At 40.2% G+C, this 57,671-nt stretch carries 60 protein-coding genes and 1 tRNA gene (1 of these 61 cut by a window edge); 43 read left to right on the forward strand and 18 right to left on the reverse strand.

Annotated features, from left to right (window positions below; translation table 11 throughout):
- Positions 1-176 precede the first annotated feature (176 nt).
- The 14 genes from rpsF to alr all read left to right on the forward strand — a co-directional run bounded on the left by rpsF (position 177) and on the right by alr (position 10,343).
- Positions 177-518: a 30S ribosomal protein S6 gene (rpsF, locus tag CSC79_RS13000; protein WP_036980061.1), complete on the forward strand. Its 342-nt coding sequence runs from the start codon at positions 177-179 to the stop codon at positions 516-518.
- Between the two features lie 69 nt (positions 519-587).
- Positions 588-890 carry a primosomal replication protein N gene (priB, locus tag CSC79_RS13005; RefSeq protein ID WP_099296256.1) on the forward strand — a complete coding sequence of 101 codons (303 nt, stop codon included), beginning with the start codon at positions 588-590 and terminating at the stop codon, positions 888-890.
- Between the two features lie 12 nt (positions 891-902).
- Entirely contained in the window at positions 903-1,130 is a 228-nt protein-coding gene (gene rpsR / locus CSC79_RS13010) for a 30S ribosomal protein S18 (RefSeq protein ID WP_002962753.1), read from the forward strand.
- Positions 1,131-1,165: 35 nt separating this feature from the next.
- Entirely contained in the window at positions 1,166-1,618 is a 453-nt protein-coding gene (gene rplI / locus CSC79_RS13015) for a 50S ribosomal protein L9 (protein WP_058548074.1), read from the forward strand.
- A gap of 292 nt (positions 1,619-1,910) precedes the next feature.
- A complete protein-coding gene (locus CSC79_RS13020) occupies positions 1,911-2,345 on the forward strand; it encodes a type IV pilin protein (RefSeq protein ID WP_237114017.1) in 435 nt (144 codons plus the stop codon).
- A 4-nt stretch (positions 2,346-2,349) separates the two neighbouring features.
- Entirely contained in the window at positions 2,350-2,799 is a 450-nt protein-coding gene (locus CSC79_RS13025) for a GspH/FimT family pseudopilin (protein ID WP_099296194.1), read from the forward strand.
- The gene (locus CSC79_RS13030) at positions 2,799-3,212 is read left to right on the forward strand and encodes a prepilin-type N-terminal cleavage/methylation domain-containing protein (protein WP_099296195.1); all 414 of its coding nucleotides are present in this window, start codon (positions 2,799-2,801) and stop codon (positions 3,210-3,212) included. The genes CSC79_RS13025 and CSC79_RS13030 overlap by 1 nt, the downstream gene beginning before the upstream one ends.
- Positions 3,212-3,739, forward strand: coding sequence for a prepilin-type N-terminal cleavage/methylation domain-containing protein (locus tag CSC79_RS13035; protein ID WP_099296196.1), 528 nt, complete (start codon positions 3,212-3,214; stop codon positions 3,737-3,739). The genes CSC79_RS13030 and CSC79_RS13035 overlap by 1 nt, the downstream gene beginning before the upstream one ends.
- A complete protein-coding gene (locus tag CSC79_RS13040; protein ID WP_099296197.1) occupies positions 3,739-5,565 on the forward strand; it encodes a pilus assembly PilX N-terminal domain-containing protein in 1,827 nt (608 codons plus the stop codon). The genes CSC79_RS13035 and CSC79_RS13040 overlap by 1 nt, the downstream gene beginning before the upstream one ends.
- Positions 5,566-5,787: 222 nt before the next feature.
- Positions 5,788-6,339 (forward strand): RNA polymerase sigma factor, encoded by a 552-nt coding sequence (locus CSC79_RS13045; protein WP_099296198.1) that lies wholly within the window; start codon positions 5,788-5,790, stop codon positions 6,337-6,339.
- On the forward strand, positions 6,326-6,808 hold the full coding sequence (locus CSC79_RS13050) for a hypothetical protein (RefSeq protein ID WP_099296199.1): 483 nt from the start codon (positions 6,326-6,328) through the stop codon (positions 6,806-6,808). The genes CSC79_RS13045 and CSC79_RS13050 overlap by 14 nt, the downstream gene beginning before the upstream one ends.
- 11 nt (positions 6,809-6,819) lie before the next feature.
- Complete coding sequence (locus CSC79_RS13055) at positions 6,820-7,761, forward strand: DUF4097 family beta strand repeat-containing protein (RefSeq protein WP_099296200.1); 942 nt, start codon at positions 6,820-6,822, stop codon at positions 7,759-7,761.
- 123 nt (positions 7,762-7,884) lie between these two features.
- The gene (gene dnaB / locus CSC79_RS13060) at positions 7,885-9,264 is read left to right on the forward strand and encodes a replicative DNA helicase (protein ID WP_099296201.1); all 1,380 of its coding nucleotides are present in this window, start codon (positions 7,885-7,887) and stop codon (positions 9,262-9,264) included.
- Positions 9,264-10,343, forward strand: coding sequence for an alanine racemase (alr, locus tag CSC79_RS13065; RefSeq protein WP_099296202.1), 1,080 nt, complete (start codon positions 9,264-9,266; stop codon positions 10,341-10,343). The genes dnaB and alr overlap by 1 nt, the downstream gene beginning before the upstream one ends.
- 2 nt (positions 10,344-10,345) lie before the next feature.
- Here the strand turns inward: alr and CSC79_RS13070 are convergent, their stop codons facing one another.
- On the reverse strand, positions 10,346-10,585 hold the full coding sequence (locus CSC79_RS13070) for a DUF2960 domain-containing protein (RefSeq protein ID WP_099296203.1): 240 nt from the start codon (positions 10,583-10,585) through the stop codon (positions 10,346-10,348).
- 129 nt (positions 10,586-10,714) lie between these two features.
- Here CSC79_RS13070 and CSC79_RS13075 point away from each other — a divergent pair, with 129 nt between their 5' ends.
- Genes CSC79_RS13075 through CSC79_RS13085 form a run of 3 tightly spaced genes read left to right on the forward strand, consistent with a single transcriptional unit; the run spans position 10,715 to position 12,402 of the window.
- Positions 10,715-10,966, forward strand: coding sequence for a hypothetical protein (locus CSC79_RS13075; protein ID WP_058560330.1), 252 nt, complete (start codon positions 10,715-10,717; stop codon positions 10,964-10,966).
- 12 nt (positions 10,967-10,978) lie between these two features.
- Complete coding sequence (gene pnuC, locus CSC79_RS13080) at positions 10,979-11,602, forward strand: nicotinamide riboside transporter PnuC (RefSeq protein WP_099296204.1); 624 nt, start codon at positions 10,979-10,981, stop codon at positions 11,600-11,602.
- Positions 11,602-12,402 carry a phosphotransferase gene (locus CSC79_RS13085; protein WP_343256187.1) on the forward strand — a complete coding sequence of 267 codons (801 nt, stop codon included), beginning with the start codon at positions 11,602-11,604 and terminating at the stop codon, positions 12,400-12,402. The genes pnuC and CSC79_RS13085 overlap by 1 nt, the downstream gene beginning before the upstream one ends.
- A 19-nt stretch (positions 12,403-12,421) precedes the next feature.
- Here CSC79_RS13085 and CSC79_RS13090 read toward each other — a convergent pair whose 3' ends face one another.
- Positions 12,422-12,604: a hypothetical protein gene (locus CSC79_RS13090; protein WP_058560327.1), complete on the reverse strand. Its 183-nt coding sequence runs from the start codon at positions 12,602-12,604 to the stop codon at positions 12,422-12,424.
- A gap of 249 nt (positions 12,605-12,853) precedes the next feature.
- Between CSC79_RS13090 and CSC79_RS13095 the strand changes: the two genes are divergently transcribed.
- A tRNA-Arg gene (locus tag CSC79_RS13095) sits at positions 12,854-12,928 on the forward strand.
- Between the two features lie 70 nt (positions 12,929-12,998).
- Positions 12,999-13,223 carry a Rho-binding antiterminator gene (locus CSC79_RS13100; RefSeq protein WP_099296205.1) on the forward strand — a complete coding sequence of 75 codons (225 nt, stop codon included), beginning with the start codon at positions 12,999-13,001 and terminating at the stop codon, positions 13,221-13,223.
- On the opposite strand, the gene zntB is transcribed toward CSC79_RS13100, so the two are convergent.
- Positions 13,201-14,172: a zinc transporter ZntB gene (gene zntB, locus CSC79_RS13105; protein ID WP_099296206.1), complete on the reverse strand. Its 972-nt coding sequence runs from the start codon at positions 14,170-14,172 to the stop codon at positions 13,201-13,203. The genes CSC79_RS13100 and zntB overlap by 23 nt on opposite strands.
- A 149-nt stretch (positions 14,173-14,321) precedes the next feature.
- Here zntB and CSC79_RS13110 point away from each other — a divergent pair, with 149 nt between their 5' ends.
- From CSC79_RS13110 to CSC79_RS13120, 3 genes are read left to right on the forward strand one after another with little or no spacing between them, the layout of a single operon-like run.
- Positions 14,322-14,750: an ATP-dependent zinc protease gene (locus tag CSC79_RS13110; RefSeq protein ID WP_099296207.1), complete on the forward strand. Its 429-nt coding sequence runs from the start codon at positions 14,322-14,324 to the stop codon at positions 14,748-14,750.
- A gap of 10 nt (positions 14,751-14,760) precedes the next feature.
- Complete coding sequence (gene rimK, locus CSC79_RS13115) at positions 14,761-15,666, forward strand: 30S ribosomal protein S6--L-glutamate ligase (RefSeq protein WP_099296208.1); 906 nt, start codon at positions 14,761-14,763, stop codon at positions 15,664-15,666.
- Positions 15,653-16,711, forward strand: coding sequence for a succinylglutamate desuccinylase/aspartoacylase family protein (locus CSC79_RS13120; protein ID WP_099296209.1), 1,059 nt, complete (start codon positions 15,653-15,655; stop codon positions 16,709-16,711). The genes rimK and CSC79_RS13120 overlap by 14 nt, the downstream gene beginning before the upstream one ends.
- A gap of 57 nt (positions 16,712-16,768) precedes the next feature.
- Here CSC79_RS13120 and CSC79_RS13125 read toward each other — a convergent pair whose 3' ends face one another.
- From CSC79_RS13125 to recQ, 4 genes are all read right to left on the reverse strand, one after another.
- The gene (locus CSC79_RS13125; protein ID WP_099296259.1) at positions 16,769-17,308 is read right to left on the reverse strand and encodes a mechanosensitive ion channel domain-containing protein; all 540 of its coding nucleotides are present in this window, start codon (positions 17,306-17,308) and stop codon (positions 16,769-16,771) included.
- Positions 17,309-17,385: 77 nt separating this feature from the next.
- Positions 17,386-19,089, reverse strand: coding sequence for a BamA/TamA family outer membrane protein (locus CSC79_RS13130; protein ID WP_099296210.1), 1,704 nt, complete (start codon positions 19,087-19,089; stop codon positions 17,386-17,388).
- A 59-nt stretch (positions 19,090-19,148) separates the two neighbouring features.
- Positions 19,149-19,445, reverse strand: a complete 297-nt coding sequence (locus CSC79_RS13135; protein ID WP_099296211.1) for a DUF3630 family protein — start codon at positions 19,443-19,445, stop codon at positions 19,149-19,151.
- A gap of 14 nt (positions 19,446-19,459) precedes the next feature.
- Positions 19,460-21,283: a DNA helicase RecQ gene (gene recQ / locus CSC79_RS13140; RefSeq protein ID WP_099296212.1), complete on the reverse strand. Its 1,824-nt coding sequence runs from the start codon at positions 21,281-21,283 to the stop codon at positions 19,460-19,462.
- Positions 21,284-21,393: 110 nt separating this feature from the next.
- Here recQ and CSC79_RS13145 point away from each other — a divergent pair, with 110 nt between their 5' ends.
- Both CSC79_RS13145 and rarD read left to right on the forward strand, forming a co-directional pair.
- Positions 21,394-21,849 (forward strand): thioesterase family protein, encoded by a 456-nt coding sequence (locus CSC79_RS13145; protein WP_180270436.1) that lies wholly within the window; start codon positions 21,394-21,396, stop codon positions 21,847-21,849.
- 52 nt (positions 21,850-21,901) lie between these two features.
- Entirely contained in the window at positions 21,902-22,825 is a 924-nt protein-coding gene (gene rarD / locus CSC79_RS13150; protein ID WP_099296213.1) for an EamA family transporter RarD, read from the forward strand.
- Here the strand turns inward: rarD and CSC79_RS13155 are convergent.
- Complete coding sequence (locus CSC79_RS13155) at positions 22,822-24,057, reverse strand: response regulator (protein WP_099296214.1); 1,236 nt, start codon at positions 24,055-24,057, stop codon at positions 22,822-22,824. The two genes, rarD and CSC79_RS13155, sit on opposite strands and share 4 nt — an antisense overlap.
- A gap of 112 nt (positions 24,058-24,169) precedes the next feature.
- Complete coding sequence (locus tag CSC79_RS13160; RefSeq protein WP_099296215.1) at positions 24,170-24,544, reverse strand: DUF413 domain-containing protein; 375 nt, start codon at positions 24,542-24,544, stop codon at positions 24,170-24,172.
- A gap of 91 nt (positions 24,545-24,635) precedes the next feature.
- Between CSC79_RS13160 and CSC79_RS13165 the strand changes: the two genes are divergently transcribed.
- Positions 24,636-25,496, forward strand: a complete 861-nt coding sequence (locus CSC79_RS13165; protein ID WP_099296216.1) for a LysR family transcriptional regulator — start codon at positions 24,636-24,638, stop codon at positions 25,494-25,496.
- A 156-nt stretch (positions 25,497-25,652) separates the two neighbouring features.
- Complete coding sequence (locus tag CSC79_RS13170; RefSeq protein ID WP_099296217.1) at positions 25,653-26,582, forward strand: porin; 930 nt, start codon at positions 25,653-25,655, stop codon at positions 26,580-26,582.
- Between the two features lie 72 nt (positions 26,583-26,654).
- Here CSC79_RS13170 and recG read toward each other — a convergent pair whose 3' ends face one another.
- From recG to asnC, 3 genes are all read right to left on the reverse strand, one after another.
- Positions 26,655-28,736 (reverse strand): ATP-dependent DNA helicase RecG, encoded by a 2,082-nt coding sequence (gene recG / locus CSC79_RS13175; protein WP_099296218.1) that lies wholly within the window; start codon positions 28,734-28,736, stop codon positions 26,655-26,657.
- Between the two features lie 61 nt (positions 28,737-28,797).
- The gene (trmH, locus tag CSC79_RS13180; protein WP_099296219.1) at positions 28,798-29,484 is read right to left on the reverse strand and encodes a tRNA (guanosine(18)-2'-O)-methyltransferase TrmH; all 687 of its coding nucleotides are present in this window, start codon (positions 29,482-29,484) and stop codon (positions 28,798-28,800) included.
- 54 nt (positions 29,485-29,538) lie between these two features.
- A complete protein-coding gene (asnC, locus tag CSC79_RS13185) occupies positions 29,539-29,997 on the reverse strand; it encodes a transcriptional regulator AsnC (RefSeq protein WP_099296220.1) in 459 nt (152 codons plus the stop codon).
- Positions 29,998-30,185: 188 nt separating this feature from the next.
- Here asnC and asnA point away from each other — a divergent pair, with 188 nt between their 5' ends.
- On the forward strand, positions 30,186-31,181 hold the full coding sequence (gene asnA / locus CSC79_RS13190) for an aspartate--ammonia ligase (RefSeq protein WP_099296221.1): 996 nt from the start codon (positions 30,186-30,188) through the stop codon (positions 31,179-31,181).
- Positions 31,182-31,291: 110 nt separating this feature from the next.
- Here asnA and CSC79_RS13195 read toward each other — a convergent pair whose 3' ends face one another.
- The 5 genes from CSC79_RS13195 to gmk all read right to left on the reverse strand — a co-directional run bounded on the left by CSC79_RS13195 (position 31,292) and on the right by gmk (position 36,706).
- Positions 31,292-32,896, reverse strand: coding sequence for a FapA family protein (locus CSC79_RS13195; protein WP_099296222.1), 1,605 nt, complete (start codon positions 32,894-32,896; stop codon positions 31,292-31,294).
- Between the two features lie 171 nt (positions 32,897-33,067).
- Complete coding sequence (locus CSC79_RS13200) at positions 33,068-33,460, reverse strand: RidA family protein (RefSeq protein WP_099296223.1); 393 nt, start codon at positions 33,458-33,460, stop codon at positions 33,068-33,070.
- An 11-nt stretch (positions 33,461-33,471) separates the two neighbouring features.
- Positions 33,472-35,577, reverse strand: a complete 2,106-nt coding sequence (gene spoT / locus CSC79_RS13205) for a bifunctional GTP diphosphokinase/guanosine-3',5'-bis pyrophosphate 3'-pyrophosphohydrolase (RefSeq protein WP_099296224.1) — start codon at positions 35,575-35,577, stop codon at positions 33,472-33,474.
- Positions 35,578-35,705: 128 nt separating this feature from the next.
- Positions 35,706-35,981, reverse strand: coding sequence for a DNA-directed RNA polymerase subunit omega (gene rpoZ, locus CSC79_RS13210; RefSeq protein ID WP_058560306.1), 276 nt, complete (start codon positions 35,979-35,981; stop codon positions 35,706-35,708).
- Between the two features lie 104 nt (positions 35,982-36,085).
- Complete coding sequence (gmk, locus tag CSC79_RS13215; protein WP_099296225.1) at positions 36,086-36,706, reverse strand: guanylate kinase; 621 nt, start codon at positions 36,704-36,706, stop codon at positions 36,086-36,088.
- Between the two features lie 269 nt (positions 36,707-36,975).
- Here gmk and CSC79_RS13220 point away from each other — a divergent pair, with 269 nt between their 5' ends.
- The 3 genes from CSC79_RS13220 to CSC79_RS13230 all read left to right on the forward strand — a co-directional run bounded on the left by CSC79_RS13220 (position 36,976) and on the right by CSC79_RS13230 (position 40,701).
- Complete coding sequence (locus CSC79_RS13220; RefSeq protein ID WP_099296226.1) at positions 36,976-39,168, forward strand: LruC domain-containing protein; 2,193 nt, start codon at positions 36,976-36,978, stop codon at positions 39,166-39,168.
- A complete protein-coding gene (locus CSC79_RS13225; protein WP_099296227.1) occupies positions 39,168-39,662 on the forward strand; it encodes a hypothetical protein in 495 nt (164 codons plus the stop codon). The genes CSC79_RS13220 and CSC79_RS13225 overlap by 1 nt, the downstream gene beginning before the upstream one ends.
- Before the next feature lie 76 nt (positions 39,663-39,738).
- Positions 39,739-40,701, forward strand: a complete 963-nt coding sequence (locus CSC79_RS13230) for an endonuclease/exonuclease/phosphatase family protein (RefSeq protein ID WP_099296228.1) — start codon at positions 39,739-39,741, stop codon at positions 40,699-40,701.
- A 65-nt stretch (positions 40,702-40,766) separates the two neighbouring features.
- Here CSC79_RS13230 and CSC79_RS13235 read toward each other — a convergent pair whose 3' ends face one another.
- Entirely contained in the window at positions 40,767-41,687 is a 921-nt protein-coding gene (locus CSC79_RS13235) for a glycosyltransferase family 2 protein (RefSeq protein ID WP_099296229.1), read from the reverse strand.
- Between the two features lie 212 nt (positions 41,688-41,899).
- On the opposite strand from CSC79_RS13235, the gene CSC79_RS13240 reads away from it, so the two are divergent.
- From CSC79_RS13240 to CSC79_RS13300, 13 genes are all read left to right on the forward strand, one after another.
- Positions 41,900-43,057: a glycosyltransferase gene (locus tag CSC79_RS13240; protein ID WP_099296230.1), complete on the forward strand. Its 1,158-nt coding sequence runs from the start codon at positions 41,900-41,902 to the stop codon at positions 43,055-43,057.
- A 3-nt stretch (positions 43,058-43,060) separates the two neighbouring features.
- The gene (locus tag CSC79_RS13245; RefSeq protein WP_099296231.1) at positions 43,061-44,473 is read left to right on the forward strand and encodes an oligosaccharide flippase family protein; all 1,413 of its coding nucleotides are present in this window, start codon (positions 43,061-43,063) and stop codon (positions 44,471-44,473) included.
- Positions 44,466-45,818, forward strand: coding sequence for an O-antigen ligase family protein (locus tag CSC79_RS13250; protein ID WP_099296232.1), 1,353 nt, complete (start codon positions 44,466-44,468; stop codon positions 45,816-45,818). Before CSC79_RS13245 ends, CSC79_RS13250 begins: the two co-directional genes overlap by 8 nt.
- Before the next feature lie 4 nt (positions 45,819-45,822).
- Positions 45,823-46,533 carry an acyltransferase gene (locus CSC79_RS13255; protein WP_099296233.1) on the forward strand — a complete coding sequence of 237 codons (711 nt, stop codon included), beginning with the start codon at positions 45,823-45,825 and terminating at the stop codon, positions 46,531-46,533.
- Positions 46,530-47,660 carry a glycosyltransferase gene (locus CSC79_RS13260; protein WP_099296234.1) on the forward strand — a complete coding sequence of 377 codons (1,131 nt, stop codon included), beginning with the start codon at positions 46,530-46,532 and terminating at the stop codon, positions 47,658-47,660. The genes CSC79_RS13255 and CSC79_RS13260 overlap by 4 nt, the downstream gene beginning before the upstream one ends.
- A 139-nt stretch (positions 47,661-47,799) precedes the next feature.
- Positions 47,800-49,293 (forward strand): GNVR domain-containing protein, encoded by a 1,494-nt coding sequence (locus CSC79_RS13265; RefSeq protein WP_099296235.1) that lies wholly within the window; start codon positions 47,800-47,802, stop codon positions 49,291-49,293.
- A 1-nt stretch (position 49,294) separates the two neighbouring features.
- A complete protein-coding gene (locus CSC79_RS13270; RefSeq protein WP_099296236.1) occupies positions 49,295-50,371 on the forward strand; it encodes a glycosyltransferase in 1,077 nt (358 codons plus the stop codon).
- 10 nt (positions 50,372-50,381) lie between these two features.
- Entirely contained in the window at positions 50,382-52,181 is a 1,800-nt protein-coding gene (locus CSC79_RS13275) for a sugar transferase (protein ID WP_099296237.1), read from the forward strand.
- Positions 52,182-52,346: 165 nt separating this feature from the next.
- Positions 52,347-52,655, forward strand: a complete 309-nt coding sequence (locus CSC79_RS13280; RefSeq protein WP_099296238.1) for an STAS domain-containing protein — start codon at positions 52,347-52,349, stop codon at positions 52,653-52,655.
- A 19-nt stretch (positions 52,656-52,674) separates the two neighbouring features.
- Positions 52,675-53,532: an OmpA family protein gene (locus tag CSC79_RS13285; RefSeq protein ID WP_099296239.1), complete on the forward strand. Its 858-nt coding sequence runs from the start codon at positions 52,675-52,677 to the stop codon at positions 53,530-53,532.
- A gap of 4 nt (positions 53,533-53,536) precedes the next feature.
- Positions 53,537-55,618, forward strand: coding sequence for an SLBB domain-containing protein (locus CSC79_RS13290; protein ID WP_099296240.1), 2,082 nt, complete (start codon positions 53,537-53,539; stop codon positions 55,616-55,618).
- The gene (locus CSC79_RS13295; protein ID WP_099296241.1) at positions 55,615-56,319 is read left to right on the forward strand and encodes an AAA family ATPase; all 705 of its coding nucleotides are present in this window, start codon (positions 55,615-55,617) and stop codon (positions 56,317-56,319) included. Before CSC79_RS13290 ends, CSC79_RS13295 begins: the two co-directional genes overlap by 4 nt.
- An 8-nt stretch (positions 56,320-56,327) precedes the next feature.
- Positions 56,328-57,671, forward strand: partial view of a SpoIIE family protein phosphatase gene (locus CSC79_RS13300; RefSeq protein ID WP_099296242.1) — the 5' portion only. 117 nt of this gene lie beyond the right edge of the window; only the first 1,344 of its 1,461 coding nucleotides appear in the window; the start codon lies at positions 56,328-56,330; its stop codon lies off the right edge, out of view.

A 57,671-nucleotide genomic window follows, 5' to 3' on the forward strand; every position in this document is an offset into this window, starting at 1 on the left:
GCTGATAGCTGATAGCTGATTTATTAACTCCCCCACTTAAAGCTAAAAAACCTGCTTGCTTAATTTTCCAACTAAGCGTAAAATGCGCGCTCATTTCGGCCTATTTAATATTAATTCCTTGCCTTAAACCGACTGGCTGAAACGGTAGAAGGCTCTATTAACCGTAAGGAATATCCATGCGTCATTACGAAATCGTATTCATGGTTCACCCTGATCAGAGTGAGCAAGTTGCTGGTATGATCGAACGTTATACCGGTTCTATCACTGAAGCTGGTGGTACTATCCACCGTCTTGAAGACTGGGGCCGTCGTCAACTGGCTTACCCAATCAACAAGCTTCACAAAGCTCATTATGTTCTTATGAACGTTGAAGCACCTACTGAAGTAATCAGCGAGCTAGAAACTACTTTCCGCTACAACGATGCAGTGCTTCGTAACTTAGTTATGCGTACTAAAAACGCTGTAACTGAAGCGTCTCCTCTTGTAAGAGAAGAGAAGAAAGAAGCACCAGCTGCTTAATTGTTTTGAGTCCAAGCATGGCGCTTGTTCAGTTGAGTAATTAAGATGAGCCAAAAGCTTAACCCTTACATGAATCAACTAACACTATCTGGAGTCGTTTGTAAAACGCCCAAATATAGTCAAAGCCCTGCTGGTATACCGCATTGTATTTTTGTTGTAGAACATAAATCAATGCAAGTTGAAGCAGACCTTAACCGTAATAGTTATGTAAAGCTTCAAGTGGTTGCTAGTGGTAAGCAAATGCAACAACAGACTCAACATTTGCACGTTGGGCAGGCATTGCAAGTGAGCGGTTTTTTAAACCGCCATGAAGGTCGTAACGGCCTTAGCCAATTGGTTTTGCATGCTCAGCATATAGAAAGAATTAATTGAGGAATTTATCTCATGGCACGTTATTTCAGACGTCGTAAGTTCTGCCGCTTTAAAGCGGAAGGCGTACAACAAATCGATTACAAAGATCTAGCTACTCTTAGAAACTATGTTACAGAAAGTGGCAAAATCGTACCTAGCCGTATTACAGGTACTAGCGCTAAATACCAGCGCCAGCTAGCAACTGCTATCAAGCGCGCTCGCTACTTAGCCCTTCTTCCATACACTGACTTACATAAGTAAGCAGCGGATTAACAGTTTTTAAAAGGTGTAGAAACATGCAAGTTATTCTACTAGATAAGATCGCTAACCTAGGTAGCCTAGGTGAACAGGTTGTAGTTAAATCTGGTTTCGCACGTAACTTCCTTTTCCCGCAAGGTAAGGCAGTTCCTGCGACTAAAGCTAACATTGAAACTTTTGACGCACGTCGCGCAGAACTTGAAGCGAAAATCGCTGAACAGTTAGTTGCTGCACAAGCACGCGCTGACAAACTAGAAGCATTAGCTGAAGTTACATTAGTATCTAAAGCTGGTGACGAAGGTAAGTTATTCGGTTCAATCGGTACTCGTGATATCGCTGACGCTATCTCAGCTGTTGGTGTTGAAGTTGCTAAATCAGAAGTTCGTTTACCTCTAGGTACTATCCGTGAGACTGGCGAATTTGACGTTGCAATCGCAGTACACTCAGACGTAACGGCTACTATTAAAGTAATCGTAATCGCTGAAGCTTAATTTTTAATTAAGCCAAAAAAGCCGCGCTCATTGAGCGCGGCTTTTTGTTACCTAATAGAATGAACTCACTACTTATATTGTTCGTATATGTAAGCTGTTGTTAGTTATAATGTATTAGAGTAAGAAATGCTTTCGGTGTAGCTTTTCTTCACCGAGCCAAGTCGAAGAAAAATCAGAAAGTGGTAGATATACTTTTATTTGTTGTCTTCATTTAGATTTCAGTTTGTTGACAGTGACAGCGTTGTCACTGTATATTGTTTGTGCACTGGGCATGGTGTGAAGGAAGTAATTGATGAACAATAAAATGAAAAAAAGTGTATTACAACATGGGTTTACACTCACCGAGTTATTAATAGTTGTTGCAATAATAGGTATTCTTTATAGCGTAGCTTTACCTTCATATACAGAGCATATGGAGCGCAGTCGCCGCGCTGATATTCAGCAGGTAATGTTACAATATGGTGCAAGCCTAGAGCGAATATATTCACGTAACGGTGGTTACCCAAATGCATTTAATGCTGCCGTAAATACTGAATTCTATACTTTTTCATATACGCCATCAGATAGAGTCCCCGGTGCAGCTGCTGCCGATGATTTTCGTAGTCGAAAGTACACTTTAAAAGCGACTCCTAAAGCAGGCTCAGCTCAAGCGAATGACCTTTGTGGTGCCTTAACGTTAACTCATGATGGTTCACAGCTACCAAATTCTAATAGTTGTTGGGGTTAGCCAAATGAACAAAGCCTCAGGTTTTACTCTTGTTGAGTTAATGGTGGTGGTTGGTATCATCGCGATTATGGCTGTGCTTGCATTTCCCTCATTTAGCCAGCAAATAATGCAAGATCGTGTTGTAACAACCGCCAATCAGTTGAACAGTGTATACAAGTTTGCGCGCAGCGAAGCGGTAAAGCGCGATAGTAATGTTAAGCTTGTTGTGAGCGGAGATAAATGGCAAGTAAAGGCACCCGTTGATGGAGTCGAAACCTTGTTGCGTGAGTTTGCTATTCAACATCAAGGTATTAATGTTTCATTAGTAGATAAAACGATTATGTCTACAGGTGAGGTTTCGTTAGCAAGTACCATTTTGGTTAAAGATGATAACGAAAAAACGACAGACTATTATCTTTGTGTTTTAAAAAGTGGTCAAAATTGGTTAGCTGAAAAATCCACTGGGTGCGCGTAATGAAATCGCAAAATGGTTTTTCATTACTTGAGGTAATGATATCGGTTGTGATTGCAGGTATTGCTTTATTAGGCCTTGCCTCTGCACAGCTAAAATCTTTACAGTACGCGACCAATAGTTTTAATTACACTGTTTCTTTAATTCAAGCGCAAAATACCATAGAGCGACTATGGCCTCATATTTGTGAATTACAAACAACGAACCCTGATCTATTTACGGATGTGGATTTTCGCGCTGCTCTTGAACCACAAATAGCCGACTACACGTTAACCTTACCAGCTGCTTTTAATGATGAAATGCAGGTTATTGTTAGCTGGAATGACGAACGTATTAAGCAAAACGATCCACTGGGTCTGGAAAATCAAATCACACTCAATGCCAGTTATCCTGATTTATCTGCAGGGTGTAGTTAATGTTTTATTGCGGAGAAAAACAACGCGGTTATACATTGGTCGAGTTGATGGTAGCACTTGCAGCAGGGGCGTTTTTGCTCGGTGGTGTAAGTTTGGCATACTCTGCCATAAAAGGGACTGTGTTGGTTGGCAAGGAATTAGAAAACGCGCAAGAAGTTATACGCTATACCAGCAAGGTATTTACTCGCAGTATTAAGCAAACACCGGTTACACCTATAGTGAGTGCTGATGGTTCATCAATTACAATAACCCAGCCCGCAGGAGTTGTGACTTGCACAGGAAGTGTGGCAGCGGCGGATGTAAATGAAGTCTATAGCTTAGACGGTAATAACCTCATGTGTGCGCTCGGTGCATTGACCCCTGAGCGGTTATTAACCGGTTTAGCATCGCTAAATTTTAGTATCAACAATGAGCTAGTCACAATTAACGTTAAACCAGAGCAGTTACCAGCTCAATTTGGGGACTCCGTTGCTATAGAGCTAGCTGCATCTAACGTTATTCTTGAAAAAGTATACAGTGGTGAATAATGAGTAAGAAACAGCATGGCTTTACATTAATAACGGTGCTTATTTTAACAAGTATGGCCAGCATTGTTGTACTTAATTCATTACGTGAAAACCTTGTGCAAGAACGTTTGACGGGTAACTTTCAAAAGAAGATTAATAGCCGCCTGTTAGCTGAAAAAGGGGTATTCGAAGAAGCGAAGTTATTAAAACAGGCACTGAACGATAATCAGGCGCTTGATGTAGATGGTTTAATTGCTGCAGCAGGAAATGCGACAGGGAGTGGTTTAATTGGCGATGATGCTATTTATAATGCGACATTAAGTAAAAATGCAGCAGGAGAAATTGAAATAGCTAGTCAGGGCCGGCGCTATAGCGGCGACGCGGTCAGTAACCTCGTTGCACGTTATAAAATGATTCCTGGTGCGCCTAAGTCTCCCTTTGAGCAAGCCATTGTTGGCTGTGAAGGGGTTCTTGTTAATGGTAGCGGTCGTATTGACAGCTACGATTCAGCGGACGGGCCATATAAAGAAGAAGATGCGGGTACAGATGCACGGGTAGGGACTATTCATCATGATTCAGATGTTTCGTTAAGTGGTGGCTCGCCTATTTGGGGCGATGTGATAGTAACGGGTAATGTAACTTTAAGTGGTAGTTCACCTGTAATGGGAGATATACATGCCAACGGAAGTGTTACTATTAATGGCGGTACTGGCACCGGTGTGCCTGAAGGCTATCCAGCTGACACCCGCGTAGCAGGAGATATTTTATCAATGCAAAGCATTGATTTCACTGGCGGACGTGTTTTGGGGGTGTTAAGGGCTACAAAAGATTTAACAATCCGTAATAATGATGACGGTATTGTTGAGAATAGAGAAGCAAATGGCCTTGATATTATGTATGGCGGTAAAGGTAGCTTCCCCAGTGATTTAGGTGCGCACCAGTATCAAGATGGTAAACCATATTCGCATGAAGTATTTAAAAAAGTGCCAGATATACAACCTGTCCCTTCGGTTGACCCAAATAACCCAGACCCAAATCATGACTACACAGATCCACGTACTAACTGTGATCCGATTTTGGTTGTTCGTAACAATGAAAATTTAGCAGGCAGCAGTACACTTACGGATTTAAATGTTATCGAATTTTCAGCATTTAATTTGACCGCAAATCAGGGGACATTTACCAAGTGGCCGAGTTGGAAAAAACCGATGGGGCAAAACATTACGCCTGTATCAAGAACCGTATTTGAGCAACCTAATCAACAAGTTTATGTCTTGGATAGCTTGACCGTTTCTGGCGGAAAACTGACTGTGCAAAGTGGTGATGTCACTTTATATATTAAAAACGACTTTAGGTATAATAATCATCCTAGTAATGGGTTTGAGATAGCCTCGGGTGCCACATTAACAATATATATTGAAGGACGCGTTATTATTGATGATGAAATTACAGCGCATGAGCCTATTTCGTCAGTTGGGCGTGCTGTATTTAGCATTTTTTCAAGTTACGAAACCCCAGACATGGATCCGCTGGTGTGTCATGGTGTGCCTTCAACAGGCAATAAAGTTGGCGTAGAGCTTTTATCAAATGCATCTATGTATGCAGCGATTTATGCACCTAGAGCCCATATTCAAGTTAATTCAGATTCTGGTAATGACTTTAATGGCTCCCTGAGAGGTAAAACGGTCTCAACATGCGGTAATGGTGGGATCCATTATGACAAACGTTTAAAAGATATTAGTGCTGGCGGCGGCGGTGCTACCGTACCTAAATTACAGTTTCTAGGTTGGTCATACAAAGCCCCCGAAACTATTGTTGAAGAAACAGAAGAAGAAACAACTCCTTAAGAATATGGCTGCACCCCAGTGTAGCCATTCAAAACTGGCTATAATGATCATTTGATCACTGACCTTTCATTTAGAAAATAAATAATTTTATTTCTTTTAAACCTTTTCTACCTTGCCTAACGTCTAACTATTCAAGAAACTAAATATGAATAAAACATATTTTTTAATGGCTTGGGTATAAACTCAATTCATAACAACAATTATAAAGGGACAACATCAACGATGTTGATAGATGCTAAAGAGGCTTTTGCACCTCCTTCTGAGGATGCATTAATTACGCAAGCTAAAATGGGTGATCAACAGGCCTATGCCCAACTGTATACGTTACATGTTAAGCGTGTCTATGCCTTGTGCTTACGCTTACTTGCGGACAAAGAGCATGCGGAAGATGCAACACAAGAGGTCTTTGTTCAGCTGTGGCATAAAATTGCGAGCTTTGAAGGGCAATCACAATTTTCCACATGGTTACATAGTGTAACCAGTAATATTGCGATTAGTTACTTAAGAAAGCATAAAAACTGGCTGCAAAAGGTGGTGAGTTTTGAGCAAAGTGGTATGGATGAACAAAGTGCGACTGATTGCCAAGGCTTAAACGGGCTCGATAAATTAGTGCTGCGATTGCCTGAGCGAGCAAGGATGGTGTTTGTTCTTCATGCTATTGAAGGTTACCGCCACGAAGAAATTGCGACCATGCTTGGAATGGCCGTCGGATCGAGTAAGTCGCAATATCATCGTGCAAAACAGTTATTAAAAGAGTGGTATGAAAATGAGTAAACCAGATTTTGAAACATTCTTAGCTGAGTCACTTAACAACTCAGAGACGCACATTGCGCCGGAAAAAGATTTATGGCAAGGAATAGAAAAAGCGATTTCTAACCCAGCGATACAGCAACGTGAATCGTCTATGTGGCCAAAGCTTGCTGGGATTGCAGCATGCAGTGTTGCTGCATTATTAAGTGTTCAGCTGGTCTTTAATAGCCCAACTCAGGACGCCAGCGTTGCAATGAGTGACTTTTTTGCAGAGCAAAAACAAACGTTATTAGTGCAGTACCAAGATCAGCCTGCGTTAACGGATAACTGGCAACAACAATTAACAGAGTTAGAGGATGCAGAGCGGGCAATTAAACAAGCGTTAGAGAATGAGCCCGAAAATCCCGCATTGTTAAAAATGCTGGCGCAAATTTATCAACAGCAATTAGATCTAATCAATAAGGTGCATGCACCTAAGTGGCAAACAATTTAGGAGTAATGAGTATGAAAGCATTAATTTTAGCGATGAGTATGTTGCCGCTAATGGCAGTTGCAGGGCAAAAAATCGATGAGCAAATTAGCGTACCAGCTAATAAACGTATTTTTATTGATAACCAACGCGGGGATGTGCGCGTTGAAGGGTGGGATAAAGCTGAACTTAAAATAAGCGGTGAACTTGATGACAAAGCACAAGGGTATCGTTTAGAAGTTGAGAATGATCGTATTGAATTTATTGTTAAAATGCCACGCAATCAAAACTACGGTTGGAATAGAGGCGATGGGTCAGAGCTTGTAATCTTCATGCCAAAGAGTAGTGAATTAGAGCTGTCGGGTGTGAACGTTAACGTTGTGGCAAGCGAGCTTAGCAATGGTACTGATATTGATGTAGTCAATGGCGACATTACATTATCTGCTATTGAAGGAGATATAAGCGTTGAAACGGTTAATGGTGATGTAGATGCAACAAACTTAATTGGTGATATTCGCTATGAAACCGTTAATGGTGAAATTAATGATAGAGACTCTCAAGGAAAATTACGTTTTACAGCTGTAAATGGTGATATTAAATCAACGTCGAAAGCGCAAGATGTAAGATTAGAGAATGTTAATGGGGATATCGACTTTGCCCTTGATACTGTTAAAAAGTTACGCATTAACACTGTTAATGGTGAGGCTGAAGTACGCATTAACCGTTTACTTGATAAGGCTGACATACGCTTTGAGTCAGTCAGTGGTGATGCTGAATTCTTTTTCCCTGATGACATATCTGCTAAATTTGAAATTGAAGCACATGCAAATGGCAAGATAGTTAATGAGCTCAGCAATGATAAAGTAAAAAAAGCTAAGTATGGTCCTTCAAGTGAACTTGAGTTTAGCGTAAATGGCGGCGACGCTGATATCGAAATAGATACAATCAGCGGTCGTATTGAATTACGTAAAAAATAACCATAACACTTTATGGTGATTTGGGTACATGAACCAAAGCAGGAAAAGAATTCCTGCTTTGCTATTTTCACAACCTCAGCAAGTCGATAGAATAGAGCTATTCCCTGTTAGTATTGCGAAGTTATGGCTAAACCAGATAAACAAGTCGACACCCTTAAAGTTCCTCCTCATTCCATTGAAGCAGAACAGTCTGTTCTAGGTGGCTTAATGCTTGATAACCAAGCCTTTGACCGTGTTGCTGAGCTGGTTGTTGCGCAAGATTTTTATACGCGTACTCATAAACTTATCTTTGAGGCTATGGTTGAGCTGGCTGAAGTGGGTGATCCGATCGACTTAATCACGATTTCAGAGAGCTTAGAGAAAAAGAATTCATTGAGTAATATTGGTGGTTTTGCCTATTTAGCTGAAATCGCCAAAAATACACCCAGCGCGGCGAATATAGACGCTTACGCGAATATTGTGCGTGAACGTGCGGTGGTTCGTGAAATGATCGGCGTGGCTAACGAAATTGCTGAAGCTGGTTTTAATCCTGAAGGGCGAACCAGCCATGATTTGCTCGACTTTGCAGAAAGCAAAGTATTCAAAATTGCTGAACAGCGGACAAAAAGCAGTGAAGGCCCGCAAAGTATTCACAATATCCTAGAGAAAACCGTTGATAAAATTGAAGAGCTTTACCAGTCACCGCAAGATGGTGTAACGGGTGTAGGCACTGGGTACGCTGATCTAGACAAAATGACAACGGGTTTGCAGCCCTCTGATTTAATTATTGTGGCAGCGCGTCCATCAATGGGTAAAACCACGTTTGCGATGAACTTAGCTGAACATGCTGCAATGACACAAGATAAGCCTGTACTTATTTATTCATTAGAGATGCCATCTGAGCAAATCATGATGAGGATGCTGGCGTCTCTTGGCCGTATAAACCAAACCAAAGTACGTACAGGCCAATTAGATGATGATGATTGGGCGCGCTTATCATCAACCATGGGCTTATTGATGGAAAAAGGTAAGATGTATGTAGATGATGCATCAGGTCTAACACCGACAGATGTTCGCTCAAGAGCACGTCGTATTGCTCGAGATCATGGCGGGATCAGCATGATCATGGTCGATTACTTGCAGTTGATGCGAGTACCGAGCTTGTCAGATAATCGTACCCTAGAGATTGCAGAAATATCACGCTCACTTAAGTCATTGGCTAAAGAGCTAAAATGCCCCGTTGTAGCTCTTTCTCAGCTTAACCGTACTCTAGAGCAACGTGCTGATAAACGACCGATCAACTCGGATTTACGTGAATCAGGCTCTATCGAGCAGGATGCCGATTTAATCATGTTTATTTATCGTGATGAGGTCTACAACGAAGACAGTACAGAAAAAGGCATCGCTGAGATCATTATCGGTAAACAGCGTAACGGTCCTATCGGTAAAGTACGTTTGACCTTCCAAGGCCAGTTCTCGCGTTTTGATAATTACGCGGGTCCAGCAGTTGATGACGAGTATTAATGCGTTTAGCGGTAGCACAAATTAATTTATCGAACCTTGCGCACAATCTTGCGCAGGTAAAACGATTTGCCCCTAATAGCAAGGTGATGGCTGTTTTAAAAGCGAATGCTTATGGCCATGGCTTAGTTAAAATAGCGCAGCACTTAAATAATGCCGATGCATTTGCCGTAGCACGAATTGATGAGGCTCTTGCGCTTCGTGCAGGTGGGCTGACAAAACCTATTGTGCTTCTTGAAGGTGTTTTTCACCCCGAAGATTTAGCCATCCTGCTGGCGAACAATTTTCAAACCATTATCCATGATGAGAATCAATTAATTGCGCTTGAAGAGGCGCAATTAGAGGCACCTATAAACTGTTGGCTGAAAATAAATACTGGTATGCACCGCTTAGGTATTGCGCCATCGCAATTAAATAATTTTTACCAGCGCTTAAGTGCGACTAAAAATGCTAACAGTACTATTAATTTAATGACGCACTTTTCGTGTGCAGATGATGTGAGCGATGCAAAAACAGCTGAGCAAATCGCGTTGTTCGACTCCCTCGTCGCAGGTAAGCAACAAGCGCATTGCCTAGCCAATTCTGCGGGCATTATTGCATGGCCTGCGGGGCATGGGGATTGGGTGCGACCAGGTCTTATGATGTATGGTGTATCGCCTATGTTGGGAGCTTTAGGCCATCAACATAATTTAAAACCAGTTATGCGCTTAACGACCCGAGTCATTGCTATTCGTGAGGTCGATGCAATGCAATGTGTTGGCTACGGTGGAAGTTGGCACTCTCAAAGCGCAACTAAGTTAGCAGTGGTTGCTATGGGCTATGGCGATGGTTATCCACGTCATGCGAAGCACGGTACGCCTGTTGTAATAGGTAATAAGCGCTATGGTATTGCCGGCAATGTTTCAATGGATATGATAAGCGTAGACATTGGTAACAACAGCGAAAACATTAAAGTGGGTGACGAGGTCGTAATGTGGGGCCCTGAATTACCAGTTGAAGAGATCGCGCAATGTGCAACCACGATCCCTTATGAATTACTATGTAATATTACCCCACGAGTGAGCTACGAGTATCTCGATTAAGGCTATTCTTTAATAAAGTAGATATCAGCGAAGCCCATTCGAGCAAACTCTTGATCGCGAAAATTACGTACCGCGGCAGATCCTTTCGATGTCATTTCAATTTGTCGTACCATATTTAAATAGTTGGTTAAATCGACACCTTCAGCCGCAGCTATCGCCTGATACATATCTTGGTATTTATCTTTAGCGAAGTTAATTTCACGAGGCTGATTTTTGAAGGTGTAGGTAATACGTCTGGCCATGGGATACTCATAATTAAAACTAATAATGCTAATTTTACACCTTCTTCGCCGTCGCCTCTACCATTGAATGACTTGTAAGCAGTAGCGGGTTACAATAAGGTAATTATTTTAATAATGAGTGCGTTAGTAATGAAATTATCTGTTGAGATCAGTAAATACCCACTACACCAAGACTATATCCCATTTATTAAAGGATTTATTGATCGTTTAAATACCTACGATGATTTAAAAGTAATAACAAATACGCTGTCTACGCAAATATTTGGCGACTATGATTTGGTCATGTCTGTTCTTAATACTGAAATTAAGCGCTCGTATGAAGAGTTTGGTAAAGCCATTTTTGTGTGTAAGTTTCTATCTGGTGATCTTTCGCCTGAATAATGTGAGCCAATAATGGACTTTATTACGCAAACTCTTGCAGGGTTTACTGCAATGTCGCACTGGGAATATATTGCAGTCGCTTTGTCTATGGCCTATCTATTATTGGCTATAAAAGAAAATCTATGGTGCTGGCCGGCAGCATTCTTTAGCACGCTAATTTATACCATAATGTACTGGAATGGTGCTTTGTTAATGGAGTCATTACTGCATTTTTATTATATGTACATGGCTGTTTATGGTTGGATGGTATGGCGAAAGGGGGGGGCAAATAAACAAGAGCTGGCCATTACCTCATGGGGTATTAATCATCATATAGCTATCATTATAGGTACTTCGTTAGTTGCAACCGTACTAGGTTACATAATGACTAATTATACTCATGCAGATTTCGCGTATCTAGATAGTTTTACAACCTGTTTTGCTGTGGTGACCACGTATTTAGTGGCTAAAAAGGTGCTTGAAAATTGGCTTTATTGGATAGTTATAGATGCCGCATCAATGTATTTATACTATGAAAAAGGCTATTACCCAACGCTCGCGTTATTTGTATTCTATACGCTTATGGCTGCATGGGGGTTTAAAACTTGGTACGAAGAGTACGAACAAGATCAAGCTAAACCTTTAGCACAATTGTAATGATGAGTTTTGATAAAATTAGTGCAATATTTAGTGCTTTTAATTCTCAGTTAGCAATTACTCATACTGAACGCTTACATAGTGGCTTAAGCAACGATAATTTTCTTGTTCGCACATCAAACCATGGTTATTTACTTAAGTGCTATCGTGAACACTGGCCTGTAGTGGGTTTAGCAGCTCAAAAAAAATTTGCTGCGCTGAGCGTATGTTCAACGCCTTTATGGACTGATCAGGCACAAAAAATAGCGATATTCGAATACATAGAGGGTACAACTGCTCAAAGTGAATTGAATCATCAGCTAATTAGTAAGCTAGTGCAGCTTCATCAGCACTCAGTGTTGACTGAACCCATGGATATTAAATACGAACTTGATTATTACCAAAGTACAACACTGTATGAATACTATCAGGGGGTAATCGAGCACGCATTAGCGAGAATATATACTTTTAAAAAGGATCTTGGTTTTTGCCATAATGACTTGGTCAAAGAAAATATTATAGAAAATGACACGGGTGTGTATTTAATTGATTTTGAATACGCCAAAAGTAATGACGTGTACTTTGATCTGGCAGCATTGGCTGTGAGCTTTAAATTAAATCAAAAACAAAAAATTGACTTACTCAATGTTTATCAAAAAAAACGTTCACATAGCGTTGAATTTCATCCCTCTGTGGACAAGCTAATATGCTATGAAGTCGTTTTTTTAGTGTTGTGTATATGTTGGTACAGCGCACGCAATGTTGATGATAAAGTAACGACTTTACGTGCGCAATTGGATGACTTAATAAGTAAAATGTAAGTGCCGTCTTTGCTGTGAATTAAAGGCCACCAAAGCGAGCAGCTAACTCTTTGTATTTGGCAACTTCTTCAGCATCAAACTGTGGCTCTCCATTGGCATCTTCAGACTTTGCGATTAATAGACTCTCTCTGGCTAAGCGTTTAACGCGCTCAACTTTAACCCCTAAAAACTCGGCGACTTGTTCTGTCGACATTAAACTCATAACTCTACTTCCTCGTGGTTAACTATTTCGAAAAGCGGTTTTGAACCGTACAGATGTTACAAAATAGTTATTAATTTTTATCAAGTATAATTTAATAGCTGTTTTTTGTCTTCTTGTGAAGTAAATTATTATAATTAGTGTATTAAATGAGCATATAAGCAACAGATGCTAGCATTTAGCCCAAGATGTCTTTATTATTGCCCGTGCTAAAGCATCGATATCGCGAGTCGGTGTGGCGGCAACAAATGTGCTCTCGTGGTGAAATGGATATCACGTGGCTCTCCGGAAGCTAAGTTGCAGGTTCGATTCCTGCCGAGAGCGCCATTTGCTTTTCTTATATATCAAATCCCGCTTACTTTGTTACACTTCATTTTTTATCCTTTTGTGATCAGTTATGCATTATCGGCCTATTAAGTGTGGTGATTACGATCAACTTGAGCTGTTCTGTATGCAGCAAGCGAAGGTTACAGTTATCACCACTGACGATGAAACTCTAATTGGTAAAGCGATTAACCTTGAAAACCATAAAGGTCAGGGGGAGTTTTTGCTGATTAACTGTGAAGAACAAGGCGAACATAAAGTCCGCCTTGATAAAATTAAAGCCATTTCTTACTTTTAAAATAAACGCCTATACCGCCTGTTAGCACAATTAAAAATAGCACAAATGCGCTAAACGCGTACGGGCTATCAGTGCCTGGGATCCCTCCAACGTTAACGCCGAGTAGGCCAGTTAAAAAGCCTAGCGGTAAGAATAATGCCGCAACAACAGACATTACATACATGCGTTGATTTAGCTGCTCAGACACATGGTTAGTGATTGTTTGCTGTATAACCTGGGCACGCTCAATCGCACTGTCTAATTCCTCAAGGTATCTTATCAGCAAGTTGGTCGTTTCATTTAGCTTGGCTTTATCCGTTTCTTCTAACCATGTGAAACGGTTACTAGCAAGCGAGCTTAAAGCTTCCTTTTGTGGTCGTAAATACCTTTTTAAAGCAATAGTTTGCCTGCGTAGCTGTGATAGGCCTTGATTATCAAAGCGCTTTGTCGGTTCGTCAATCTCGCCTTCAAAAATATCTAAAGTATCGTCGAGTTCATCAATCACAGCTTGCATTCGAGAGGTTAAATTTTGTGTTAAATGACACACTAGTTCAGAAATATTGCATGGGCCATCACTTTGCATCAATGAATCTAATACATTCTGTACTGATAGCAGGCGACGCCTACGAGTCGTAATCACAATATCGTCATTAATAAATAGGCGTAATGACACCATATCTTCAGGGCTTTGCGCCGGATTAAGGTTTACACCGCGTAAAAAGAGCATTGAGCCTTTGGCTGCTTTGCTTAGTCGCGGCCTAGTTTCATCAGCAATAAAAGACTCTAATTCATAGTCACTCAACAGCTCGCTGTTTTTTAGCCAGTTAACAGCTTGATCTTGTGAGTAATCTAAATGCAGCCATAGTTTTCCTTGTTTAGGTTGCCAATTAGCAAGAGTGCTACTAGTGTCTAGTGTGCACGCACCGCCTTTGCCATCGAGTAGCACCGCATGAAGTAAGCCATCGAACATAAGTTTGTCTCTACTTTTAATAAGGGCGCTATAGTTGTCTAATCTTTAATCTAGGTCAATTAAAGTTTCTTATCGATAAGAGTAATTTATTTTGTTGGTGTTTATTTGGTAATCGCGTATAAGTCATTTTTTTATTAAAGGGCGCATTTATGACGGCAAAAATTACAGTTGGTTGGCGTGAGTGGTTAAGCTTACCTGAGCTTGGTATAAATAAAATAAAAGCAAAGGTGGATACTGGCGCCCGTACGTCATGCATACATGCTATTAATATTGAAGAATTTAAACGTGATGAGCAGCAGTGGGTTCGTTTTATTGCTCAGCCTATACAGGGTAATGAACACACTCAAATAGAGTGTGAAGCAAAAGTAAAAAAGATGAAATACGTGACCAGCTCCAGTGGAGAGCGCCAGTTACGTTATTTTATTGAGACCATGCTCCACGCAGGAGGCGAGAGCTGGCCTATTGAAGTGACATTAACTCGTCGCTCAAGTATGAAGTTTAGAATGTTGTTAGGGCGTACCGCCATGGAAAATCGCATAGTCGTTGATCCGGCTTTATCTCATTTATTAGGTAGTTAAGGTTTTAACTATGAAAATTGGTATTTTATCTCGCAATAAAAATTTGTATTCAACACGTCGTTTAATTGAGGCCGCTACAGAGCGAGGTCATGAAGTTAAAGTGATTGATGCACTGCGCTGCTATATGAACATTAACTCAGAGCAACCTGAAATTCATTATCGCGGTGAAAACTTAAAAGACTTTGATGCGATTGTGCCACGTATTGGTGCATCTGTTACGTTTTATGGTTGTGCTGTTTTACGTCAGTTTGAAATGATGAATGTATTCCCAGTTAATGAATCTGTGGCAATTTCTCGTTCACGTGACAAGTTACGTTCATTACAACTTTTATCTCGTAAAGGTGTAGGTATGCCTGTTACAGGCTTTGCGAGTAAGCCTGATGACGTAAAAGACTTATTAGAGATGGTTGGTGGCGCACCTGTTGTTATTAAGTTACTAGAAGGTACTCAGGGCATTGGTGTGGTTTTAGCTGAAACGCGTAAAGCGGCTGAAAGTGTTATTGAAGCATTTATGGGCTTAAAAGCGAATATTATGGTTCAAGAGTACATAAAAGAGGCGGGTGGTGCTGATATTCGTTGTTTTGTTTTAGGTGATAAAGTTATTGCTGCTATGAAGCGCCAAGCACAAGAGGGTGAGTTTAGATCAAACCTTCACCGCGGTGGTAGCGCAACATTAGTACGTATCACCCCTGAAGAACGTAAAACAGCGGTGGCTGCTGCTAAAGCAATGGGCTTGAATGTAGCCGGTGTTGACTTACTGCGCTCATCTCGCGGACCATTAGTGATGGAAGTGAATTCATCACCTGGTCTTGAAGGCATTGAAGTGGCAACGGGTAAAGATATTGCAGGTATGGTGATCGATTTTATTGAGAAAGCCGCTGCGACTAAAGGAACAGCAACACGTGGCAAAGGTTAAAATTAATAGCGCCTTTTCTTTATTAGGCGAAACGGTCGGAGTAGGAGAGCGCAAGACGCTGGCATTAGAGGCTGCGAAGCTTTATACCCACTCGCCGTTGAATATCCCAATCGAAGTGGTTAATGGGGTGCAAGAAGGCCCTGTGTTGATGGTCTGTGCTGCGATTCATGGTGATGAACTCAATGGTGTGGAAGTAGTGCGACAGCTACTCGCTAAAATTGATGCCAGTCAGTTGCGCGGAACACTTATTGCGGTGCCAATTGTGAATGTATTTGGCTTTATTCATAAGTCACGATATTTACCTGATCGACGAGACATGAACCGCAGTTTTCCGGGTTCTATTCGCGGCTCGTTAGCAGGGCGCATGGCACATATGTTCTTCTCACAGGTTGCTGTTCATTGCACGCATATTATTGATTTGCATACAGGGGCAATACATCGTACCAATTTGCCACAGATCAGGGCTAACCTTAGTGATGAGGCGACAGCTGAAATGGCCAAAGCATTTGGTACACCCGCTGTGATTGATGCATCGCTTCGTAATGGGTCATTACGCAGTGAAGCGGCTAATTTAGGTATTCCGGTTATTACTTATGAGGCTGGTGAAGCGCTTAGGTTTGATCCCATTGCCATTGCCGCAGGTATGCAAGGGGTCGATTATGTAATGCGTCACTTAAAAATGATTCGGGGAAAACGCGCTAAAAAGCTACCAGAGCCTATTATCGCAAGTTCTACCAGTTGGGTGCGTGCTGAGGTTGACGGTATTGTACGTGCGCAAGTTTCACTGGGTGAGCGCGTTGTTAAAGGCCAGATCTTGGCCTATATCAGCAGCCCGCTAGGTGATTCTGAATTAGAGTTACTAGCACCTCGCAGTGGAATTATTATTGGTCAGCAAACAATGCCATTGGTAAATGAAGGGGATGCGGTGTTTCATATAGCTTATTTTGCCCATGCAAATAGCTTAGTTGAACAGCAGCTAGAGACCTTTATTGATGGTATTAATGATTTAGATGACGAATTAAAAACAGCCGATTTAAATAATTAATGTTTTAATTTGCTATAAAAAGGCGTTTGTTGGGTGACTGACAAGCGCCTTTTAAGTTTAGGGCTTTTTAGGGCCTAAGATTCTTTTTATTGCGGCGGGCTTCGTCGGTTTGGGCTCTTTGTTTAAAACCATGACAGGGCGCGTTACAAATAGGTTATTAGGATAAATAACACGATGCCCATCGATGTGTTCTAGCACAACATTCATTAGGCCCATTTCAATAATGCGGCCTTCTACAAAATTAGCGCCGTCAATCACTCTTATCCAGTAACCAACACGGCAGTCGTTTTGTATAAACATCAATAAAAACGAGGTTAAATTACTTAGCAATGACCAAGCTGCAAATAAAGCGACGCCAAGCATTGCAAACAATGAAGAACCTAGTACTAACAAGCCCCTTAGTTCAATGCCCCAAAATACCAATACTAAACAAATCATCACAATCGCTAAGATTATTTTTAGTAGTAGCTCTGCACGGTATTTACGGTGTACATCGACTTTACCTTTTATGGTTTTTTCGAGTAGTTTTTTGGTGAACTTTAATAGCAAAGGGAAGGCTAATAAGGCAACTAGGGTTACCACCCATTTATATTGCATGCTAAGAATATCAAGTAATTCCACGGCCAATCCATGTCTGCTTTATTTAAAGTGTATTTTAGCCATTTTAGCCGCCTTTAAAAGGTATTTTTAACAGTAACCAACCACTGAATTGAATCTACGTCATTACTTTTATCAAGAGGGGCGGCTATGTCTAAGTGGATCACTGTGCCTGCATTAGCTCGACTCGGTGCTAGCCTAAGACCCACGCCAGCATTTTTTAAAACCTGACCGTTGGCGCCATTATTTTTATCGTCAAACCAAGCTCGGCCAATGTCAAAAAAGGCAGCACCCCCGACCTTAAATAATTGCAGTAAGTCGTATTCCCAGTAATAGCGCTTTTCAAGATTGATTAAAAAACTACGATCGCCTTGTTGATAGTTAAGTGGGTAACCACGAAGGCCATTATCTCCGCCTAAATTAAGCTGTTTATCGTGTGTCAGGTTTTTTGCGTAATCGAGACGTACTTTAGCGTACCAAGATTGTTCTAAACTAGTGTTTAAGTAATATTGTATTTGGCTGGTGGCAAACAGGTTTTCGACTTTGCTTTGTTGTTCGTTCCAGTAACCGTCTAGGCTAGCATAAAATCGCCATAAGGTATTGTCACCACTAAAGTGAGCCTTTTTAGCATTAAATGAATAAACGGCGCGGCTATCATCGTCACTTATTTCTTCGCTAGAGTAACCAATTAGGCCTTTCACATTCCAGCCCAGATTTAAATCTTCAGTACGATAAATACTGTCAAAATTGCGCACTTTAATGAAGTGATCTTCAAACCAGTGACCGCTGACATAGGGGTAGCTTAAGTCGCGACTTTGGGCAAGTGGTGTATGAGTAGCAGGTATATTGTTAAATGAGTGCTCTTCGAATATGTAGCCAACACTTAAACGTTGGGTCCAACTATTACCTAATTGCTTGGAATGACCAAAGTGCAATTGGTTGTAATCCGTTTTTTGTTCAAACTCACTAAATACTTCACCACGTTTATAGAGAGATTCAATACGTTGGTCTGAATAGCTGACAAGACCATAGCTATAAGGTGTATCAATTGAATAAAAGGGGTAGGTCAACTCTAATAGATGACGCTTGCCATCGTCGTTATCCGAATACTCTACACGACCACGGTAGCGGCTAGAAAAAATATTAGGATCGTCATACACAAATAAATAGCCATCGCGATCAGCGTCACTGGTGCGAGAGACTGACAGGCGCTTACCCCAACCAAATAAATTAGACTCTCGAAAACCTATACTGGATTTATTCTCCCCGCCACTGCGACTGAAGCTTATTTCTGGCAGTAAGGTCCATAAGTCACGGGTAGCAACGTTGACATTTATGTTGCCATCACAGTCAAGCTCAGCACTAATATCAGCATCGTATAGGTAATTTTGCTTGCGTAAAAGGCGTTCGGATTCTGAGAGCTTTCTAGGAAGGTATTCATCACCAGACTTAAATAACAATAAATTAGTAATGACATCAGGCTCAGTGGTTATATGAACGCGATTGGCGAATCTAAAAATAGCGTTATTTTCTTCTTCTAAGTCTGTATTAAATACATTGAGTTGATTTAGAGTCACTTTACCTATTTTTGAACCAGTGGTTTTTTTTGGAAGTTGTTCCTCACCACTAAGTTGACGTCTTAGGTTTTGTTCTGAAGGGGTGATGGTGCGTTGATTGCTACAACTGCCATTATCTATAGTTTCAGCCTTAATCGTTGGGCTCAATAAGATAATACTACAGCAACTAAGCAGTAATGTTTTGCGATAACTATTTACGACCATTCAATCCCCTTATTTAGTATTACCTACTAAACACCATGTGGTCGTTAATGTCTAGCTGATTATTGCAATTGCGTTATTAAATAGTGGGTAAGGGCAGCAAGTAAATGCTCAGCTTCAGCGCCTTCACCATTGATCCAAACACTATTACTATAATGTTCAAAATTCAAATTAAAATTGTGTTGCTCATAATTGAAACGTAGTTGGTGGCGGTCAGCACCCGCTTCAAATTCTGTAATAGTAATAAGTGGAAAGTGTAGAAATAAGTTAGCCCAAAGCTCAAAGTCTTCGTCGTTTGGCATTTCTGTTGGTGAAATGACAATGGCGTTATGTTTATTATCAAGTTGAAAATCTATCATGGTGTTACCGTCATTTAGGGGGTAGCTAGATAATTACGTATCGCAGTTAAAAATGGGCTGCCGTATTTATTAAGCTTAGTAAAACCAACTCCCGAGACCTTTAAAAATTCGCTGTCGTTGGTTGGCATAAGCTGAGCCATTTCTGCCAGCGTTTTATCATTAAAGACGACATAGGGAGGCACATCATCATCATCAGCAAGCTGTTTGCGTAAGGCACGCAACTTAGCAAATAACTTTTTGTCATAATTAAATTGCGCCAGTTTGTCTTGGTATACATGCTTTGCTTGTAGTCGCGGCTCGGCCATTTGTAGGGTGTATTCACTTTTTAATACAGCGCGCGCACCTTCAGTTAAGCGTAACGTTGAACCTTGAGTTATGTCTTGGCTTAGTAAGCCTTGATGAATCAGTTGGCGTAAAATACTAAGCCAGAATTCACTGCTGTGATCTTTACCAATGCCATAGGTGCTTAATTGGTGGTGGTTATTATCCCGAATGCGACTAGTGTTAGCGCCACGCAACAGTTCTACTATGTAACCTAAGCCAAAACGTTGCTCAGCACGATAAACGCATGAGAGTGCTTGCTGGGCTACTAACGTGCCGTCAAAGCTTTTTGGCGGATTTAAGCAAATATCACAGTTACCACAGGGTTCGCGCTGATATTCACTGAAATAGTTGAGTAGTATTTGTCTGCGACACGTTTGTGCTTCGGCAAAGCTTGCCATGGCATTAAAGCGTTGCTCTTCAACGCGACGACGTTGCTCATCTTCAATATCTTCAAAAAAGCGCCTGACGCGGCCTATATCCGCCGGGTCAAAGTACATGATTGCTTCTGCTGCAAGCCCGTCACGTCCAGCTCTTCCTGTTTCTTGATAATATGCTTCGATACTTTTGGGTATGTCATAATGCAGTACAAAGCGCACATTGGGTTTGTTAATCCCCATGCCAAATGCCACAGTCGCAACTACAATTTGTATATCATCGCGGGCAAAACCTGTTTGCACGAATTGGCGTTGCTCGTTACTCATACCAGCATGATAGGCGGCAGCATTTAAACCAGCATCAGCAAGCTTTTCAGCAATATCATCAACGCGTTTACGGCTCGTGCAGTAGATAATGCCACTTTGATTTTGTTGTTCTTTTAAGTAGCGTAACAGTTGCGCCAGTGGTTTAAATTTTTCTTCAATGGTGTAGCGAATATTAGGCCTATCAAAACTGCCTGTGTGGATGTAAGGTGTTTGTAGCCCAAGCTGCTGTACAATATCGAATCGAGTTGCTTTGTCTGCTGTTGCAGTTAAGGCCATCATTGGTACATTTGCAAAGTGCTGTTTTAGTTCACTTAAGCGGCAATAGTGGGGTCTAAAGTCATGCCCCCAATGCGACACACAGTGTGCTTCATCAATAGCAAATAAACTGATATTTAAGTGGCTCAACCGCTCCAGGAACTCTCTTTGCAACACTTTCTCAGGGGCAACATACAGTAATTTTATTTGGCCACTATGTAATTGTTGATATATCTGTTGTTGCTCTTCACGATTAAGACTGTTGTTTATATACGCAGCTTTTACTCCGAGTGCTTGTAATTGAGCTACTTGATCTTGCATAAGAGAGATTAAAGGTGAAATCACTACCGTGAGACCACTCAAAGCCAACGCAGGTACTTGATAGCAGACTGACTTACCTCCGCCAGTTGGAAGCAGTACAAGCGAGTCCTTGCCATAAAGTGCAGCATTAATCACGGCTTCTTGGCCGTCTCGGAATTCGCTATAACCAAATACTTGCTTTAGTATGGCTGCGGGAGTGCGCACTACGGCGCTTGGAGTAGGGGCTAGTGTATTCATCGCGGTTATTTTAGAGCTTTTAAGCGACCTTGCATAGGAGCTTTTTATCGCACTTTCCTTTTAGTTGTGCTTTACTCATCTTACCAGTTGAGAATAATGAAAAAATAATAATGAATAAAACGATGCTGATTAACCAAGTTGCTAATATTTTTGTAGAGCAAATGCCCTTCAATCAATTCTTACAAATTAGCGTTAAGTCACTTGATGCCGATCAAGCACAAATTACTTTTCCTTGGCAGGATGTATTTATTGGTAACCCTTCGCAAAAAATTCTGCACGGTGGTGTTATCTCAGCCGTGCTTGATAATGTTGGCGGCATGCTTGCCGCGGCCTCTATCATTGATAAGCTTGAAGAGATTGATATGCTCAGTATTCAAAAGAAGCTATCAACACTCGGGACTATTGATTTAAGAACCGATTACTTACGCCCAGGCAAAGGGGATGAATTTACTGCCAGTGCAAAGCTGATCCGTTCGGGAAATAAAGTGTGCGTTTGCCGAATGGAGTTACACAATGAGTTAGGTGTGCAAATTGCCTTTGGCACAGGTACTTATTTAGTTGGATAAAACACTGCTCGAAGAGTAAACTAGCCGCCTTTTCCATGTTTAGAATAAATTTATGCCAACTAATCCTGAACAACGTAAGGGCGTTATATTAGCCTGTATGGCCTTTTTTATGTGGGGTTTGGCTCCCATTTACTTTAAGTTATTACAGCATATTTCGGCATTTGAAATACTAATGCACCGCGTTGTATGGTCTGTATTGTTTATTGTCATCATTGTATCGGTGATGCAGCAATGGCGTAAAATAAAACATGTGATTGTACAACCTAAGCTGCTCCTCATGTTAGTGCTTACTGCGACCTTACTGGGTTTTAACTGGGGGTTATTTATATGGGCAGTTAATAATGATCACATGCTTGATGCAAGCTTAGGCTACTATATTAACCCGTTGCTCAATGTATTGCTTGGCATGGTGTTTTTAGGTGAAAAATTACGAAAATGGCAAGGTATTGCTGTGGCGTTGGCATTCAGTGGTGTAGTTATTCAGCTGGTAAGCTTTGGCTCCTTTCCTGTAGTGGCATTTTCACTTGCTGGCTCGTTTGCAATTTACGGATTACTACGTAAAAAATTACCCATTGAGTCTTTACCAGGGTTGTTGTTGGAAGCGGTTATATTAGTGCCGATTGCATTGCTTTATTGGTGGTTGATGGCACCGTCTTCAAGTTCAAATCTCATGTTAAATGAATGGTATACTAACCTATTGTTGATCAGTGCAGGCGTTATTACTACTCTACCTTTATTGTGCTTCACTGGTGCTGCAAAGCGCTTGCAGTACACGACGCTGGGCTTTTTTCAGTACATAGGGCCAAGTCTAATGTTTATTCTTGCTGTGATGTTTTATGGTGAAGTGTTTAGTAATGAACGCATGGTGACGTTTGCCTGTATTTGGAGTGCTTTAGCTATTTTTAGTTGGGATTCATATCGTCAATCACAAAAGCGCAAGCGTGCAGCGGTGCTTGCGCCTGTTAAGCCTGTTTAGGCGATAACTCTGTTACGCCCAGATTCTTTTGCCTTGTAGAGGTTAATATCGGCCTGTTTTAATAGTTCATCAATCTTGTAAACAGGCCCTTGGTTGTAACCTACCGAAATCGTAAACTTAATCTTTTCCGCGCTAAATTTAGGGCTGTTTAACTCAATGAATTGTCTAAACTTCTCAAGTAGTTCGATTGCTTCTGACTTGGCAGTGTCGGCAAAGTAAACGGCAAATTCCTCCCCGCCTAAACGCGCGACTAGGTGTTTGCTAAAGTGTTTCGCAAAACAAACTGATAAACCTTTAAGTACCTCATCGCCAGCATCGTGACCATAGGTGTCGTTAATTGATTTAAAGTGGTCAATATCTATCATGGCAAGTGAGGTTACTTCTTCTTGCTTTTTTAGGTGTTTTAACGACTTATTTGCTTCTTCAAAAAAGTAACGGCGATTAGGGAGCTTAGTCAAATAGTCTGAGTTAGCCTGTAGACGAATGGTTGCTATGTTTTCCAGCATGTCGACGTTTTGGCTTAACCGACAATAAAACTCTTCATTGTTAAATGGTTTTCGTAAATAGTCATTCGCCCCGCTTTTTAAAAAACGCGCCGACAAGTGTTCAGCATCTGAACCAGAAATTCCAATGATAGCTTTTTCATCATTGCTATAAAGCCGACGAATTTCACTGCATAGTTCATCACCATTCATATTTGGCATTTCATTATCAGTAATAATCACATCAATATCGGGTGTTTGAGAAAGCACTTGTAATGCTTGCTCACCACTGTCTGCTTGTAGTACTTGGTATTTGTGCCGTTTAAGCAAACTCAATATATGGCGCCTTGTTGATGATGAATCATCAACGACCAATACTTTTATATTTTCGTTTCTAGGTAAACGTAACAGTTGCTTTGAAAGGTATTGGTACGCTTGCTTATTTTCTTTAGTGATGTAATCAATGATTGGGTACTTTTCGACGGTATTTCGTGTGGCAGAATCTAAACTGCCAGTCATAACAATCGTGGGGATTTCTGCACCAACGGTACATGGCACAGCTTCACCATTTTGGGCATCAGGTAAGATAAAATCTACTACAGCACAAAAGTAGTTGTTGTTTTCAATGTAGTCTTTTGCTTGTGCAAGTGAGCCAGCAATATCAACATCATAGCCTGCTTTAATTGCAATATGCTTTTGCACCATTGCAATCGTTGGCGTGTCTTCAATAATTAAAATTTTTCGTGTCACGTATCACCTTGATACTAGTTTCTTGAGCAATTATTGCTGCTAGTACAAGTTTTAACTGTTAAAACACAAAAAAGCAAATGCCATTACATTATTATTTGTAATTAGACGGGGTTTATACCCCGTCAGAATCGAAATGGTATGTTGAGCTTTGTGGCAATACAGCGGCTATTTTTGAACGACCAAACAAGGTATGAAACTTGGTTTTACAGGTTGTTAATTTTAAGTATTTTAGCCATGCTCTTTCAATGGAATTGCTAACAGCAGACTCGCCATTGATGACCTTTAAAAATTGTTCTTGAATTTCATTTTGCGGTGCAAGAGATTTGTTGTATAACCCATTAAGAATAATTCCATGTTGCTCTAGGATGCTTGCTTCAAGTAATGTGAAATTACCACTGCGACTAAATCCGCGAGGGAAGTTTTTGTCATCAAAGAACTGACGTTGACTTACAAATGCTTGGCGAAGTACTGAAATATCATTGCTCATGGCTGTTTCCTCATGCCCTAATTTCATGCTGGAGTATGGAACAAGTTGAGTGATTTTTTAAGCGAGAAATTTTTATCGTGAGGATAAATAATTGGATATCGATTTATTAAAAACGTTTGTAGAAGTTGTACGGACAAGACATTTTGGCAAAGCTGCCGAAAATTTATATATAACACAGTCAGCCGTCAGTTTTCGAATACGTCAGCTTGAGCAAGGGTTGGGTGTAAATTTATTTATTCGTCAGCGCAATAATATTCAGCTAACGGCCCCAGGTGAGCGATTATTACCCCATGCGCAAATGATTATTACTGGTATGCAGCGCGCGAAAGTGGACGTTGCATTAGCTGATAATATGCATAAACAAGTAAGCTTAGCTGGAACTCCTAATATTTGGGATGCTTTTTTACAGTTTGGTATTACCAATATAGTTTCAGCTATGCCCGGTGTTTCACTTGTTGCTGAAGTAAAAGCGCAACAAGAAAGTACGCGGCTATTACTTGAACGGACACTGGATTTAGCTATTTTGTTTGATCCGCCAAAAGTAGATGAGCTGGTGGTGGAGCGTATTTGCGAGCTTCCTATTATTCCGGTTAGTGCTTATGAATCGGCTGTTAATGAAAACTTCTTTGACAACAAATATGTTTATGTTGACTGGGGAACTACATTTTCACTGTGGCATGCTCGCCAGTTTAATGGCCGTACACCACCTTTCTTTAGAACAAGCACAGGAAGAATTGCGTTAGATTTAATTTTGCAATGTGGCGGAAGTGCGTTTATACCTGATGTATTGGTAAAAAACTACATCGAAGCGGGTGAATTATTTGAAGTGCCTGATGTTGAACATACTTCAAGGGATATTTTTGTTGCTTACCATAAAGATAATGAACAAAAACAATTACTTGAAAAGCTAGTAAATTTGCTAATTGAGTTAGGGCCAAAGCTAGGTCAGTAGCTTAACGAGTAACTATGACAGTTACATGTCGCTAATTGTTCTTTTTTATTAAACAAATGAGGCAGAAATATTTCCGCTGTAATAATTCTGTCATTAAATGCGGGCAAACTGCAGCTGTTTTGAAAATTAGTTTGTTGCGATTATGAGGTTGTTAATATGAAATTTGTAAATTCTAGTCTGTTGCTAACAGTATTGGGTGCTTTATCTTTTTCTGCATCAGCAGATGTCGACGTTTATGGTAAAGCGAACGTTACTGTACAATCATCAGATGATGGTGAAGGTTCATTTACTGAAATTAAAAGTAATAGCTCTCGTTTTGGCCTTAAAGGATCTGAAAGCTTAACAGACGGCCTTGAAGCTGTTTATAAATTTGAGTTTGGTGTAGATGTATCTGATGCCGATTCAAAAGGTGATAAAGATAACATTACTTCTCGCAACCAGTATGTGGGTATCAAAGGTGGTTTTGGTCAAGTGGTTATTGGCCGAAATGACACTGCCACGAAGCAGTCTCAGGGCAAAATCGATTTATTTAACGACTTAGAAGCTGACCTTAAAAATTTATTTAAAGGCGAAAACCGTGTTGGCGATAGCATCTCTTACGCGTCAAATGACCTCAATGGGTTTAAAGTGCTTGCCTCTTATATCGCAGAAGATTCAACTGATGGTGATAATGGTTACTCAGTAGCCTTAACCTACGGCGATGTAGGCCTTAAGAAAAGCGATGTTTATGCATCAGTTGCCGCAGACAGCGAAGTGAAAGGCTACGATGTTGTTCGTGCTACAGTTCAAGGTAAGTTAGGCGACTTTAAATTAGGTGCGATGTACCAAACACAAGAAAAGGTTGATGGCAGCAGTGAAGCTGATGGCTACTTGGTAAATGCAGCATACAAGCTAAACAGTAATACTTTCAAAGTACAGTATCAAGTTATCGACTTTGATCAAGGTGATACTAAAACAGCTATTTCAGCAGGTGTTGACCATAAACTAACTAAAAATACCAAAGTATTCGGTTTCTACTCTAACTTCGATATGGATAGTTTAGTAGACCAAGATTACATGGGTGTTGGTATTGAATACAAATTCTAAACTATCGTAATCTTAAATAGTTGATAATAAACCCAGCAGAGATGCTGGGTTTTTTTGTATTTGAAAGTGCCATTAAGCTAGTGCGTAATCTGATTTTCCTGCCAACCAGCGGTAAATTAATTTATCCACTAGGTTAGGGTGTGCTCTAAGCAATTCTGAGGCGATCGGTCTTACTTGGTTTAAGATATGCTTATCACGGCTTAAATCTGCAATTTTAAACTCAGCTAACCCTGTTTGCTTGGTACCGAGCACTTCACCAGGGCCCCTTATCTCTAGATCGCGTTCAGCAATAACAAAACCGTCGTTACTATCACGTAGCACGGCTAACCGTTTTTGCGCGGTTGCCGAAAGTGGAGCATGGTATAGCAGTACACAGTGGGAAGCGATGGCTCCACGGCCAACACGGCCACGTAATTGATGTAGCTGTGCAAGCCCCAAGCGCTCTGGGTTTTCAATGATTATTAGGCTGGCATTGGGTACATCTACACCAACCTCTATCACAGTTGTTGCAACTAACACATGGATATTACCAGCTTTAAAGTCGCTCATGATGGCTTGTTTTTCAGCTGGCTTCATTCTGCCATGAACAAGGCCCACAGTGAGCTCAGGCAGTGCTTGGGTAAGCTGTAAGGCTGAGTCTTCAGCCGCTTGACATTGAAGTACCTCAGATTCATCTATTAAGGTGCATACCCAGTAGACTTGTCGTCCCTGTTCTGTGCAGGCAGTTTTTACCCTTTCAATAACTTCTTCACGTCTTAAATCAGGCAAAGCAACAGTCGTAATAGGGGTTCTGCCGGGGGGAAGTTCATCAATAATTGACGTTTCTAAATCAGCGTAGGCCGTCATGGCTAAAGTTCTAGGTATTGGGGTGGCTGTCATGACCAACTGGTGTGGGTAGCAATCACCAAAGCGACCTTTTTCCCTTAGCGATAATCGTTGGTGAACACCAAAACGGTGCTGCTCATCAATGATAATAAGTACTAGGTTATTAAAAACGACTTGTTCTTGAAACAAAGCGTGAGTACCTACAATCATCTGAGCTTCACCCGAGGCTATTTGCTCAAGTGTAGTGGTACGTTCTTTACCTTTGGTTTTTCCACCGAGCCATGCGGTTTTTATTCCCAGTGCACAAAACCACTGTGAAAATGTGATGCCATGTTGCTCAGACAGTATTTCTGTTGGTGCCATTAGCGCGACTTGGTAGCCCTGTGCTATTGCTGTTAAAGCACTTAGTGCGGCAACTAAGGTTTTTCCTGAGCCAACATCACCCTGTACTAAACGCATCATTGGATAAGGGTGCTGTAAATCATGCTTAATTTCGTCTACCACTCGGCTTTGAGCATTAGTGGGTGTAAACGGTAGCTTTGATAAGAACTCTTGCTCCAGCGCGTTCGAGGGGGTTAATTCGACTGCTTTAACTTGCTGACCTTGCTGGCGTAATTTTAATAAACTTAAGTTTTGTGCAACCAATTCTTCAAAAATAAGTCTTTGTTGCGCAGGGTGTGAGCCAAGCTCTAACGCGGCGACATCGACATCATTGCTAGGTCGGTGAAGTATATGCAAGGCTTGGGTTAGCCCCATACCACCATGTTGAAATTGTGTGGGCAATAACTCTTCAACCTGATATTTATCTAATAGCGCAATGGCTTGATCGCTTAAGGCACGAATAGAAAGCTGTTTTAAGCCTTCGGTGGTTGAATAAACGGGTGTTAATGTTGTTGCTGTCGGTTGTTCAGAGGGGGTGTCACTAATACTGTACTCTGGATGAGTCATTTCAAAGCCAACACGACCGCGACGCACTTCACCAAAACATCGAATGACTTTTCCTGCATCCATGGCATTTTTTTGTGCCGCGCTAAAGTTAAAAAACCTAAGTGTAAGCCTGCCTGTCCCATCGTTGACCTGGCACACGAGCATACGACGTTTGCCAAATGTGATTTGGCTAGTTTCTATTGTGGCCTCGATACTCACATGGCTGTGGGCTTGCAATTCATTTATCGCATATATTCGCGTGCGGTCTTCATAGCGAAGAGGCAAGTGAAAGAGCATATCTTGCACAGTGGAAATGCCTAACTTTTTTAGGCGTTCAGCCATTTTTGGCCCAACACCTTTTAGTTCGGTTATCGGAAATCGACTTAAATCGGGCTTTGACAAAATAGGCTCAACACTTTAATTTTTAGATTTTTTTTGAGTTTACGTGCGAATAAGCAAGGCATCAAGTGTGTTTTAATGTGTGCCAAAAAATCTCATCAGCCACAATTTCTCCGTTTTCATCAAGTGCAGGGTATGGCAGTGCTTTTTCTTTACATTTTTGCGCAATGATGGGGTGGCAACCTTCAAATAGCATGGTGTGTTTTATGCGTTCATCTAGCATATTTCGATCATATAGCCCGGCTTTTAAACGCTGATGCTGAGCTTCGAATAAAATTAACGCTGCTGCAACCGATACATTCAGTGATTGCGCCATTCCCTGCATTGGAATAATGATATTTTTATCTGCATGAGCCAGCGCTTTAGGTGAGATCCCTGTTTTTTCCTGCCCCACGATAATAGCTGTTGGTTTGGTATAATCAATATCGCGGTAATCTACGGCATTTGGAGAGAGGTTTGTGGCAAGGATTTGGACATCAGGATTATGCTGATGCATTGTTGCTACCGCACTATCAATATCTTTATGTAGATGCGTTTCAATCCAGTTTTTACTGCCGCCAGAAGTGTTGTTGGTAAGCCATTTTTGATTTTCAGGCCATACGGCATGAACATGATGGCAGCCAACGGCGTCAGCGCTACGTACAATCGCTGATAAATTATGATGCTTGTGCACATCCTCTAAACACACGGTTAAATCTGTTTGGCGACGGTCCAGTACATTTTTAACTCGGTGAAAGCGTGTGTTTTCCATCATTTACCTTTTCTATAATCTTTAAAGTAGCGTGATTATACGCCAATTAGGTCTTCAAGGCATTACGCTGCGGCTAATCGGGTTTTGTAGTGATATAAGGGTTTCCGTTGATTGAATTGCTTCAATTGCTTGAATCTTATTAATCAGTACATCTTGTAAGTGTTCAATTGAGCGGGTCATTACTTTAATAAAAATACTGTAGTTACCTGTGGTGTAATAGGCCTCGACTACCTCTTCAAGCTCTTTTAACAGCAACAAGGTTTGCGGGTAATCACGGGCATTATTTAGGTTAATACCAATAAAGCAGCAAACGTCATAACCCAGTTGTTTGGCATCAATGGTTACTTGTGTGCCGGTGATAATACCTGCTTGCTTCATTTTCTCTACACGCACGTGAATAGTGCCAGCACTGACTGCAAAGCGTTTGGCTAATTCGGCATAAGCTGTGCGTGCATTATCCATTAACGCGTGAAGTATCTTTTTATCGAGATTATCGATTTGATAATTTTCCATATAAATAACCACTAATAATTATTGAATATTCGGTTTTTATATCATTATTTTATTGGTATTTATATATTAAAGCTATTTTCATTATGGGTTATTGAATTTAATTGCTAAATGATTGACGATTGGTTTATTGAGTTTTGCCAAAGGGCAAAATAATTACATAAAAATAACTGGGAATGAGGCCAATTATTATGAGTTCACACTATGTGCAGCAACAGCAGCAAATAAGTAAAGTTAAACAATTTTTTTCACAGCAACTGGAAAAACAGCTTGGATTAGTTGAAGTTCAGGCACCAATTTTGGCAAAAGTAGGCGATGGGATCCAAGATAACTTAAGCGGTACTGAAAATGCGGTTAGTGTGAGTGTTAAAGCGATTCCTGGCAGTCAGTTTGAAGTAGTGCACTCACTAGCAAAATGGAAACGAAAAACGTTGGCTCAATATGGTTTCGCTGTTGGAGAGGGGTTGTATACCCACATGAAGGCACTGCGCCCTGATGAGGAATCTTTGAGTCCAATTCATTCTGTATATGTTGATCAATGGGATTGGGAGAAAGTGATTTGTGCAAGTTCAGAGCGCTCCCTAGATAAGTTAAAACAGACAGTTAAATCACTGTATCAAGGCTTAAAAGCCACGGAGAAGTTTGTTGCTGATGAATTTAGCATTAGTGGGTTTTTACCAGCAGACATTACCTTTATTCACTCTGAGCAACTACGCCAAATGTACCCTGATTTCACAGCAAAGCAGCGAGAAAAAGCCATAGCTAAAGAGTATGGGGCGGTCTTTTTAATTGGTATTGGTGGTCAGCTTGGTGATGCAAAAATACATGATGTGCGAGCACCAGATTACGATGATTGGTCTAGCGCGACATGTGAGCAATACAGCGGCTTAAATGGTGATATTATCGTATGGAACCCTGTGCTTGAAGATGCGTTTGAGATTTCATCAATGGGTATTCGCGTTGATGCCGAGGCTCTTGTAAAACAACTTGAAATTACCGCAGATCAAGCTAGATTAGAATTTGATTGGCATAAGCAGCTTTTGGCAAATGAATTTCCGCAAACAATTGGGGGTGGAATCGGCCAGTCACGTTTAGCAATGTTGCTTTTGCAAAAACCACATATAGGCCAAGTTCAAGTGGGTGTTTGGAATGAGCAACTAAAACAAGAAGTCGCTGACATTCTATAGCGCATAAATAATTCAATCTGAACTCTGGTTAAGATATGTACAAATGTATTTATCTACCTCCAGAATTCAGGTTAATTTATGAGATACAGCAACATCGCCACTGAGTCCCATTAGCTGGTTTTGAATTCGACTTCAATTTTACCTTCTTGCAATTTTACATTGCATGGAGGGTAATTACGGTTAGTTTTTAACACTTTATCAAAAATATGAATTTCCACACCGGGATGAAGCACTTTATTAACTGCTAAGTTTGCATTATTAAGTATGTCATGTAAGTGCTTTTCTAATTTCGATAATCGCTTTTCAAGTTGTTCAGCTTCTTGGCAATAGTGCTGCTGCGTTGCACCAATTTTAGCGAGAAGTTGTTTTTTCTTTTCTAGATCTTTTACTAAATCTGCTTTCTCAATTGCTGATTGTAAGGTATCAAGTTGGCTATCTGTTTTGGCTAGCTCCTTAAAGCAATCATCTGTCTCTTCTGTTACTTCTCTTCCTGAAGCAGCTAAGTTTATCTGCATTTTAGCGCCAGATTCATTACCTATTTCGCCCGCGATTATCATTCCCGCATCAAGTATTTCACCACCAAAAATTTTTCCTTGCGGGTTATCTTTTTGACCAACTTGTAATAAGTGAGTTGCTTTCATCACGCAATGACTTGATTGACGTTCGATAAAAATATTTTCACCACTTAGGTAACTATATTGTGCATGTGATAGGTAAATACTACCTTGACTGATTATTTTGCAAGAGAGTGACTTATCGTCAAGTTGGTGGCCAATAACACCTTGCTTGATGGTAATACTGCCTTGTGCAGTTAGCTCTCCTGACTCAACAGTACCCATCACTGTAATGTCGCCTTTGGCAGTAACCTTCATTCCAGGCTCTATATTTTGTGTAACGATAACGCTGCCATCAAAATTAATATGGCCGCTTTTTACATTGACGTCTTTCACTGTGTAAATATCATCAACACGCATGCCATTAGCTATCTCTATAGGCACACCCGAAATAGTAGAGACTAGCTCCAACGGATTGGTTTTTGATATTTCTGTGCCATCACCAGCGACCAATGAGAAGCTTTCACCTGGTTTGGCTTGGAGTGAATCACCTGTAACTGTAAAACCCTCTTTACCTGGCGTTGCCGGTAATTGTTGTAATAGCAATGTACCAGGTTCAACACTGGCAAGCTTACCGAAATCACGCATGTCTACTGTTCCGTCTTCACGTAGTTTTGGCGATTTTAAGCGTTCTTTGAGAGTTTCTACGTGAGGAATCATTCGCGATGATTGTCCATCAACTGGAAGCCGACCTTTAGCAAGGACGCCTTTGGCAGTTTGCCCTGCTGCCATTTCAAACTGTTGTTGTAATAAGTGTTCTAAAAATGCTTGTTTATAACCACGGGAAACGCCTGACTTTACTAATAGTTGTTTAGCCGTGTCGAGGTCGAGTATATCCCCACCTTCGGCTAAGGTTAACTCACCTGTAGCAAGCATCTTTTCACTATCAATGGTTACGACGAGCTTAGCGTCATGTTTACTAGCAACAACCAGGGTGCGTTCGTTATTTGGTGCATCGAAATAGGCTTTTATAGAGTCGTGCTCTACTCGGTACTCGCAAAACTGCGAGCGCTCAAGAGCCTCGGTTACGAAGGCCGCACTAGGAGGTGAATGCTCTACAACATCCAGTAATACATTTCCGTTATGGGCAAGCTTAAACACACATTATCCTTTTACACTACTAAAGTTAAAGGTTATCAAAATTTATAACCATAGAGTGCTAGAGAATTTAGGAACTGTCAAGGTATTAGGAGAGCAGAGCAAGTAGGTTGAAATCGTTGGCAAACACTTGTTTAGTCATAACATACTTAAACAAGTGCTTGGCTTATAAGGTTAGTTTGTTGATGGCAGTTCCATGATGCCATCAATTTCAATTTGTACGTTCTTTGGTAATGCGCGAACACCGATTGCTGCGCGTGCAGGGTAGGGCGCTTTAAAGTACTGGCTCATTACCTCATTAACTGTGGCAAAGTTTGATAAGTCAGTAAGATAAATGTTCACTTTTACTAAGTCTTGAATTGTACCACCTGCTTCAGCACAGACTGCGCTGATATTTTTAAATACTTGGTGTGTTTGCTCTGCGAAGTCTTCTGATATTACTTGCATGCTTGCAGGAACAAGTGGGATTTGACCAGATAAGTACACTGCGGTGCCCACTTTTACTGCTTGGCTATAAGTACCGATTGCAGCAGGTGCATCATCGGTAGAAATAAATGCTTTATTCATGATTGTCCTATTTATTTTTTTCGATAGACTTTTTGCACATCAGGCATAACCCTGATTCGGCGCATAATATTGGCAACGTGAACACGGTTTTTCACTGTTATGCCAAGGTCTATCACATAGAGGTTACTTTCTTTTTCGTCGGTGGCTATTTCTACAATGTTTGCTTGTGTAGTCGCAACGACATTGGTCAATTTAGCCAGTGCACCTTGATGGTTAATTATTTCAACACGCAGTGCAGCTATATATTCTTTTTCAGGGTTGTCATCCCATTTCACTACGAGGTATTTAGATCGCTCAGACTCCCAGCCACGAATGTTTTTACATTCTTGGCGATGTACAGTGACGCCTTTACCTTGACTGATATGTGCGGTAATGGCATCTCCGGGTACTGGGCGACAACATTTAGAATAGTTTACCAACATTCCTTCAGTGCCAATTATGGTTGCTTTGGCATTTTTGGCTATGTCACTTAAATCTTCATCATCATTTTGTAATAAGCGTCGGGCAATAAGCATACTCATTAAATTACCAGCGCCAATTTCGACTAACAGTTCTAGTACGGTATTTAAGTTATGTTCGTTCAGTACACGAGTTATATTTTCATCAGGTAAATCGTTTAAATTTGATTCGCCCAATGCTGAGTCGAGTAAACGACGACCCAGTTGTAACGCTTCTTCCTGGTGTTGATTTTTTAAATAGTTACGAATACCTAATCGGGCTTTACCAGTCACAATAAAGTTAAGCCATGTTGCATTTGGGTGCGCGCCAGAGCTGGTGATAACCTCTACAGTTTGGCCAGTATCTAATGCTTTACTTAACGGATGAGGCTTACGATTAACCCGAGCTCCAACACAGGTGTTGCCTACGTCAGTATGAACCGCATATGCAAAATCAACAGCTGTTGCGCCCATTGGTAATTCAACTATGCGGCCATCGGGTGTAAATACATATATCTCTTCAGGGAAAAGTTCTGTTTTAACGTTTTCAACAAACTCAAATGAAGATCCAGCACTTTGCTGAAGTTCCAGTAGGCTTTGCATCCACTGGCGTGCTCGTTGTTGTGCTGTATGGCCGGCACCATCACCTGATTTTTTATACATCCAGTGCGCAGCAACCCCTTTATCAGCCATGTGATCCATGTCGTGAGTTCGAATTTGTATTTCGACAGGGATACCGTGAGGTCCAACTAAGGAAGTATGCAGCGATTGATAACCATTCGTTTTAGGCACCGCTATGTAATCTTTAAAACGTGTTTCAATGGGTTTGTAAAGATTGTGGGCAACACCGAGTACTCGATAACAAGTGTCCATGGAGTCAACAGCGATTCTAAAGGCGTATATATCCATAACTTCATTGAAAAGCAGTTCTTTGTTTAGCATTTTTTTATAAATACTATATAAATGCTTCTCACGACCTGAAACACCTGCTTTTATGCCGGCTTCTTCAAGACGTGCTGTAATTTCAGTTTGAATATTGGAAATAACTTCTTTGCGATTACCACGTGCTTTTGCCACTTCGGATTTAAGTGCGCGATGACGCATAGGGTAGAGTGCTTGAAAGCCAAGATCTTCTAACTCGTTTTTAATGTCATGAATACCTAAACGGTTAGCGATTGGCGCGTAAATCTCAAGCGTTTCACGTGCTATGCGACGACGTTTATCAGGGCGAAGAGCCCCTAAGGTGCGCATGTTATGTGTACGGTCGGCAAGTTTGATTAAAATAACGCGAATATCCTGCGTCATTGCCATAATCATTTTACGATAGTTTTCAGCTTGAAATTCTTTTTTATCCTTGAAGCTGAGTTTATCGAGTTTACTAACCCCTTCAACTAACTCCGCGACGGTATCACCAAATATATCGGCTAAGTCTTGTTGACTAAAGTCGGTGTCTTCAATGACGTCATGCATTAATGCAGCCATGAGCGTTTCATGGTCTAAATGCATGCCAGCAAGGATGTGAGTTACTTCAACTGGGTGAGTAATATAGGGTTCGCCGCTTGAGCGAGTTTGCCCCTCGTGCGCTTCGCGAGCGACAACATAGGCTTTTTGCACCAGTTCTACATCTGCCGATGGCAAATATTCTGATATTTTCTTTTTTAGACCTTCAAAAAGATACATTCACACTCCAATGTTCTCGTGAAGCAAATAGGTAACGGTATGTTAAGAATATACGATGAAAAGAAGGGATTGCCAACGGCTAGAGTAGAAATACTAAGCCGTTGACGAAATCAGACCGGGAAGTCGGATTATTGGTTGCCACCTACAATAGCAGCAACGGCAGCCATTTCAGCCGCTTCTTGGTGTTGTTGCTCTTCACGATCAATGACATCCATTGATGAGCTATCAACTAAACCAAGTTCAATTTCACGTAAAGCAACCACTGTTGGTTTATCGTTTTCAGGGTCAACTAGTGGGTTTTTACCGCCCACAGCAATTTGGCGGGCACGACGAGCCGCAACTAAAATTAAGTCAAAACGATTACCAATTGCATCTACTGCATCTTCAACAGTTACGCGAGCCATCTTCAGCACTCCAAATAAATTTTTAAGCAAAGACGTAGTTTACTGCACCCAGTAAGATTCGCCAATAGCTAGTGGTTAATTTTTATCTATAAATATATAAACAGCTATTTTATTAAGTCAGTAATAAGGCTTTGATGGCGAACAGACTGGCACTTTAAAGATAAACGCTTAGCAAGCACTATTGTTTCTATCTGTGTTAATGCCGTGTCGAAATCGTCATTAATTACAACGTAATCATACTCGTCGTAATGAGAGCTTTCTGACTGTGCTTGTGCCATGCGCCCAGCAATAACCTCTGCTGAGTCTTGACCACGATTGTTTAAACGAGTTTCTAGTTCTTCTTTTGACGGGGGTAGAATAAAGATCGTTTCAATATCATCAACTAGCTTGCGCATTTGTTGTGCGCCTTGCCAATCAATATCTAAAAATACATCAATCCCCGCAGCGAGTTGCTCTTCGATAGCTTGTTTAGATGTGCCGTAATAATTATCAAATACTTGAGCCCATTCAAAGAAGTCATTTTTATCAATGAGCGACTTAAATTCATCAACGGATACAAAATGGTAATGCACACCATTATCTTCACCAGGTCGAGGTGAGCGAGTTGTGTGAGATACAGATACTTTCATATCTGCATGTTTTGCTAATAACGCATTTATTAAGCTTGATTTACCTGCTCCCGAAGGGGCTGATAGAATAAATAGATTTCCGCGATTTTGTGCCATGCTTGTTACCTAAAATAAACAGGCTTAGCGTTAATGGAGCTAAGCCTTAATTACATTATTGTACTGTATTTATCTCACCTGACTCAACTATCAACCAAATTGAGCGTGGTGAATCCTGTTGCTCGCCTATTTTCAAAAAAGACTCGCATAATGCAAAAAACCAAGTTGCAAGATGCATTGTTAAATATGTTTAGTCTTAATTTTCAATAGGTTAAATTTTGGAATGAAGCCTGCATTGGTATACCCACTTAACTTATGAGGGGTATCTAATGAAATTAACCTATTTAGCAAAAGCATGTATATTGCTACTCCCATGCACCGCGTATAGTCAGTCATTTGATACGTGTCCAAGCCAAGCATTCTTAATGCAAGACGCAAATGCTCAGCTCTACGGAATAGACTTGGTCTCTGCAAAGCCCACCGTTTTAGCTTCTCAATTAACCTTTTCTACAGAAGCAAACAACGAAAGCGTCAATGCAATTGGTTTTAATTATAAAGATCAGTATTTATATGGCTTCAGCCGCCAAGCACCTAAAAGTGTGGTGCAGATCGGCAGTGGTTACGAGATGACCCGCCTTGATATCTCAGGCCTTCCAGACACTAATTTTTATGTTGGTGATGTTCGTGTCACTGGTGAAGAAGCGGCACAAAGTGCTGCATATTATGTTTATTCGCCTAACTTTGGGCTGTATGAAATTGATTTGGATGGTGACTTAAACGCACCTATCACTGCTAACCTAATGCCTGGTACTGTTAATTGGAAACTAGGGATTTATGACTTTGCATTTCACCCCCAGAGTAACTTGCTTTATGCGGTTGAATCAAATGGCGATTTACATGAAATAGATGTCGATGCGAACACCAGTAAGTTTATAACGCAGCTAGACATTGGCACAGATACAGGGGCTTTCGGGGCAGCCTACTTTGATATTAATGGCCAATTTTATTTTAGTAATAATAGAAGCGGTAAAATTCATAAAGTGGATTTAAATACCAGCCCTGTTGTGGATTACACGCCGGTGGCCAATGTATTTACGTCTGGGCCTAAATCAAGTCAAAATGATGGTGCTCGTTGTGCTATCGCTGAAGTTAAGGTTACTGACAGTTCAATTGATTTTGGTGATGCACCTCTGCCATACCGCACAAGTCTAGCGCAAAGTGGTGCAAGACATTTATTCGACCCAAATAGCGATAATACTAATCTAATTTATTTAGGCGCAACGGTTGATGGTGAAAACATCAACACTGACAGTGAGCTTGCTTCTAACCCAGTCGACGCATCAGATGATGGAGTTAGCTTTGTTACTGCGTTTTCTGCAGGGCAATCAAGTCAAATTATCGTGAATGCTTCAGCGGGCAGCTATTTATACGCCTGGTTTGATTGGGATCAAAATGGTGTTTTTAGTGAAACTGAGCGAATGGTCACTAAGACTGTTCTTAATAAAGGCGACAACAGCATTTTAGTTGATGTACCTAACAACACAAAGTCAGGCCAAACTTGGGCACGTTTTAGGGTTACAGATGGTACAGAGGCATCGTTAATCACTGCTACTGGTGGAGTATTAGGTGGTGAAGTCGAAGATTATGAAATTACCACATTTGCCAGCGCTGTTTACCCTGGTGAAAGTGATTGGGTTACCCTTGCCTATGAGGATAAATGGCCATTTGCAGGAGACTATGACTTCAATGATGTTGTTTTAAATTATCGCACCACGCAATTAATTGAAGGTAGTAATGTTGTTGGTTACAGAATTGAAGGTCAACTAATAGGAATAGGCGCAACTTACCATAATGGGTTTGCAGTTAGCTTAAAGGAAACGGTTGGCAGCAACACATTGACTGTTTTACGCAGCGAAGTGGATGAGGAAAACATTACATATCTTATTGATGGCCAATTGCAGAACAAGCAAGTGCTAGAAACAGGACGTGAGAATGCTATTTTAATCTTTATGCAGGACACCTGGGAACATGTAACCACTCAAACAGGGTGTAGCTACTTTAGAACACAAAAAGATTGTGATGTGAATACTAAAGTGTCGTTTTCAATGACGATTCCTCTAAAGGCGCCTAAAGCTAAATCCGTTTCTCCAGGCACATTGTTAGACCCGTTTATTTTTGCAAGCGAGGGGTTTTACCATGGTGATTTTTTAGTTGGCAAAGAGGCGCGTAGTTGGGAGGTTCATATGAAAAACCAGCAGCCAACAGCGGCCTTTGACACTGCTTTATTTAAATACGCACAAAGCGACGATGTAAGTGAGCCTAGCAGCAACCTATATTTTCAAACTGAAAATGGTCTGCCGTGGGCAATTGAAGTTGGAACACAATGGTTACATCCTCTTGAAGGGGTTGATATTACAACTGCCTATGATCGTTTCGCTGGTTTTGCAGAATCTTCAGGGCAACAAAATTCACAATGGTTTAAAAATTACAATGTAGGCAATGTTGTAAAAGGGGAGCAATAATGAACAAATTAACGATTACCTTATGTTTTTCAGTATGCTTAGTTGGGTGTGGTGGAGGCGGTGGTGATGACAAAGCAACATCATCAGTGCAATCGGCAGCAGCAACGACAACGACTAGCGCGGCATCAACAACGGATACCACAACAACTACTACAGACTCTGATTTAACAGGAATGCAAGGGTTAACCATCGCGAATGATTTCAATTTATCGACTAAGTTTGAGCTGGATATAGACGTAAACCTTAATGCGGGTGATCAACGGGCTTATCTAAATGTGTGCTACAAAAAAGACCAATCAGATCGCGCAGATTACAATAACTGCGTTGTTAGATCTCCTTTAACTCAAGGCATGATAGACACAACGGTGGTGATGAGTCGTCAAGACATTGAGTTAGTAGCTGAAATTTGGTTTTATGACTCTAGCACTCAGCCATTATCATATTCATGGCAGTACGACACACAGCAACAGCAGCAGTTATTCGAGATTCGCTAGTACTGAGTAATGGTTAAAAATATGAAAGAATATACTGAGGTATATTCTTTTTTCTATGCGTAAAGGTGTATAGAAAATGGTTGATTATATTGAGCAAAAAAAGTCCATAAAGGGCTGGCAAAAAAGCCTATTAAAGTGGCTGGGAATCGTTGTTTGCATTGTGTGTATTGCCTGCGCATACATTCCCTTTGAGAGTTACTATGGCGATCTTCTTATTTCGTTGAGAATGCCTTTATTAAGCTTCACAGTAGTGTGTAGTTTATTATTGATGCTAACAAAATCAAAAGGGGTTGCCTTGCTCATGCTGTTGGCAAGTGCTGTGGGGCTGGGTACTTTGATCCCTTTGCCGTCATCATCACAATTAAGTAGCCAAGACACGATTAACATTAAGCAAATTAATCTTAGCTATACCAATCCTTTTATTGCTGAGCATTTAACTGCCCTTAAAAAGCAAACATGGGATATATTAATTCTACAAGAATTCAGTGATTTGAATCGCCATTTACTTCGCCCATTTTTAACGCAGGCTGATTTATTTGGCTATCGAGAAGTTGAAGGGATACCTTATGGGATCGTGGTTATTTCACGTTTACCTATCGTTTATAGGCAGCAAATAAAGCTCGACGGTGATCGGCTAGGTTATATAAAGCTGCGTGTGCTATTTAAAAACAGGATGATTACAACTTATGTAGCTCACCCACCGTCACCCAGAACGCGACAACATTGGCACAATAGAAACCGTTTATTGGCCTCAATTAACGCATCTGTACTCAGTGAAAAAACACCTTGGTTAGTTGCTGGCGATTTGAATACCGTGCCTTGGTCATCCTATTTTAATTTTGCACAAGCAAACAGCTGTTATAGCCAAGCGAACGCTTATACTAGCTTTACCCCTTTTGACTTTATTGATTCGATGTTTACTGGATTACCCATTGATCATTGTTTATTTAGTCGTGAACTGTCGCTTGATAATTTGTCGGTGACTCCTTTTAAAGGCAGCGATCACAAAATGCTCAGTTACGCCCTCGGTGTAAATTAATATCTGAATAGCAATAAAAAACGTGCCCATAATTAGCACGTTTTTTTAACTAGATTGGCTGGATTTTAACTTGTTGATATCGAGCTCTTTAAGTCATGTAATAAATGGCGAAGATTTCGTTTATGTGGAAATAGAGTAAAAGCAGCGGCGGCCGTTGATAACGCTTTAAATTTATTCCCTATTTCACGATAATATTCACCGTAACACTCTAAGATACGCGCTTGCGCTTTTACTTGTGCAAGTAAGCCTGCATCATCTTTACAACGTGATACAATTTCTTTCATTGCATTAAGCCTATTAGTTCTATTTGCTGTGATTGAGCCTGCTCGCATTAAGTAGTCCATCGATACATTAGGCGAAAAAGCAACATCACCAATTCGAGCTAGTTTTAACCAACAATCCCAGTCACTTGCGCTGTTTAATGCATTGTCAAACCGGCCAATATAGTTAATGGTAGAGCGTTTTACCATAACAGAGGATGTGCCTATAACATTGGCGTAAATGAGCAAATCCATCGGTGATTTTAAGTTTTGATAGCCAAGATCATTATGATCTATGTGTTTTGCAAATTCAGGCCAAAATGAAAAGCAATCTACAATGGGTTCATACGCTTCATTTACGTGCATATAATTGGTAAAACTGAGTACGCAATCCTTATGCTGTTGCATATAGCTTAGCTGTTCAAACAGCTTGTCATCTGTCCAGTAATCATCGGCATCTAAAAATGCAATATACTCCGCTTTTGCTGCACCAATGGCTCTGTTTCTGACGTTGACGACGCCTGTATTCTCTTGTTCTAAAATCACCAGTTGTGGAAAAGTTTGTTGTGCTTCTTTTAGCCACTCAAGGCTGCCATCAGTTGAGCCGTCATCAACAATAATAATCTCTATATCTACTTTAGATTGTCTAACAACACTACTAATCGCTTTGGCTAAATACTGTTTACAGTTGTAGTTTGGAATAATAACACTGATATCTACGCTCATAATGTTTACCTTTGAGGTTCAAATTAACTTACAAGGGTATACGCAATTTAGGCGCCAACTATTTTAATGGCTTAACGCAGCGTTTTTTGTCTAATGCTTTGCATATTGCAATATATGTTCGCAAATTGGGTTTTTAGTCGCTATTTTATGGGAAATAACGTGGGCATGGTTCTTGCGAAATAACAAGTTAGTTATTATTAGGAGCATTCACCATGAAACATATCGGCATTGTAGTCCCTGCATTTCACGTACCTTCAGAAACATTTGTGGTAACCGAAATTAACGCGCTTGTTAGAGCAGGGCATAAAGTAAGCGTTATTACATTTGAAAACTCTGATGAGTCTAGCAATATCGATAAAAGCGTTAACGTTATTGTTGTAAAAAGGTCGCTATCTGAAGCCGTGAAGTTTGCATCAGCGCACCCAGGCAAATTTATAAATACAGCATTAATCGCAACTAAATTTAAATCAATCTCAACACAGTCATTATTGGGTTTTGGTGCAAATATAGCTGCTATTATAAAACAGCATAAAATTTCGCACATACACTGTCACTTTATGCATGCACCACTGGCCTACGCAATTGCGGGTAGCAAAATGGCGGGTATCAGCGTTTCTTCTATCGGCCATGGCCATGATGTGTATGTTAATTATTCAGATTTAAAGCTTAAACTTTCTCTTTGTGATTTTTCAGTGGCAGTTTGCCAAGACATGGTTGAGAAACTGAATGAATACAAAGCAGGTAAAGTTGAGTTACTTCATTGCGGTATCGATTTTAGTTTATTCAATTCTTCGCCAAACCGCTTAAGCGAGTCAGTAAAGTTACTTTTTGTAGGTCGACTAGTTGAAAAGAAAGGATTGCAGTTTCTATTTCCTGCAATCAAGAAATTAAGTACTAAGTACCCCATTTCTTTAGATATTGTAGGAGATGGTCCATTATTAAATGATCTTAAATTTTTATGTGAAAAGCTCGGTATAGAGAATAACGTGCGGTTTTTAGGTCGCAAAACACCGTTTTGGTTGTCAAAGAACGCCTGTAATTATTCTGCTCTTGTTGCACCTTTTTGCGTGTCGCGTAACGGTGATAGAGACACAGGCCCTGTAGTTTTAAAAGAAGCGATGGCCAGTGGTATACCTGTGTTAACCACTGAATTGATGGGAACGAAAGAGATAGTTAATGATGCGGTAGGTTATAAGTGTGAGCCGTCTAGTATTTCTGGCCTAGAAAAAATACTCAGGGAGTTTTGTGAATTAAGCCCATACCAGAGATATGCAAAAGGGGTAAATGCAAAACGTTTAGCCGCGAGTAAGTTCAATGCGAATGCACAAGCTAAAAAATTATCGCAATGGGTGCAAAGAGCACAGGGGTAGAGTATGAAAGGAATAAAGCAAATTGCCTACTTTGGACTATCAACCTTACTTCTCAAAGGGTTAGGCTTTGTTTTATTGCCTATTTCAACACGGTTATTAAACCAAACACAATTTGGTGAGTTGAATTTTTTAGTCTCTATTTCAGCTGTGATGTCGTTGCTTTTATGTTTAGGTTTACCAGAACTTTTATTTAAACAACAAATGCAAAGTGAAGTCCATAAGCGTGCATTATTTAGAGATGCATTACTACTGTGTAGTGTACTAAGTTTATTGTTTGTTTTAACTCTCTGGTTTTTTATTCAGCCTATAAGTGAACTATTACCTATTTCTTTGTCATTAATTGACTTGCAGTTACTCGCCTTAAACTTAGCTTTTTCGTCACTTTTATCACTCGTTTTTTGCTTTTTCAGGTATTACGAAATGGCGAAGCAATTTTGTTTTCTGGCGGTTTTGCAAGGGGTGGGTCAAACACTCTTAACCATAGTTTTACTCTACCTTGGTTTTGGGGTAACAGGGGTAATGGCATCAGGTGCGATTGCAAGCTGCGTTGTTTTAATCATTTCACTTGGTATTATTTTTTCAAGGATTAACATTGATTTTAAACAAGTACCATGGAGCATTTCACGCAAAAATGGTTTGTTTTTATTGAGTATTCTAGTGTCATCGTTATTTGTTTATGCCAATAACGGGGCCGAAAACTGGTTTATTGCAGCCAATATAGGGAAGGAGGCGTTAGCACAATATTATGTTGCTTTGCAATTTGCAGTGATGACCTCCTTCGCTTTTGAGCCCGTAAGAATGTGGTGGTTCTCCCGCCGATTTGATGAACTATCCTCGAGCCCTTCACGTTATGTGTACTTATGTGAACTTAGCCTTGAGATAGGGATTGTACTGTGTGCATTAATGCTAATTGTTACGCCACACCTGTTTATTTTTGTGCTACCTCAAAGCTACTTACTCAATGCCTGGTTGTTACCTTGCCTTATTTTTATTGTAGTACTTCGTCATCATAGTGACTTATTAAATATTGGCTGTTATATCCATTCTAATGGCCTATTTGTTTCGGTGATTAATGGCATCAGTGCTGTATGTGTTCTTATTCTACTTACTTATTTAGTACCTGCATGGGGTGTAGTTGGTGCCGTTGTCTCGTTGGTTTTGGCGCAAACACTCAAAACTATTTTATTTTTTGTGGTGAGCCAAAAACTAGAAACTTTGTCATTTAATTTTTATCGAATAGTACCCAGCTGGGTGTGCTTTTTAAGTATTTTTGCGTTTGCTGTGATTGACGTAAGCTATGCTGTGAGTATCCAGTGCCTCATTTTTACTTGTTTACTTATTGTTTTGGCTAACAAGTATAAATCTCTAGTAACCAATACCTTTGAGCAATTAACTAAAAGGAATGCACATGGTTAATTGGTATAAGCAACATAATTTATTAATCAATGGGCTTTTGGTCACTATTTTAGTTTCGGTGCTGTATTTCTTATTTGGCCCAATCGCTGCTTTTGCACTTTTACTGTTGCCCTTTGCAGGCTTTTTAGCTGTTCGTTTAAGTACGGTATTTGTCATTCTGTTTATCCTCTTTAGTTACTTTAGAATCCACGAAGCATTTGTGGTGCTTATGCCGCTAAAAATACCCAAATTGCTGGCAATTGCTTCATTATTGGCAATTGCATGGCATTTGTTTATTTCTAAAACATTAAAGCCTCACTGGAGTTCTACTCACCTGATTTTTGTGATCTGGTTTGCATGGCTAACGGTGTGTGTGTTTTCAGCGTCGAACAGAGGTGTGGCCATTGAATATTGGTCAGGGGTTTTAGTAAAAGTGTTTATTATGGTGTTTGCTATAAGCTGGTGGTTAACCCGTTTCTCTCACTTTAGCTTTGTGAGGCTAGGAATTATGATCTCAGGAGTCACGATTTCTTTAGTCGCACTTAATAACAAGATGAATGGAGTAGGGCTTGTTGAAGGTACTCGAGTAACTATTTCACGAGAATACCGTTCGCAACTAGGAGACCCAAACGATCTATCTTTGGTGCTTATGTTCCCTGTGTCTTTTTTAGCGGCGGAGTTGTTTGATACACATGCGAATAGGTATCGACGCATTTTTGCCGGAGTTGGATTAATTTTAGCTATTTCTGGTGTTATCGCAACGCAAAGTCGAGGCGGGCTTTTAGGTATTGCTGCTATTTTAAGTTTCTTCTTTTATCAAAAAGTAAAAAACCCTGTGGTTGTGGCTGCATTTGGTGCCGTTGGCATGTTAGCCATGATGGTGTTCGCAGGCATTTCAGATCGACAAAGTGGAGGCGCTGCTGAATCTGGTGTTGATGAATCAGCTATGGGGAGAATATATGCTTGGCAAGCGGCCATAAATATGGCGATAGCGAATCCATTTACAGGTGTCGGTGTAAATAACTTTTTTGTTAATTATTATTTTTATAGTCCGCATTGGGATGGCAAGAATCATGCAGTACATAGCACATGGTTTCAAGTTCTAGGTGAAACAGGGTTTGTAGGAATGTGTATATTTGTGTTGGTGATTGCTGCTATTTACCGCAGTTTATCTAGAGTGCTGTGCATGAATAAGCTGAAGTTTAGTCCTGATGTAGCTGTTAATGCCGATGCATTAAAAGCAGGTTTACTAGGGTTTATGGTAGCTGGCACGTTTTTAACACAAGCTTTTACATGGCCACTTTACATTATCTTGTCTCTAACGATTGCACTTGAAAAGCTAACAGTTCAAAACAATAAGGAATAACCGCATGTTGACACAATTAAAGCATTGGCTAAAAAATAGTGAACATCCGCTGGCATCCCCATTTTTTCGTTTTGCAAAAGCGCTTCGCAATCCGCAAATGATAGTGATACCAGTGTTTCACTCTGGATTATTCCACTTCCATCATTTGATTAAGCAGCTAAGCCATGAGCTACTGCGTGTTTTATATTTTACGCCACTATTTAAAAGCCAAATTGCAGGCTCAAAGAAACGCTTGTATGTGTATTCGGGTATGCCGCAGATTCTTGGCGAGCTTGAAATTGAGTGTGGTGATGACGTTAGAGTCTCTGGAATTAGTACCTTATGCGGCCGCTCTTGCGGTAATACAAAGGCTAAATTAATCGTTGGCAGTAATGTTGATATAGGTTGGCAAAATGCGTTTTCTGTTGGTCGTACTATTATACTTGAGGATGATGTGCGATTAGCTGGCAGAGTTTTTCTTGCAGGCTTTCCTGGGCACCCTGTTGACTGTGAACGTCGCGCTGCGGGGGAAAGTGATGATGAGTCTCAGGTTGGCGATATCATAATAAAACAAGGTGCGTGGCTTGGAACCGGAGTAACTGTACTTGGTGGTGTGACAATTGGTAAAGGAGCCATTATAGGTGCTGGCAGTGTCGTTACTAAAGATGTACCAGCATTTTGTATTGCAGCTGGTAACCCTGCAAAAGTAGTAAAGGAAATAGAGGGTGACGCATGAAATTTATCGTTTTCGCAGAAGATTGGGGCAGTCACCCAAGTAGCACTCAGCATTTATTTCATGAGCTTGCGCAACAGCACGAGATCCACTGGGTGAACTCTATTGGAATGCGTAAACCACGTTTGAGGCTTCATGATATAAAGCGTGTTTTTGATAAAGTGTTACAAGTATTCAAACCTACCAAAACACAGTCACTTACAACGCCTAAAAATATGGTTGTATATAAACTGCCTATTTTACCTTGGCATGATAACCGCTTTGTTCGCTCTATAAATAAACGTATTTACGCTCACTTTTTCAAAGAACATGCAGACCCTGCTCCTGTGGTTTACTGGTTAAGTGTGCCAACTGCGCATTATTTTGTAAAAAAACAGCCACAAGATAAGGTAATTTATTATTGCGGGGATGACTTCTCAGCATTAGCAGGGGTAGATGCACAGCTTGTTGCTCCTTTTGAAAAGCAATTAATAGCAACCGCAGATTTAATTTATGTCATAAGTGATTTTTTAATGGCAAAAATGCCCGCCAATAAAGCTAAAATGTTAAGCCACGGCGTGAGCGTTGAGTTATTTAGTGAAAGTACAATCAAGGCCGACGAAATCAAAGCATTCAATGCGCCAGTGATTGGCTTTTACGGCAGTATAAATGCATGGCTTGATATTGACCTGCTTGAGGCGCTTGCAGCAGCAAGACCCGATTACCAATTAGTATTAATCGGTCATATTGTTACTAACATAGAACGGTTATTAAGTTTTAAAAATGTGACACATATTCCAGCCGTCAGTCATGAGCGATTAGCATCTTTTTCTGCACATTGGAGTGTATCGATTTTACCTTTTGTTATTAACGATCAAATACGTGCATGCGATCCCCTAAAGCTAAAAGAATACCTAGCCGCAGGCAAACCTATTGTTACAACAAACTTCCCCGCTGTAGAGCGTTATGCTTCCCACCTTTTTATAGCGGATACTACACAGCAATTTATTAGCCACCTTGATAACGCATTGAACCTCAGTAAAGCGCAATTAATGTGCTTAGAAAAGACACAGCAAAACATCGCACTCCAACACAGTTGGCAATCTAAGGCGAATACAGTAATCAATGATACCGTGCGGCTAAATCGCTAATTTTTTTTTAGCGCAAACGTTATATTGGCGCGCCCTGTGCAACTACCTAGTAAAGCCGGTTATTAGCAGCAAATCATTTTTATTTTGCAAATAATCGCTCATTTATGCATAGCAAAATGCAAATATATAGGTAGGGATTATGTTAGTTAGAGAGCAAATAAAACGGTTACTTTATTTAGCTTTGTATGCACTGTATACACGGGCTAAGCTTTTTGTGCTGCCATTAGCGATTGTCCCTGTTGTGGTTATATTATTGGCAGTAACGGCACAAAAAAAATACACTAACCACGCTACAATTCTTATTGAAGAGTCAGCGTTACTTAATCCTTATTTAGATGATTTATCTTTTTCTTTTGACTTAACTAACCGTATGGCAGCCCTAAGCACCTTGGTTATTAGCCGTAAGGTACTTATCGCTGTCGCACGCGAAACCAATTTAGTGCCTAAAAATGCAAGCCCAGCTGCCATTGAAAAGGTACACCAAGAGTTGTCTCAGTCACTTTCACTTTCATTAGTCGGTGATGAACTTGTGCGTGTTAATTTTATTTGGCATGAGCCATCACAAATGAAGCCTGTGTTGGAAAAAATTGTTGAAAAGTTCATTGAGAGTTTATTGGCCCCAACAAAAGCCTCGTTGGATACCTCAGAGCAGTTTTTTTACCAACAGCTTGTTAGCCTTCGCCAAGAGCTTGAGATATCAGAAGAGGAATTAGCGGCATTCAAAGCTAAAAATACTAATACTCTGCCCACTGTACTTCATAGTAACAGACAGACATTTGATAAGTTATTGAGTGACTTGCAGCAAAAATCAATTGTGCTGTCTGGCGCCAAAGCCAAGCTGGAAGCGTTAACCTCAAAAATGGGTCAAGCAAACCCTATTTTAGGACGCATTGAGGAACGAATCATTACTGCTGAGTCCGAATTAAGCTTTTTAAAAACACGTTACACAGACAAGCACAGTAAAGTGATTTCAAAACAACGGGAGCTGATAAACATCAGAGCTCGTCAGCAAACGTTAATCGAAAACGGCAAGAATCTAGATGCTAAAAATATTGAACAACTATGGCAAATGGCTAATACATTACCCGCTAACACGGATAATGAAAGTAATGTGCTTGTGTCACAAATATTGGCGTTGGAAGAAGCTAAAAACCAAGTTTATCAGCATCAACAGGAATTTGAGCTGCTTGAACAACAAGTCAATGAGCTAAGTCAGCGTTTACTTATCACCAGTGATGTTGAAAAACAATTACGAAAATTAGAGCGTGATTACGATGTTAAACAGTCTTTGTACAAAGACATGTTAGGGCGATACGAAATGGCTAAAGTCACAGGTAAGTTAGTCAAATATGAAGGCCCAGATAAAGTTAAAACAATCGAGCGCGCTTACAGCCCAACTCAACCAATTAACACTTCAATGATGGTCGCTGTGATTGTAGGTATTTTGTTAGGTGTCTTTACAAGTGGAACATGTGTTTTCGTTGCTACGTTATTCGATAGCCACTTAAAAGATATTCAAACTATTGAGAAGTTAGCAGCCGTTGAGGTGATAACTGTCTTACCCATCGTAAGTAAAGAGGAGATCTATCCGAACTCACACTCAACGATGAACTTATTAAAAAAGGGGTATTAATATGAATGTTTTACACTTGGTTCAGCATTTTAAAATTGGCGGCTTAGAAAAAATGGCTGTAACACTAATGCAAAAAAGCCAATTTGCTCATAACAGCTTGATTGTTTCCCTTGAAGGTAAAGAACAAGATGCATTAAAAGAGTGGCCTGCGCTTACACAGTTTGGGCATCAAATGGTGAGCTTAAATAAAGCGCCCAAATTTGATTTTTCCTTACTAAAAAAACTAAACCGATTAATCAAAGAGCACAATATAGATGTGATACATAGCCACCACATAGGGCCTATGCTTTATGCCAGTCTTGTATGTTTGACAAACAAGAATGTGCGCCATGTTTCAACAATCCACGATGCGTGGTATTTAAATAATTTTAAGCAACGCTTAATAACGAAAGTATTAAATAGTCTTACCAAAATTAATTGGGTTGCCGATGCTCAAGTAGTGGCAAATGATTTTTACCAACATACATCTATCAAGGCTGATAAAACTATTCTTAATGGAATTGATTTTCATCAGTTTACCGATATCAATGAGGCCAATGCACGTAATCTGCTCGGGTTACCCTTAGATAAAAAACTCATAGGGTGTTCTGCTCGTTTGGAGCCAGGAAAAGGTCATTTGGACTTAATAAAGCTGCTCCCTGAATTAGATAGCGATATTGAGTTAGTGTTTGCAGGAAATGGCAGCTTAATGTTGTCGCTTCAAAATGCAGCTTCAGTGCTTGGTGTGTTTGAGCGAGTGCATTTTTTAGGAAATGTACAGCATATGCAGCAGTTTTACTCGGCAATTAATGTGATGTGCCTTTATTCGCAAAGAGAGGGATTACCGCTGTCTATATTGGAGTCCATGGCGTGTGGAAAAGTCATTGTGGCCAGTGATGTTGGCGGCATTAGTGAGGTTGTTACGCAAGAGCAAGGAGTACTTGTTGGGTTAAATGATCTAGTTGGTTTAAAAGTTGCTCTATTAAAAGCGTTAAACATGAAGCAAGGGCAATGTATTAGAGAACATATCTTCTCAATTGCCGATGCAGATCAAATGAGCAAAGCATACGATCATTTTTATAATGGTTTGGCTTTATAGGGGAAACATTATGTCGGTCTTATTTACTATATGGGTAATTTTAATTGTATTGGTTTTGTACCATCACGTGGGGTATTTAGTTGTTTTAAAACTCTTTAGTAATGAACAGCGTAAGGAAGATAAGCCCACTGTAACTCCCACCACACGCTTTGGAATTTTAATGTGTGCTTACAATGAGCAAGCTCATATTAAAGAGAAGTTATATAACTTAGGGTCGATGCTTTACGATACTCAGTATTATGCAATTCATGTTTACCTTGACGGTTGCACAGATAAAACATATCAAGAAGCCATGATTGCTCAATCGCATCTTGCAAAGCAAAATGTTAATTGTCATTTGCATTTTAGCAAAGAGAATAAAGGTAAGGCATTTGGCATCAATGAATTGATCAAACTCACCAAGCCAACTTACGATGCATTATTATTTACCGATGTGAGCGCCTTATTAAGCATAGATGTATTAAATAAAATCGATACAGATTTTAAAAACCCAGAGGTGAATGTAATCACCGGGGTGTATGTGCTTGATGAACTCGCCTCTGCACAGCAAAAGCAGTATTGGCATTATCAGAACAAAGTAAAAAGCATGGAATCATCGCTTGGGGCTGTTATTGGGATGCCAGGGGCTATGTTTGCTATACGCTCTGAGGCTGCTGAGCTTTTAGAGGGTGGCACCATCAATGATGATTTTATTCTTTCGATGAAGGCTCTTCAAAAAGGTGGTAAATCGCAGGTTAATAGTGACATCAATATTTTAGAAAGAGAGTGTGACGAACAAAGCCATGATAATGCAAGAAGAGTGCGAATTGGTGCTGGAAACTGGCAACAAATAAAAGCATTGTTTGCTTTATTAAACCCCAAGTTGGGTTGGGTAAGTTTTAACTTTTTTTCACATAAGGTGTTACGTGGACTAATGCCAATTATATTATTGAGTGTTTATGTATCGACGTTTACCCTAGCATTTTTGTCCAGCTCAGTATTACCTTCATTATTAAGTATGTTGATACTTGCGGTTCATGGGGTTGGCGTAATTAAACGCCTATTTAATATTAAAGCTAAATTGCCAATTGTAGACAGTGTTAATTACCTAATTAGTGCTTATGCGCTGGCGCTTTGGGGAATTGTTAAATTTGAGCGCGGAGACTACAAAACTCATTGGCAGCGTGTTCATCATTTAAATAAACAAAACAATGCGCCGATCAAAACTATCAAGCGTGGAATTGATATTATCGGCTCCGCAACCGGATTAATTCTGTTATTGCCTGTTATGCTTGGGGTGGCGCTAAGCATAAAAATGACCTCTAAAGGACCTGTATTGTTTAAGCAACAAAGAGTGGGTGAGAGTAATGATGACTTTGTTGCCTTGTTTGATGTGCTTAAGTTTCGTTCTATGGTGGTTGACGCTGAAAGTAAAAGTGGTGCCGTTTGGGCGAGTAAAAATGACCCTAGAATCACGCCTATAGGTCGTTTTATTCGCAAAACTAGGTTAGATGAGTTACCGCAACTTTGGAATGTACTGATCGGTGATATGTCATTAATAGGCCCTCGTCCAGAGCGACCGGTATTTTATTCAAAGCTGGAAAAAGACATTCCTTATTTTTGCCAAAGAACATACGGTATAAAACCAGGTATATCAGGCTTAGCGCAAGTAATGAATGGATATGATGAAAGTATTGATGATGCGCGAAATAAAATCGGTTGGGATTATGCTTATATGCTAAGTACGTCATCAGCGCGTAGTTGGTGTTATATGGAGTGCAGTATTTTGTATAAAACCTTTGTTGTTATCTTTACAGGAAAAGGTCAGTAATTTTTTTTCGCATAATGCAAAAGCACACTTAAAAAGCGATTGCATTATGCGTATCAAGCCTGCTTATACCAAGCATTAAAATAAAAACCAATAAAATTCAACTGCTTATATTTGGCATTCTTCTTGAATTACTTTAAGAGTCTTTAAACTTAAAAGGTAACAAGCATGATTAATTTAGCCAGCGATACAGAGCAAAAAGTTTTAACACTTCCTACAGACTTCTCAGGTTTTGCAGTTGATGAACTAAAAGATAAGTTTGAATATTTTGTAGAACAGGATGCGAGTTCGGTTATTCTTGATTTCTCAAACACGGAATTTATCGACTCTTCTGGAATTGGTGCTATTGTTTTTCTATACAAAAGAATTGAAAAACAAGGTAATTCATTATCTTTACTAAATGTGACGGGTCAGCCGTTTAAGCTAATGAATCTGTTGAGAGTCGATAAAACAATTCCGTTTATAGACTCAATCTAAATGGACTAAGGAGAGTATAATGAGATCTTATGTCATCATTGCTATTATTTTGTTTGTAGGTGGGTGTTCTTCTTGGCCGGAGCACGGTAAAGGGGGGCTAGCTGAAAAATATCAAAACTATCCACAAGAAGATGAATTATATGATTCTAATTATACGCAACCTGAAGATGTGGTAACCAGTGAGTTTGAGCATTTAGTACTTAAACTTGAATTACTTAAATCACAAGACATCAAGGCGTGCATGCCTGCGCAGCTACTCAAGGCGCAAATATACGAAAACCGTATTCGTCGATTAATTGCAGCTCAAATGTGGCAAGATGCTGAGCACGACTTACTACTTCATTATCATGCGCTAAATCAGCTAACTAATCATTTTGATACTGTTCGTAAACTCACCGATTGCGCACCAGAAACGGCGACCAAGCCTGCGCTTGTGAATGTTAAAAAACAATTATCAGAATTACTTAATAGTGACAACCAATTTGCATTTAATGCGTTTGAAATAACGCCTAAATATGCCGTGAGAGTGGCCCAAGCAGCGGATTTAATTAAACAGTTAGAAAGTATCAACATTTTATTGGTAGGTCATACTGATAAATTAGGTACAACGAATAGTAACTATGAGCTTGCTCTCAAACGTGCAGAAACAGTAAAGCAATGGTTGGTAATATATGGGGTGCCTAAAGCGAGTATTACCACACTGACTCAAGGGAGCTTAAAACCGTATAGTGACAATGCAATTCAAAATGAAAGTGCTCGTCACTCAGACCGCAGAGTTGAAGCAATAATATTCGATGCAAATAACACGAATCCACAAGATCAAAAAGAAAAAGCATTGGTTAAATGGACAAAAATTATTGCAAGTAAAAAGGAGTAGTGCCATGAAAACTATTTTTACTATGCTGATATTACTATTTTTGGTGACCCCTGGTGCTGCAAGCACAGCTGCTGACGAACTTGAAGTGCAAGTAGGTAATAAACTGTTTTTGTATATACCGGGTGAGGTTGAATTTGATGGCTTATTTGAGGTAGATAAAAACGGCCAAATCAACATCCCTGAAATTGGAAAATTTAACGTTGCTAATAAAACAACTGCACAAATAGAATCTGAATTAAAGCCGCTGTTAACAGAGCTATATGTTGCAATTGATGATTTTTATGTGGAGGTGCGTAGCCGCGATATTTTTATTAACGTGTTAGGTTATGTCATTAACCCATCTCAAGTCAGTATTCCAGATGACGGCAACATTCAAATGGTTATTGCAAAAGCCGATGGCTTAAAGCCGGGGGCTCAGCTTGATAGGCTACAGATAAGACGTGGCGATGAGGTTATTGAATTTAACTACAAGGCCTACCTAGACACAGGCAATATTAGCCTATTACCCCCACTTAAAAGTGAAGATACCGTGTTTGTGCCTGTCTCTCCTTTGTTAGGTAATGTACAAATAGATTTTGATGCACAAACGCTTAGCGCCACTGGGGATGCCAGCGACAAAAGCGCCATCACTATTTTAGGTGAAGTACACAACCCAGGTAGTTTTTCATTCAAAGAAAAAATGACAATTTTAGATGCGCTAATGCGTGCAGAAGGGGTGACGCGTTACGCTGACGTGACCAAAATAAGGGTCATTTTAAATGAAACCCCTGTTATATTTGATTTAAAAGCTTATCTTGATAAACCAGTTAATAGTATGCCTGAGCTAGAAGCAGGGTCGACTATTTACGTCCCCATTATGGTGGATGATGTCAATACTACCTCGCGTACAGTTTATATTATGGGAGAGGTGCAAAAACCTGGTGCCTATGAAGCGGCAGACAGTACTAATTTTTTAGATATTTTAGCCAATGCTGGCGGGCCTACACGGTTTGCTGAAACACGTTTAATTAAAATATTGACCCCTCAAGGCGAGAGTATTTTATTTGATTTACAAAGTTACAGTGAAGGCACACAAACAGTTAAGGTGCCTGATCTTAATCCAGGTGATGTCATATTTGTGCCTGAGAAAACAGACGTTAATGAAAAAAGCTGGTTAAAAATCCCCACTAAACGAGCAATAAAAATCATTGGTGCTATTCAATCGCCAGGACGTTATGAGTGGAGCAATGAGATGGACTTTACCGATTTACTTGCGCATGCTGGTGGGCCAACCAAAGGGGCGAACATCAATGATATTAAAATAATTCGAGATGGTGAAGAAACCCAGCGTTTTGATTTAGAAAAATACACCATTACTGACGGGCAAACTTCTTTACCTGATTTGCATGCAGGCGACACCATTATTGTGGAAGAATTACCTGTTGATCCAGCTGATAATAAATCGCAATGGATACGCCAAGAGTCGAGTAAGTCAATCTACATTATGGGACAAGTGGGCTCTCCTGGGCGCTATGCGTTTAATGATAATATGCACTTCATTGATATTCTGTCAGCTGCCGATGGGCCAAATGCAAATGCAGACATTAGAAATATCCGCGTAACACATCGCAATAGTAATCGTGCACGGGTAAGCAAGTTAGATTTAGCGCTTTATTTTGAAACAGGTGATGAAACATTATTTCCGCACGTGCAGCCTGGCGATACTATTTTTATCCCAGAAAAAAATAAAGACTGGTTGCGCACACCTAAAGAACGGGTTGTACGCATTATGGGCGCGGTACAAAAGCCAGGCCGGTATAACTTTGACGATACCATGTCTATTCTTGATGTATTGGCGGAAGCTGGTGGGCCACTGAATTCAGCGTTAATTGATAAAATTGTTGTCGTTAATCATTCATGTTGTAAAGAGCAGTCGAGGGTTTTTGATTTAGAGGCGTTTATTAAGTCACCTAATTCAGCAAATATTCCTGTATTGCGTGCCGGCGACACGCTTTATGTGCCAGATAAAGGGCAAGATTTACTCAGTCAATTTAAAGACAATTTCCTCGACTTTATTACTATTATTGCGCTAGTGGTGGGCTTATGAAAATTATACCAGAGCAGTACCATGAGTTAGAAACAATCTGTAATACTATTAAAGATAGTGATGCACGGTGTGTCACGTTTATTTCATTACATGGTGCAGAAGGGTCATCTAGTGCTTGTATAAGCGTTGCAAGGCGTTTACAAAGCCAAAATCAATCAGTGTTAATTATTGACCTTAATCCAATAAGTTCATTTAACATTGATGAGCATTTACCAAACTTAACGAATGAGTGGCGATTTGATGATATTTCATGCCAGCTCAGTGTATTACCTTACAAAGAAGTTAATATACTAACGATAAAAAACTTATCGGCTATTGAATCAGCAAAAAATAAGCATGTTTTGAATGAGGCAATTATCCGTTTAAAGCAAGAATATGATTATATCTTGTTAGATATGTCACCGGCTTTAAAGCTTAATCGTAACAATGTTCCCTTACACTCACTAAGTTTGTGTAGCGATTTAACGTTGGTTACTGTTGGGTTGGGTATTAACGATGAAGAGTCATTGTGTGAAGGTGTTCGGGAATTAAAACAGGCAGGACATAGCAATATAAAAATGTTAGTTAGCCAACATGATTTTGCCCCCTTAGGTGAAAGAGTCTTGCTATTTTTAGAGAGTAAAGCTCAGAAGTGGCCGAAAGTGTGTCGGCTATTAAGTAACAAAATACATAAACAGAAATGGCTGTTTAAGCATTACTGAGGGGCTGCATGGATATTTTATTTGAACGACGTTTTGAATTACTTTGGCCAACATTAACTGAAATTCGCCAAGTACTTAAACATGTATTAGGGGCATTGTCTGTTAAGCGTGATGAGGCTGATGCAGCCGGATTGGTTGCAACGGAATATTTAACTAATCTTATTCGCCATAATGAGGGAAGTGAGCAATGGATCACTGTGCGCATAAGTCAAATAAGCAGTGATTCGTATAACTTAACTTTTATCGATGAACTAAAACCCTATAACCTATTTGAAAAAAATAACTCCACTTGGAAAATAGACTCTGAAGAGCTGGTGGAGGGAGGAATGGGGGTTGAATTGATTCGCCACTATTTCGCTGACGCCTCATATGAAACAATTGAGTTAAAAAACTTTTTTACATTTCCTTTAACTCAGATTGATAAGCGACCTTGCGTTATCTATGTTGATGACGATGTAACTCAGCTTGCACTGATGAAAGCCTATTTAAAAGACAAGTTTCAAGTTATTACATGTGAAAATATCGAGGCCGGTTGGCAAGCTATTCTAACGTCGGATGCAAGTATTCTGTTATTGGATCATAAGCTCAAAAATGGCACTTGTGAGCCGCTATTGGCGAAGCTAAATCGTTCGAACCTTAAGTCCCAATTATCTGTTGTTATGCTTACGGGTGATGACAGTGAAGAGGTGATCAGTAAAATTAACCGTTTAGGTGTTGATGATTACTTAATTAAACCCGTAAAGAAAAACAAACTATTACAAAGTATTGAGCGTGTTACACATCGGTTTGCCTACTTGTCATACCAAAGCACGTTTGGTCAGGCTCCAGCAAAGGTCCACCTTGCAAATAAAAAAACTGCGCATATTTTTGGCTCAATTAGCGTTGGCAATGGCGGCGATTTTTTTATGCCAATCAATGATGAAGGCAGTGCGTTTATACTCGGTGACATGATGGGGCACGGGTTACAAGCTTTGAAAGAAAGCTTTGCAATTAAAGGTTTTATAAGTGGATTTTTAGCAACAGGACTCGCTTACCAAGATATGCTGAGTGCATTAAATGATGCACTTTACAAGCAACAACTATGTAAATCGAGCCTAGTGACCTTGGTTATTTGCTTCTTAAAAGACAACAAACTGTATTGGTTAAATGCAGGTCATCCAGCTCCAGTGGTAATTTATAAAGATGGCACTGTTTTACAGCTTACAGGTACCGGTCCGTTACTCGGTCTTTCAAAAGAGCATACTTATACACTTTATGAAGCTGAGTTAGAAAATGTAGAGCACCTTTTGGTGTATACCGATGGTTGGACCGAGAATCGATGTGCAGATATGAATGAAATTGCTGAACTAAAA

The sequence above is a fragment of the Pseudoalteromonas sp. 3D05 genome, assembly GCF_002723455.1.
In the GTDB taxonomy this organism is placed as follows: domain Bacteria; phylum Pseudomonadota; class Gammaproteobacteria; order Enterobacterales; family Alteromonadaceae; genus Pseudoalteromonas.

Excerpts from the sequence above, each read along its gene's own strand:
- rpsF (WP_036980061.1), top strand. The coding sequence starts at position 177 with ATGCGTCATTACGAAATCGTATTCATGGTTCACCCTGATCAGAGTGAG.
- priB (WP_099296256.1), top strand. The coding sequence starts at position 588 with ATGAATCAACTAACACTATCTGGAGTCGTTTGTAAAACGCCCAAATAT.
- rpsR (WP_002962753.1), top strand. The coding sequence starts at position 903 with ATGGCACGTTATTTCAGACGTCGTAAGTTCTGCCGCTTTAAAGCGGAA.
- rplI (WP_058548074.1), top strand. The coding sequence starts at position 1,166 with ATGCAAGTTATTCTACTAGATAAGATCGCTAACCTAGGTAGCCTAGGT.
- CSC79_RS13020 (WP_237114017.1), top strand. The coding sequence starts at position 1,911 with ATGAACAATAAAATGAAAAAAAGTGTATTACAACATGGGTTTACACTC.
- CSC79_RS13025 (WP_099296194.1), top strand. The coding sequence starts at position 2,350 with ATGAACAAAGCCTCAGGTTTTACTCTTGTTGAGTTAATGGTGGTGGTT.
- CSC79_RS13030 (WP_099296195.1), top strand. The coding sequence starts at position 2,799 with ATGAAATCGCAAAATGGTTTTTCATTACTTGAGGTAATGATATCGGTT.
- CSC79_RS13035 (WP_099296196.1), top strand. The coding sequence starts at position 3,212 with ATGTTTTATTGCGGAGAAAAACAACGCGGTTATACATTGGTCGAGTTG.
- CSC79_RS13040 (WP_099296197.1), top strand. The coding sequence starts at position 3,739 with ATGAGTAAGAAACAGCATGGCTTTACATTAATAACGGTGCTTATTTTA.
- CSC79_RS13045 (WP_099296198.1), top strand. The coding sequence starts at position 5,788 with ATGTTGATAGATGCTAAAGAGGCTTTTGCACCTCCTTCTGAGGATGCA.
- CSC79_RS13050 (WP_099296199.1), top strand. The coding sequence starts at position 6,326 with ATGAAAATGAGTAAACCAGATTTTGAAACATTCTTAGCTGAGTCACTT.
- CSC79_RS13055 (WP_099296200.1), top strand. The coding sequence starts at position 6,820 with ATGAAAGCATTAATTTTAGCGATGAGTATGTTGCCGCTAATGGCAGTT.
- dnaB (WP_099296201.1), top strand. The coding sequence starts at position 7,885 with ATGGCTAAACCAGATAAACAAGTCGACACCCTTAAAGTTCCTCCTCAT.
- alr (WP_099296202.1), top strand. The coding sequence starts at position 9,264 with ATGCGTTTAGCGGTAGCACAAATTAATTTATCGAACCTTGCGCACAAT.
- CSC79_RS13070 (WP_099296203.1), bottom strand. The coding sequence starts at position 10,585 with ATGGCCAGACGTATTACCTACACCTTCAAAAATCAGCCTCGTGAAATT.
- CSC79_RS13075 (WP_058560330.1), top strand. The coding sequence starts at position 10,715 with ATGAAATTATCTGTTGAGATCAGTAAATACCCACTACACCAAGACTAT.
- pnuC (WP_099296204.1), top strand. The coding sequence starts at position 10,979 with ATGGACTTTATTACGCAAACTCTTGCAGGGTTTACTGCAATGTCGCAC.
- CSC79_RS13085 (WP_343256187.1), top strand. The coding sequence starts at position 11,602 with ATGATGAGTTTTGATAAAATTAGTGCAATATTTAGTGCTTTTAATTCT.
- CSC79_RS13090 (WP_058560327.1), bottom strand. The coding sequence starts at position 12,604 with ATGAGTTTAATGTCGACAGAACAAGTCGCCGAGTTTTTAGGGGTTAAA.
- CSC79_RS13100 (WP_099296205.1), top strand. The coding sequence starts at position 12,999 with ATGCATTATCGGCCTATTAAGTGTGGTGATTACGATCAACTTGAGCTG.
- zntB (WP_099296206.1), bottom strand. The coding sequence starts at position 14,172 with ATGTTCGATGGCTTACTTCATGCGGTGCTACTCGATGGCAAAGGCGGT.
- CSC79_RS13110 (WP_099296207.1), top strand. The coding sequence starts at position 14,322 with ATGACGGCAAAAATTACAGTTGGTTGGCGTGAGTGGTTAAGCTTACCT.
- rimK (WP_099296208.1), top strand. The coding sequence starts at position 14,761 with ATGAAAATTGGTATTTTATCTCGCAATAAAAATTTGTATTCAACACGT.
- CSC79_RS13125 (WP_099296259.1), bottom strand. The coding sequence starts at position 17,308 with ATGCAATATAAATGGGTGGTAACCCTAGTTGCCTTATTAGCCTTCCCT.
- CSC79_RS13130 (WP_099296210.1), bottom strand. The coding sequence starts at position 19,089 with ATGGTCGTAAATAGTTATCGCAAAACATTACTGCTTAGTTGCTGTAGT.
- CSC79_RS13135 (WP_099296211.1), bottom strand. The coding sequence starts at position 19,445 with ATGATAGATTTTCAACTTGATAATAAACATAACGCCATTGTCATTTCA.
- recQ (WP_099296212.1), bottom strand. The coding sequence starts at position 21,283 with ATGAATACACTAGCCCCTACTCCAAGCGCCGTAGTGCGCACTCCCGCA.
- CSC79_RS13145 (WP_180270436.1), top strand. The coding sequence starts at position 21,394 with ATGAATAAAACGATGCTGATTAACCAAGTTGCTAATATTTTTGTAGAG.
- rarD (WP_099296213.1), top strand. The coding sequence starts at position 21,902 with ATGCCAACTAATCCTGAACAACGTAAGGGCGTTATATTAGCCTGTATG.
- CSC79_RS13160 (WP_099296215.1), bottom strand. The coding sequence starts at position 24,544 with ATGAGCAATGATATTTCAGTACTTCGCCAAGCATTTGTAAGTCAACGT.
- CSC79_RS13170 (WP_099296217.1), top strand. The coding sequence starts at position 25,653 with ATGAAATTTGTAAATTCTAGTCTGTTGCTAACAGTATTGGGTGCTTTA.
- trmH (WP_099296219.1), bottom strand. The coding sequence starts at position 29,484 with ATGGAAAACACACGCTTTCACCGAGTTAAAAATGTACTGGACCGTCGC.
- asnC (WP_099296220.1), bottom strand. The coding sequence starts at position 29,997 with ATGGAAAATTATCAAATCGATAATCTCGATAAAAAGATACTTCACGCG.
- asnA (WP_099296221.1), top strand. The coding sequence starts at position 30,186 with ATGAGTTCACACTATGTGCAGCAACAGCAGCAAATAAGTAAAGTTAAA.
- CSC79_RS13200 (WP_099296223.1), bottom strand. The coding sequence starts at position 33,460 with ATGAATAAAGCATTTATTTCTACCGATGATGCACCTGCTGCAATCGGT.
- spoT (WP_099296224.1), bottom strand. The coding sequence starts at position 35,577 with ATGTATCTTTTTGAAGGTCTAAAAAAGAAAATATCAGAATATTTGCCA.
- rpoZ (WP_058560306.1), bottom strand. The coding sequence starts at position 35,981 with ATGGCTCGCGTAACTGTTGAAGATGCAGTAGATGCAATTGGTAATCGT.
- gmk (WP_099296225.1), bottom strand. The coding sequence starts at position 36,706 with ATGGCACAAAATCGCGGAAATCTATTTATTCTATCAGCCCCTTCGGGA.
- CSC79_RS13220 (WP_099296226.1), top strand. The coding sequence starts at position 36,976 with ATGAAATTAACCTATTTAGCAAAAGCATGTATATTGCTACTCCCATGC.
- CSC79_RS13225 (WP_099296227.1), top strand. The coding sequence starts at position 39,168 with ATGAACAAATTAACGATTACCTTATGTTTTTCAGTATGCTTAGTTGGG.
- CSC79_RS13230 (WP_099296228.1), top strand. The coding sequence starts at position 39,739 with ATGGTTGATTATATTGAGCAAAAAAAGTCCATAAAGGGCTGGCAAAAA.
- CSC79_RS13235 (WP_099296229.1), bottom strand. The coding sequence starts at position 41,687 with ATGAGCGTAGATATCAGTGTTATTATTCCAAACTACAACTGTAAACAG.
- CSC79_RS13240 (WP_099296230.1), top strand. The coding sequence starts at position 41,900 with ATGAAACATATCGGCATTGTAGTCCCTGCATTTCACGTACCTTCAGAA.
- CSC79_RS13245 (WP_099296231.1), top strand. The coding sequence starts at position 43,061 with ATGAAAGGAATAAAGCAAATTGCCTACTTTGGACTATCAACCTTACTT.
- CSC79_RS13250 (WP_099296232.1), top strand. The coding sequence starts at position 44,466 with ATGGTTAATTGGTATAAGCAACATAATTTATTAATCAATGGGCTTTTG.
- CSC79_RS13255 (WP_099296233.1), top strand. The coding sequence starts at position 45,823 with ATGTTGACACAATTAAAGCATTGGCTAAAAAATAGTGAACATCCGCTG.
- CSC79_RS13260 (WP_099296234.1), top strand. The coding sequence starts at position 46,530 with ATGAAATTTATCGTTTTCGCAGAAGATTGGGGCAGTCACCCAAGTAGC.
- CSC79_RS13265 (WP_099296235.1), top strand. The coding sequence starts at position 47,800 with ATGTTAGTTAGAGAGCAAATAAAACGGTTACTTTATTTAGCTTTGTAT.
- CSC79_RS13270 (WP_099296236.1), top strand. The coding sequence starts at position 49,295 with ATGAATGTTTTACACTTGGTTCAGCATTTTAAAATTGGCGGCTTAGAA.
- CSC79_RS13275 (WP_099296237.1), top strand. The coding sequence starts at position 50,382 with ATGTCGGTCTTATTTACTATATGGGTAATTTTAATTGTATTGGTTTTG.
- CSC79_RS13280 (WP_099296238.1), top strand. The coding sequence starts at position 52,347 with ATGATTAATTTAGCCAGCGATACAGAGCAAAAAGTTTTAACACTTCCT.
- CSC79_RS13285 (WP_099296239.1), top strand. The coding sequence starts at position 52,675 with ATGAGATCTTATGTCATCATTGCTATTATTTTGTTTGTAGGTGGGTGT.
- CSC79_RS13290 (WP_099296240.1), top strand. The coding sequence starts at position 53,537 with ATGAAAACTATTTTTACTATGCTGATATTACTATTTTTGGTGACCCCT.
- CSC79_RS13295 (WP_099296241.1), top strand. The coding sequence starts at position 55,615 with ATGAAAATTATACCAGAGCAGTACCATGAGTTAGAAACAATCTGTAAT.